At 49.2% G+C, this 56925-nt stretch carries 56 protein-coding genes and 1 other RNA gene (2 of these 57 running past the window's edge); 35 read left to right on the forward strand and 22 right to left on the reverse strand.

Annotated elements, in window-relative coordinates:
• From arsB to Q320_RS21030, 4 genes are all read left to right on the forward strand, one after another.
• On the forward strand, positions 1-691 hold the 3' portion of the coding sequence (gene arsB / locus Q320_RS0115160; RefSeq protein ID WP_027469702.1) for an ACR3 family arsenite efflux transporter. The gene continues 371 nt to the left of window position 1, outside the view; only the last 691 of its 1062 coding nucleotides appear in the window; its start codon lies beyond the left edge, outside the window; the stop codon is at positions 689-691.
• Positions 692-956: 265 nt separating this feature from the next.
• The gene (locus Q320_RS0115165; protein ID WP_027469703.1) at positions 957-1448 is read left to right on the forward strand and encodes a cyclin-dependent kinase inhibitor 3 family protein; all 492 of its coding nucleotides are present in this window, start codon (positions 957-959) and stop codon (positions 1446-1448) included.
• Positions 1449-1625: 177 nt separating this feature from the next.
• A complete protein-coding gene (locus tag Q320_RS0115170) occupies positions 1626-2342 on the forward strand; it encodes a pseudouridine synthase (protein WP_027469704.1) in 717 nt (238 codons plus the stop codon).
• 73 nt (positions 2343-2415) lie between these two features.
• Positions 2416-4164 (forward strand): GGDEF domain-containing protein, encoded by a 1749-nt coding sequence (locus tag Q320_RS21030; RefSeq protein WP_051534805.1) that lies wholly within the window; start codon positions 2416-2418, stop codon positions 4162-4164.
• A gap of 59 nt (positions 4165-4223) precedes the next feature.
• Here Q320_RS21030 and Q320_RS0115180 read toward each other — a convergent pair whose 3' ends face one another.
• Positions 4224-5432, reverse strand: coding sequence for a GGDEF domain-containing protein (locus Q320_RS0115180; RefSeq protein WP_084282689.1), 1209 nt, complete (start codon positions 5430-5432; stop codon positions 4224-4226).
• Between the two features lie 118 nt (positions 5433-5550).
• Here Q320_RS0115180 and Q320_RS0115185 point away from each other — a divergent pair, with 118 nt between their 5' ends.
• On the forward strand, positions 5551-6489 hold the full coding sequence (locus Q320_RS0115185) for a carbohydrate kinase family protein (protein ID WP_027469706.1): 939 nt from the start codon (positions 5551-5553) through the stop codon (positions 6487-6489).
• A gap of 54 nt (positions 6490-6543) precedes the next feature.
• On the opposite strand, the gene Q320_RS21035 is transcribed toward Q320_RS0115185, so the two are convergent.
• The 6 genes from Q320_RS21035 to Q320_RS0115215 form a co-directional block, all read right to left on the reverse strand.
• Positions 6544-7125: a CNP1-like family protein gene (locus Q320_RS21035; protein ID WP_051534806.1), complete on the reverse strand. Its 582-nt coding sequence runs from the start codon at positions 7123-7125 to the stop codon at positions 6544-6546.
• Positions 7126-7180: 55 nt separating this feature from the next.
• A complete protein-coding gene (locus Q320_RS20135; RefSeq protein ID WP_051534807.1) occupies positions 7181-8194 on the reverse strand; it encodes a cation diffusion facilitator family transporter in 1014 nt (337 codons plus the stop codon).
• Positions 8195-9511 (reverse strand): ATP-binding protein, encoded by a 1317-nt coding sequence (locus tag Q320_RS21040; RefSeq protein ID WP_051534808.1) that lies wholly within the window; start codon positions 9509-9511, stop codon positions 8195-8197.
• A complete protein-coding gene (locus Q320_RS0115205) occupies positions 9508-10170 on the reverse strand; it encodes a response regulator (protein WP_027469707.1) in 663 nt (220 codons plus the stop codon). The genes Q320_RS21040 and Q320_RS0115205 overlap by 4 nt, the downstream gene beginning before the upstream one ends.
• Before the next feature lie 20 nt (positions 10171-10190).
• A complete protein-coding gene (locus tag Q320_RS20145) occupies positions 10191-10736 on the reverse strand; it encodes a cytochrome b/b6 domain-containing protein (protein WP_051534809.1) in 546 nt (181 codons plus the stop codon).
• Between the two features lie 137 nt (positions 10737-10873).
• Positions 10874-11140: a PepSY domain-containing protein gene (locus Q320_RS0115215; RefSeq protein ID WP_027469708.1), complete on the reverse strand. Its 267-nt coding sequence runs from the start codon at positions 11138-11140 to the stop codon at positions 10874-10876.
• A gap of 180 nt (positions 11141-11320) precedes the next feature.
• Here Q320_RS0115215 and Q320_RS0115220 point away from each other — a divergent pair, with 180 nt between their 5' ends.
• The 6 genes from Q320_RS0115220 (at position 11321) to rnpB (ending at position 15324) form a co-directional block, all read left to right on the forward strand.
• On the forward strand, positions 11321-11566 hold the full coding sequence (locus Q320_RS0115220; protein WP_035853978.1) for a sulfurtransferase TusA family protein: 246 nt from the start codon (positions 11321-11323) through the stop codon (positions 11564-11566).
• A gap of 415 nt (positions 11567-11981) precedes the next feature.
• Positions 11982-13019, forward strand: a complete 1038-nt coding sequence (gene pyrC / locus Q320_RS0115225) for a dihydroorotase (protein WP_027469710.1) — start codon at positions 11982-11984, stop codon at positions 13017-13019.
• A 22-nt stretch (positions 13020-13041) separates the two neighbouring features.
• Positions 13042-13473, forward strand: coding sequence for a GFA family protein (locus tag Q320_RS20150; RefSeq protein WP_051534810.1), 432 nt, complete (start codon positions 13042-13044; stop codon positions 13471-13473).
• The gene (locus Q320_RS0115235) at positions 13470-13955 is read left to right on the forward strand and encodes a hypothetical protein (RefSeq protein WP_027469711.1); all 486 of its coding nucleotides are present in this window, start codon (positions 13470-13472) and stop codon (positions 13953-13955) included. The genes Q320_RS20150 and Q320_RS0115235 overlap by 4 nt, the downstream gene beginning before the upstream one ends.
• Positions 13956-14114: 159 nt before the next feature.
• Entirely contained in the window at positions 14115-14732 is a 618-nt protein-coding gene (locus Q320_RS0115240) for a choice-of-anchor C family PEP-CTERM protein (protein ID WP_211251248.1), read from the forward strand.
• 162 nt (positions 14733-14894) lie between these two features.
• Positions 14895-15324: RNase P RNA component class A (gene rnpB, locus Q320_RS21095), an RNA gene on the forward strand.
• Positions 15325-15429: 105 nt separating this feature from the next.
• On the opposite strand, the gene Q320_RS0115245 is transcribed toward rnpB, so the two are convergent.
• The 3 genes from Q320_RS0115245 to Q320_RS0115255 form a co-directional block, all read right to left on the reverse strand.
• Positions 15430-15921 carry an SRPBCC family protein gene (locus tag Q320_RS0115245; protein ID WP_027469713.1) on the reverse strand — a complete coding sequence of 164 codons (492 nt, stop codon included), beginning with the start codon at positions 15919-15921 and terminating at the stop codon, positions 15430-15432.
• A gap of 109 nt (positions 15922-16030) precedes the next feature.
• A complete protein-coding gene (locus Q320_RS0115250) occupies positions 16031-16525 on the reverse strand; it encodes a GNAT family N-acetyltransferase (RefSeq protein WP_169734465.1) in 495 nt (164 codons plus the stop codon).
• A gap of 200 nt (positions 16526-16725) precedes the next feature.
• Positions 16726-16986 (reverse strand): accessory factor UbiK family protein, encoded by a 261-nt coding sequence (locus Q320_RS0115255; protein WP_027469715.1) that lies wholly within the window; start codon positions 16984-16986, stop codon positions 16726-16728.
• A 241-nt stretch (positions 16987-17227) separates the two neighbouring features.
• Between Q320_RS0115255 and glnK the strand changes: the two genes are divergently transcribed.
• The 3 genes from glnK (at position 17228) to Q320_RS0115270 (ending at position 20736) form a co-directional block, all read left to right on the forward strand.
• A complete protein-coding gene (gene glnK / locus Q320_RS0115260; protein ID WP_027469716.1) occupies positions 17228-17566 on the forward strand; it encodes a P-II family nitrogen regulator in 339 nt (112 codons plus the stop codon).
• Positions 17567-17586: 20 nt separating this feature from the next.
• Positions 17587-19014 (forward strand): ammonium transporter, encoded by a 1428-nt coding sequence (amt, locus tag Q320_RS0115265; protein ID WP_027469717.1) that lies wholly within the window; start codon positions 17587-17589, stop codon positions 19012-19014.
• A gap of 120 nt (positions 19015-19134) precedes the next feature.
• Positions 19135-20736 carry a methyl-accepting chemotaxis protein gene (locus Q320_RS0115270; protein WP_027469718.1) on the forward strand — a complete coding sequence of 534 codons (1602 nt, stop codon included), beginning with the start codon at positions 19135-19137 and terminating at the stop codon, positions 20734-20736.
• A gap of 52 nt (positions 20737-20788) precedes the next feature.
• On the opposite strand, the gene ubiT is transcribed toward Q320_RS0115270, so the two are convergent.
• The 4 genes from ubiT to ubiU form a co-directional block, all read right to left on the reverse strand.
• Positions 20789-21220: a ubiquinone anaerobic biosynthesis accessory factor UbiT gene (gene ubiT, locus Q320_RS0115275; RefSeq protein ID WP_027469719.1), complete on the reverse strand. Its 432-nt coding sequence runs from the start codon at positions 21218-21220 to the stop codon at positions 20789-20791.
• Positions 21217-22116 (reverse strand): U32 family peptidase, encoded by a 900-nt coding sequence (locus Q320_RS0115280; RefSeq protein WP_027469720.1) that lies wholly within the window; start codon positions 22114-22116, stop codon positions 21217-21219. Before Q320_RS0115280 ends, ubiT begins: the two co-directional genes overlap by 4 nt.
• A 43-nt stretch (positions 22117-22159) precedes the next feature.
• Complete coding sequence (locus Q320_RS0115285) at positions 22160-22453, reverse strand: GIY-YIG nuclease family protein (RefSeq protein WP_211251243.1); 294 nt, start codon at positions 22451-22453, stop codon at positions 22160-22162.
• A gap of 103 nt (positions 22454-22556) precedes the next feature.
• On the reverse strand, positions 22557-23570 hold the full coding sequence (gene ubiU, locus Q320_RS0115290) for a ubiquinone anaerobic biosynthesis protein UbiU (protein ID WP_027469722.1): 1014 nt from the start codon (positions 23568-23570) through the stop codon (positions 22557-22559).
• 178 nt (positions 23571-23748) lie between these two features.
• On the opposite strand from ubiU, the gene gnd reads away from it, so the two are divergent.
• On the forward strand, positions 23749-24660 hold the full coding sequence (gene gnd / locus Q320_RS0115295; RefSeq protein WP_027469723.1) for a phosphogluconate dehydrogenase (NAD(+)-dependent, decarboxylating): 912 nt from the start codon (positions 23749-23751) through the stop codon (positions 24658-24660).
• A gap of 223 nt (positions 24661-24883) precedes the next feature.
• On the opposite strand, the gene Q320_RS0115300 is transcribed toward gnd, so the two are convergent.
• Entirely contained in the window at positions 24884-25213 is a 330-nt protein-coding gene (locus Q320_RS0115300) for a zinc ribbon domain-containing protein YjdM (RefSeq protein WP_027469724.1), read from the reverse strand.
• A 185-nt stretch (positions 25214-25398) separates the two neighbouring features.
• On the opposite strand from Q320_RS0115300, the gene Q320_RS0115305 reads away from it, so the two are divergent.
• Positions 25399-25938, forward strand: a complete 540-nt coding sequence (locus Q320_RS0115305; protein WP_027469725.1) for a DUF1523 family protein — start codon at positions 25399-25401, stop codon at positions 25936-25938.
• Between the two features lie 321 nt (positions 25939-26259).
• Positions 26260-26670: a hypothetical protein gene (locus tag Q320_RS0115310; protein ID WP_027469726.1), complete on the forward strand. Its 411-nt coding sequence runs from the start codon at positions 26260-26262 to the stop codon at positions 26668-26670.
• Positions 26671-26881: 211 nt separating this feature from the next.
• On the opposite strand, the gene Q320_RS0115315 is transcribed toward Q320_RS0115310, so the two are convergent.
• From Q320_RS0115315 to Q320_RS0115325, 3 genes are all read right to left on the reverse strand, one after another.
• Positions 26882-28063 (reverse strand): PilT/PilU family type 4a pilus ATPase, encoded by a 1182-nt coding sequence (locus Q320_RS0115315; protein WP_027469727.1) that lies wholly within the window; start codon positions 28061-28063, stop codon positions 26882-26884.
• Positions 28064-28239: 176 nt separating this feature from the next.
• Positions 28240-30126, reverse strand: a complete 1887-nt coding sequence (locus Q320_RS20155; protein ID WP_211251244.1) for a DEAD/DEAH box helicase — start codon at positions 30124-30126, stop codon at positions 28240-28242.
• A 291-nt stretch (positions 30127-30417) separates the two neighbouring features.
• Positions 30418-31671: an Hsp70 family protein gene (locus Q320_RS0115325; protein WP_027469728.1), complete on the reverse strand. Its 1254-nt coding sequence runs from the start codon at positions 31669-31671 to the stop codon at positions 30418-30420.
• Positions 31672-31970: 299 nt separating this feature from the next.
• Between Q320_RS0115325 and Q320_RS20160 the strand changes: the two genes are divergently transcribed.
• Positions 31971-32648 (forward strand): metallophosphoesterase family protein, encoded by a 678-nt coding sequence (locus tag Q320_RS20160; RefSeq protein WP_035853986.1) that lies wholly within the window; start codon positions 31971-31973, stop codon positions 32646-32648.
• 31 nt (positions 32649-32679) lie between these two features.
• Here Q320_RS20160 and tssE read toward each other — a convergent pair whose 3' ends face one another.
• The 4 genes from tssE to tssJ all read right to left on the reverse strand — a co-directional run bounded on the left by tssE (position 32680) and on the right by tssJ (position 35864).
• Positions 32680-33168: a type VI secretion system baseplate subunit TssE gene (gene tssE / locus Q320_RS0115335; RefSeq protein ID WP_027469729.1), complete on the reverse strand. Its 489-nt coding sequence runs from the start codon at positions 33166-33168 to the stop codon at positions 32680-32682.
• Between the two features lie 6 nt (positions 33169-33174).
• A complete protein-coding gene (gene icmH / locus Q320_RS0115340) occupies positions 33175-33867 on the reverse strand; it encodes a type IVB secretion system protein IcmH/DotU (RefSeq protein ID WP_027469730.1) in 693 nt (230 codons plus the stop codon).
• A gap of 20 nt (positions 33868-33887) precedes the next feature.
• On the reverse strand, positions 33888-35240 hold the full coding sequence (tssK, locus tag Q320_RS0115345; RefSeq protein ID WP_027469731.1) for a type VI secretion system baseplate subunit TssK: 1353 nt from the start codon (positions 35238-35240) through the stop codon (positions 33888-33890).
• Between the two features lie 63 nt (positions 35241-35303).
• A complete protein-coding gene (gene tssJ, locus Q320_RS21045) occupies positions 35304-35864 on the reverse strand; it encodes a type VI secretion system lipoprotein TssJ (protein ID WP_027469732.1) in 561 nt (186 codons plus the stop codon).
• 125 nt (positions 35865-35989) lie between these two features.
• Between tssJ and Q320_RS21660 the strand changes: the two genes are divergently transcribed.
• From Q320_RS21660 to Q320_RS20195, 17 genes are all read left to right on the forward strand, one after another.
• Positions 35990-36130, forward strand: coding sequence for a hypothetical protein (locus tag Q320_RS21660; RefSeq protein ID WP_156939086.1), 141 nt, complete (start codon positions 35990-35992; stop codon positions 36128-36130).
• 19 nt (positions 36131-36149) lie between these two features.
• Positions 36150-36902: a M15 family metallopeptidase gene (locus Q320_RS20170; protein WP_245591033.1), complete on the forward strand. Its 753-nt coding sequence runs from the start codon at positions 36150-36152 to the stop codon at positions 36900-36902.
• A gap of 34 nt (positions 36903-36936) precedes the next feature.
• Positions 36937-40695 (forward strand): type VI secretion system membrane subunit TssM, encoded by a 3759-nt coding sequence (gene tssM / locus Q320_RS0115370; protein ID WP_027469733.1) that lies wholly within the window; start codon positions 36937-36939, stop codon positions 40693-40695.
• 8 nt (positions 40696-40703) lie between these two features.
• Positions 40704-41723 carry a type VI secretion system-associated protein TagF gene (tagF, locus tag Q320_RS0115375; RefSeq protein ID WP_027469734.1) on the forward strand — a complete coding sequence of 340 codons (1020 nt, stop codon included), beginning with the start codon at positions 40704-40706 and terminating at the stop codon, positions 41721-41723.
• A gap of 40 nt (positions 41724-41763) precedes the next feature.
• Entirely contained in the window at positions 41764-42273 is a 510-nt protein-coding gene (gene tssB / locus Q320_RS0115380; RefSeq protein ID WP_027469735.1) for a type VI secretion system contractile sheath small subunit, read from the forward strand.
• Positions 42274-42277: 4 nt separating this feature from the next.
• The gene (gene tssC / locus Q320_RS0115385; RefSeq protein WP_027469736.1) at positions 42278-43759 is read left to right on the forward strand and encodes a type VI secretion system contractile sheath large subunit; all 1482 of its coding nucleotides are present in this window, start codon (positions 42278-42280) and stop codon (positions 43757-43759) included.
• 50 nt (positions 43760-43809) lie between these two features.
• Complete coding sequence (locus Q320_RS0115390; RefSeq protein ID WP_027469737.1) at positions 43810-44307, forward strand: Hcp family type VI secretion system effector; 498 nt, start codon at positions 43810-43812, stop codon at positions 44305-44307.
• Between the two features lie 211 nt (positions 44308-44518).
• Positions 44519-44950, forward strand: coding sequence for an OmpA family protein (locus tag Q320_RS20175; RefSeq protein ID WP_051534812.1), 432 nt, complete (start codon positions 44519-44521; stop codon positions 44948-44950).
• A 45-nt stretch (positions 44951-44995) separates the two neighbouring features.
• On the forward strand, positions 44996-47836 hold the full coding sequence (locus Q320_RS20180) for a type VI secretion system Vgr family protein (RefSeq protein WP_084282691.1): 2841 nt from the start codon (positions 44996-44998) through the stop codon (positions 47834-47836).
• 5 nt (positions 47837-47841) lie between these two features.
• Positions 47842-48837, forward strand: a complete 996-nt coding sequence (locus Q320_RS0115405) for a hypothetical protein (RefSeq protein WP_051534813.1) — start codon at positions 47842-47844, stop codon at positions 48835-48837.
• 4 nt (positions 48838-48841) lie between these two features.
• Positions 48842-49327, forward strand: coding sequence for a hypothetical protein (locus tag Q320_RS0115410; protein WP_156939087.1), 486 nt, complete (start codon positions 48842-48844; stop codon positions 49325-49327).
• 118 nt (positions 49328-49445) lie between these two features.
• On the forward strand, positions 49446-49994 hold the full coding sequence (locus tag Q320_RS21050; RefSeq protein ID WP_051534814.1) for a M949_RS01915 family surface polysaccharide biosynthesis protein: 549 nt from the start codon (positions 49446-49448) through the stop codon (positions 49992-49994).
• Positions 49995-50018: 24 nt separating this feature from the next.
• Entirely contained in the window at positions 50019-50390 is a 372-nt protein-coding gene (locus Q320_RS0115420; protein WP_027469740.1) for a lysozyme inhibitor LprI family protein, read from the forward strand.
• A 55-nt stretch (positions 50391-50445) separates the two neighbouring features.
• Positions 50446-53085, forward strand: coding sequence for a type VI secretion system ATPase TssH (gene tssH / locus Q320_RS0115425; RefSeq protein WP_027469741.1), 2640 nt, complete (start codon positions 50446-50448; stop codon positions 53083-53085).
• 133 nt (positions 53086-53218) lie between these two features.
• A complete protein-coding gene (locus Q320_RS20190; protein ID WP_051534815.1) occupies positions 53219-54679 on the forward strand; it encodes a hypothetical protein in 1461 nt (486 codons plus the stop codon).
• On the forward strand, positions 54676-54939 hold the full coding sequence (locus Q320_RS0115440) for a PAAR domain-containing protein (protein WP_027469742.1): 264 nt from the start codon (positions 54676-54678) through the stop codon (positions 54937-54939). Before Q320_RS20190 ends, Q320_RS0115440 begins: the two co-directional genes overlap by 4 nt.
• A 138-nt stretch (positions 54940-55077) precedes the next feature.
• Positions 55078-56925: the 5' portion of a type VI secretion system Vgr family protein gene (locus Q320_RS20195; RefSeq protein ID WP_035853988.1), read on the forward strand. The gene runs 930 nt beyond the window's last position; the window shows 1848 of its 2778 coding nt (coding positions 1-1848); the start codon lies at positions 55078-55080; the stop codon falls past the right edge of the window.

Here is a 56925-nt window from a genome sequence, read left to right on the forward strand (position 1 = left end):
GATTGGGCTGGCGCGTTGTATCGCGATGGTGCTGGTTTGGAACGACATTAGCGGCGGCAGCAAAGAATACGGCGCAGCCTTGGTGGCGCTCAATAGTGTGTTCCAGATTATTACTTATAGCTTTATGGCTTGGCTGTTTATCACCGTGCTGCCGCCGCTGTTTGGCCTGCAAGGCTTTGCGCTGGATATTACGATTTTGGACATTGCGCAAAGCGTGCTGATTTATCTGGGGATTCCATTTCTGGCGGGATTTCTCAGCCGAAAATGGCTGGTCGCAGCGAAGGGCGAAGCTTGGTACAACACGGTATTTATCCCGCGTATTTCACCGATCACGCTGATTGCTTTGCTCGCGACCATCGTGCTGATGTTCAGCCTCAAAGGTGAAATGATTGTCGAGCTACCGATGGACGTAATCCAAATCGCTATTCCGCTGATTATTTACTTTATGGTGATGTTCTTTGTGAGCTTTTTCATCGGCAAGAAAATGGGGCTGCCTTACGATCAAAATGCGTCGATTGCGTTTACATCGACGGGCAATAATTTTGAGCTGGCGATTGCAGTATCGATTGCCGTGTTTGGCCTCAATTCCGATCAAGCCTTTGCTGGCGTGATTGGCCCCTTGGTTGAAGTGCCAGTGCTGATTGCCTTGGTGAATGTCGCACTTAGAATGAAGCGCAAGTACTACGCTTAGCTCCTCGTTTTGCGAGGCCATATCGTATTGAGCGTTACATACAAACGATAATATTTATTTACCAGATTAGGTATCTTCTTCAGAAAACCAAAAAACACAATCAATTCGTCATTCCCGCGAAGGCGGGAATCCAGTTTGCGCAGCTGGATCCCCGATTAAAACACTCGGGGATGACGCCTCTTCTGAAGAAGCATAATCAGGTCTATTCAAGCCTTACCCACATCCACATCGCGATGATTTCGCTGTTTTATTTTTGGAGAAACCTTTGACACACCCTTACGACCTCATGCCTTTGCCTGAAGGTGGCGGATTAATTTTTACACCTTGCCCTGGCACCAAAGAGGCGGATTTACGTAGTGCCTTGCAAGATTTACAGGCCGCTGGTGCCGCCGCAGTCATTACCTTGATGCCGGATCACGAAATGCAAGCCAACGATGCGGCGGATTTGCCTGCAGCTTGCGCTGAATTAGGTATGACGTGGTTTCATTTTCCGATTGAAGATGATTCGGCACCGACTGAGGTTTTCGAGGCGCAGTGGACGCAATCTAGCGCTGCAGTTTTGCAAATGCTGGCGAATGGCAAAACGATTGCGGTGCATTGCAAAGGCGGATCTGGCCGTACAGGGTTGATGGTGGCGATGATCTTACTTAAACGCGGTGTTTCTCTGGCTAGCGCGACGGCGCAAGTACAAAGCCTGCGGCCTAAAGCACTGCAAATTCCCGCGCATATTGCGTATTTGAATCAGCAATCAACTTAAAGTCGGTGCGGACTGGCTGCGTTTTTGCTTAAAGCGCAGCCAGTCCGCATATATTCAAGTCGTTTTCTCAGCTTGTTTTCAGTGTTTCTATTTTGGTGCTGTGGATTTCATCTGAATTGATTTCACGCGATTGCCGTTGCGCCTTACAATGGCGCATCCATTTGCTTGAGTTAGTCTATGAAAAAATTATCGCTCGATAAAATCCTGCAAAGCCAAGGCTTTGGTTCGCGTAAAGGTTGCCGTGATTTAATCGAAGAAGGCGAAGTTTCGATTGATGGCGTGGTGATTACGAAATGGAAAACTGAATACGAGCCACAAGGTTTGGTGTTTCAAGTTTTCGATGAAATCTGGGAATACCGCGAAAAAGTTTATCTGGTGCTCAATAAACCCAGCGGTTACGAGTGCTCGCGCAAACCAACGCATCATCCTGCCGTATTGACTTTATTCCCGCAAAACATGGAATGGCGCGATGTGCAGCCGGTGGGGCGACTCGATCACGATACGACGGGGCTTTTGCTGTTGTCGGACGATGGCAGCTTTATCCACGCGCAAAGCTCACCAAAACGTCACCAACCCAAAACTTATATTGCGACGACGGCTGAGCCGGTGAGCGATGAATTGGTGCGAGATTTATTGGCTGGCGTGAAATTGATTGATGAAAATGAGCCGATTGCGGCTTTGGTGGCCAATCGTCTTAGCGAAAATCAAATCGAAATGGTGCTTGAGCAAGGCAAGTATCATCAAGTGAAGCGCATGTTGGCGGCCGCTGGTAACCATTGCAGTGCTTTATCACGGGTGCAAATTGGTGGATTGAAATTGGCGGATTTAAATTTACCTGAAGGCGAATGGCGCTATCTGACTGCCGAAGAGTTAACACTTTTGCAACGAGAGTAAGCATTTCCTGCTGAAATCTACGGTCGGCGGTGCACATTATCTATACTGCGATTTTTGACTATGGATTAAAGCAATGGGTGTGATGCAGCGAATTTTGGCCTATTGTCTGCTTGGCATGACTGCGCTGCTGATTGCAATGGGCGGCGCAAGTTATGCGCTGATTGCGCATCTAGAAGCGCAGCAAGTGACTGCGACGCTCAATGCCCTCAAGCTACACACTCAGGCTCAGTTTGCACTGCTGGGAGACATTATCCGGCAAGAAGAATTGAGTCTGCAGTCTCATTGGCACAGCGCGCTACCTGCTGTTTTGCAGCAACTTAATCCCGATCCTTTTGCCGCATCACCTCAAGCATTAAGCCAAATCGCCCAAGATTTGCACGTTGATGCGGTGTATCTGATTAATCGGGATGCACAAATTGTGGTCGGTAGCATCAGTCAAGAACGCGACTTAAATTTGGGTACGGTGTCTAGCGTGCTGGGTGATCAGCTCAAGCAACAGATTGGTTCCGGTCAGCACATCAAGCATCATCTTGGCGTTTCGCTTAGAACTGGCCAATTGATGCTGTATCACTACTACGCGCCAGAAGGGCAAAATTATTGGCTGGAAACGGCGGTGGCACTCAAGCCTTTTTTGCAGCGGCAGCACGTTTTAAGCAACCGTTATCCACTGTTTGAAGCTTGGTTTAAAGCGGGTGCAGGCGGCGTCTTACCGATAAATAAAATTGATATTCTGCTGCAGCGCGAGACGGGCAATTATTCGATATTGACTGAGCGCATTGTTGAGCAAAAGGCCGCCACGGGATCTGCAGCACCCACCGAGATAGCGCCGGCCGCGCTGCAAAATCAGCAAGGGCATTATTCGATTGCGCTGCCGCTGGGCGAGGATATGGCTTTTGCCAATGCGGTGCTGGCTGTTGATTTAGACCTGTCGGCATTTCAGTCCGCCAAACGCACTGTGCTGATAGTTTTGCTGCTGCTGTGGTTGATTGCAATGGGTGCGACCACGTGGTGGCTGCGGCGGAGCGGGCGGCAGATCATAGCGACAGCGGTGCATGTATTAAAGCAATACGCTGTTGGGCAGCAGCCAAAAGAGTCTTTGGGCACTTGTTGGTTGCCATTGCAACAGTACGCTTTGGCGCAGCAGCATGAATTGTCGGAGCTGGCCAGATTGCAGCGTGTTGAGCGCACCGAAGTGGCGTATGCGCAGCAGCAAAAAACGCAATCGCTGGAGGCCGAAATAGTTCGCCGTCGAGACAGCGAAGCGACGCTGGCCGAATTAAGGTTGGGCTTGGAAATGGCCAATCGGCGTTTGATCGAAGTGAATACGAGTTTAATTCATGAAGCTGAAACAGACCCGCTGACCAGTTGTGGTAATCGGCGCATGTTTGAGCAAATGGCGGCGGCAGAAATCTCGCGGGCGATTCGCTACGCGCATCCGGTGTGTTTATTGATGCTCGATATTGATTTTTTTAAGCGAGTGAATGATGAATTTGGTCACCCGATGGGCGATCAGGTTTTGATTTATTTAGCTGATTTACTGCGCAAACAAATTCGCCCGAGTGATCGTTTATTCCGTTGGGGCGGTGAAGAATTTGCGCTATTGGTGCCCGGTGTTTCGCTGGAGCAAGGGCGAATTTTGGCGGAAAAATTGCGCCAAAGCGTTGCTGATGCGGTGTTCCCGCATCAAGTTCCGCTCACGATTAGCATCGGCGTAGCGCTATTTACCGGAGAGGCATCGGTCGATGATTGGGTTAAGCGCTCAGATACCGCGCTTTATGCTGCCAAAACTAAGGGTCGTAATCGCGTCGAGCTGGCTGTTTAGCAACGGTATCGTGGTTTTAAGTTGGGCTGAATACAGGTGATTTTGTTAGGTATTGCCAGCTATGCAGCTTCTGGCAATCCATCCATAGCAATACCCTTGTTGCTATGAATTTTATTCAGCAGTGCCCCAACATCTTGTTGGCTTGGGGCTGTTTTGCTAGGGGTGCTGGCCGCTTTGCGTTTTTGGATTTCAGTTTGCACGCTATGAAGTAATTCATACACCGTGTCGCCATTCTTACCCGCTTTGACCATATTCACCACGCAGTTGAGGTGAAAGCTGCTATCGCTATGCTCGATTTGCAAAGCATTTATCGCTAGCTCGATTTCGAGCATCATATTGCGAATTTGCTGCATTGGTAGATTGCTACATAGCAAAATAAAATCATTGCCAGTAAAGCGCCCAATAGATAGACCGCTATCGCCTGCGATGTCTTTCAGTACGCGGGCGGATTTGCGTAGCGCCATGTCGCCAGCAGCAAAACCATAACGCTGATTGATTTCCTGAAATTGCCTGAGATTCACAGCAATCATCGCAAACGATTGTTGGTATCGTTGCGCGCGGCGCAGTTCGCGAATCGCGCTTTCTTCAATACCACGGCGATTCAGCAGGCCGGTCAGTGCGTCATAGCGAACCAGCTTAATCAGCCGAGTGTGCAATCGATGCGAGAGCGCATTGTGGTAGCAATAAGGCAATGCCAGCTGACCCACCAAGAGCGTAATTAATAGCGTGAGATGCAGGTTTTCGCTCGGTACAAGGTAAAGCCCAATGACGAAAAACAGCGTAGAAAAAACCACCAGCACCGCCATCAACAAGCCGCGCGGCATGGCCCATTGTTCATCGTTATCGGCGTGCCGAGTTTCAAAAGCGATCATGAGCCACAATGGCACAGTGAGTAAGCAAAGTAGTCGTAATGTGGCTTGTGTAGTGAGCAGGCCAGTCCATTGAGCCAGCAGTAATACGGCAGCAACACCCAAGCTGCTTGCCCACCAACCCAGCAAAGCCGGGCGCGCAAAGAAACGCCGAGTTCCAGCCAGCAAGATGAGTAGACCGCAGACCCAGATCAGACCCGCTAGGGTCACAAAGGCCGTATCGAGCAGTAGAACGAAAGCTATGCCGCCCGCCGCCAGTAGGCCACCGCCGTAGGAGATCGTGCCTAGGCCGCGTTCGGAATGATGGGCGCGCGCCAACAGAGCGTATTGGCCGATGGCCAGACCGCCCGAAATCAGCATTACCCAGAATAAAATAGTGAATGAAAGTGAAAATTCCATAGCAGAAAACTACAGGAAAACCCTAGTGTCGTGGAGCATGAGCAGATAGATGGTGAATGTATGCAGACAGAATGCAACGAATGGTTATAATTCGGCCATTCACTCTGGAGAAACAATAATGTCTGCACTGATTTGCGGCTCGATGGCTTATGACACGATCATGGTTTTCCACGATCAATTTAAAAAACATATCCTGCCAGAGCAGATTCATAAGCTATCGGTGTCTTTCTTTGTGCCAGATATGCGCCGTGAATTTGGTGGTTGTGCCGGTAATATCGGCTATACGCTAAAAATGCTCGGTTCAGAACCGTTGATTATGGCGACTGTTGGTGCTGATTTCGCACCGTACGCGCAGCGCCTAGACGCGCTAGCGATCCGCCGCGATTTCATCACTGAGCATGGCGATTTCACCGGCCAATGTTTTATCACGACTGATTTGGACGACAATCAAATCAACGCTTTTCACCCTGGTGCAATGGGCGTTTCGCACTTGAATCAAGTGAGCGACGTGAAAGAAGCGATTCAAATCGCAATTGTGTCGCCAGACGGCAAGCAAGGCATGCAAGAACATTGTGCGCAATTGGCCGCCGCTAAAATCCCGTTTATTTTCGATCCGGGCCAAGGCATGCCGATGTTCAGCGGCGAAGAGTTGCTTGAATTGGTGAAATTGGCTGATTATTTAACGCTGAACGATTACGAAGCCGAAATGCTCGTCGAGCGCACGGGTTTAAGCTTGGCGCAATTGGCCGAGCAAGTAAAAGCCTTGGTGGTGACTTTGGGCGCTGAAGGCGCGCAAATTTACGCCGATGGCGTACGCCATGACATTCCAGCCGTACCGGCAGCAGCAGTGCTTGATCCTACCGGTTGCGGCGATGCATTCCGTGCGGGTTTGCTGCACGGCATGATGCAAGGTTGGGATTGGCCAACGACAGGTCGTTTGGCCAGCTTGTTGGGTAGCATTAAAATCGCACAACGCGGCGGGCAAAATCACCAATTCACGCCGGCTGAATTAGCCGAACAATATCTGGCCGCATTTGGCAGCGCTTTGCCGCAATAAAGAGAGTGTGGGTTTGGTGGATAAAAAAAGGGCAGCTCGGTGAGCTGCCTTTTTTTATGATTGATTGCGACAACCCATGCAATTACCCGCTTTATTATCACGCGTGAAATCCTTGCGTATTGTTTCTACCGGCCAAGGATCACCCATTTTGCAGAAGTCTTCTGACAAGCTACCTTGCCATGCATTGTGCTGATTTTTGGTGAGCATTTTCCAAGTGACTTTACTGTTTTTCGTCCAGCCATTATCCGCATTGCCCCACGCATAAGTGCGATATTGATTGGTTTTGCAGTCGATGCCTTCAAACAAAGTATTTTTATTGCCACCCGCTTTCGGCACCACGGTAATCACGTAGCGAACGATATTGTCTTTGCCTACAGTCAGGCTATCGAGCGACAGGTAGTAATGATTGGTTTTTACTTCCTGATGAAACTTAATCGGCGCCCAATCTTTCAGTTGCGTGATCTCAGGAAACTGGAAGTCCTGCTCTTGTGGGATAGGAATTTCGGCTTTTTTGCCGCTGAAAATATCTTGGAAGCGACCTTCACCGGCTTCCATCCCTTCTGGCGTGTGTGCGTCATATTCTGCTGCGTGGGTGAGCCCAGCCAGCAAAGCGGTCAATAGCAGAAGTTGGCGCATCAGATTTTTCCATCCAGTAAAAGTGGGCACATCGTAGCAAGCATCAGCCAGCGGCTCAATGCTCTATTCGGTGAATAGGTACGATTTTACCATCTAGCTCGCTGATCCATGCCGGTTGTAGCGTCACATGATCAATGCCGTAATCTTTCTCTAGCATTTGATTGAGCTGCAAAATCAAGCTTGGCCAAGCCAATGGCTCGCTAATAATCAGATGTGCCGACAGCGCTTTACGCTTGCTGCCTATGCTCCACACATGCAAATCATGCACTTCAACAATCCCTGGCACCGCTGAGAGCTGCTCACCGACTTGATTCAGATCGATGCCATCGGGCACGCCTTCCATCAATAAATGCGTCGATTGGCTGAGCAGATTCCAAGTCGAGCGTAAAATCAGTAGTGAAACCGCAATCGATAAAATCGGATCAATTGGCATCCAGCCGGTGTAATAAATCACCGCGCCAGCAGCAATCGCAGCGACCGAGCCCAGCAAATCGCCCAGAACGTGAATCAAGGCCGCGCGGCTATTGAGATTATCGTGGTCGTGCGACAGCTGCCATGCTGAGAACACATTCACCAACAAACCAATCACCGCAATGACCATCACGCCCATACCGTTGACGGGTTGTGGGTGCAGCAAGCGTTGTACGGCTTCAACGATAATCCACACCACCAGCGCGATCATGGTCAGGCTATTCACCAGCGCGCCGATTAGCTCTGCGCGCGCATAACCATAGGATTTTCCGGCATTGGCAGGGCGTTGCCCAATCACATTAGCAATCAAGGCTAGTAGTAGCGCAGCGCTGTCGGTCATCATATGGCCGGCATCGGAAATCAGCGCCAAAGAGCCTGACCAAAAACCACCCGCAAGCTCGATAAACGCAAAACCAAACGTCACGACCAGTGCAAAAATCAGCCGTTTTTGCGACGTAGGCACCGCATGATCGTGGTGGTGATGGCTGTGATCATGGTGATGATCATGCCCCGCATTGTGCCCATGCGGTCGGTCATGCGGATGAGGGTGTTGCTCGCCTTCGGGGAAGTTGTGATTCGTATGTGGGGCGTAGCTCATTTATGACATTTCCTGCTTAAAAATAAGTTCAACACAAAATCCGCCGGCGGGCTGATTGCTAAAATGCAGTTGGGCTTGATGCAACTCGGCAATGCGTCGCACGATCGACAGCCCCAGCCCCGCACCGGGTTGACTTTGTCCAGCTGGGCGATAAAAGCGTTCGCTCAAACGCGCCAAATCTTCCTCGCTGACGCCTTTGCCATCGTCAGTGATGCGTAATATTGCGCCATCAATGGTGATTTGAATGTTCGCGGCAACACCCGCGTATTGCTGCGCGTTATCGAGGATATTTCTGAGTAGTAAACCGAGCAAAATGGGTTGGCCGATTAAGTGGACTGGGTTCTGGATGCTTAAATGTGCCGTATCAACAGGAAGCTGCGCTTCAATCAGCGCGGTTTTGGCTAAGTCCGGCAAGGAAATCGCTTCAAAACTCGGCGACTCGCCGTGTTCAAGGCGAGCGAGTGCAAGGAGTTGCGCCACCAAACGCGTGGTGCGATCTACGGCGATCAGCGCTTTGCCAAGTGCTTTCTCACGCGTTTCAATCCGTGGACTGCTTTGTGCTAATTCAATTTGCACGCGTAAACCGGCCAATGGCGTGCGTAATTCATGCGCGGCATCGGCTGTAAAGCGCCGTTCGCGCGCTAAGGTATCGCTGACTTGGGCGAAAAGCGTATTGAGGCGATCGCGCAGCGGTCTAATTTCACTGGGCACTTTCGCATCCAGTGGATTGAGGTTATTGGGTTCACGCTGCGCCAATTCTGCGGTGACGATATTGAGTGGTTTCAGGCCTTGGCGAATCGCAAAATACAAGAGTGGCAGTAAAATCAGCAAGGCCCAGAGTGCAGTTTCGAATAAATGCTCGCTCAGTTCTTGTGCAATTTTGTGCTGATTTTGCTGAGGTTCGCCGACGATCAACTGACGCTCATGATCTTGCCGCACGGTGATTTGCCAAGTTCTGCCTTGGTGTTCGATTGAATAAGGATGTTTGCTCGCACCGGCTTGTCGTGGAAACGGGTGCTTTTGGCTACTGATCAGCAGATTGCCATCGTCATGATGCAAGGTGAACGCCAGTACGGTGCGTTTGCTGTGTTCTTGAGGTGTGGATGATTTTAAGTCGTCTTCATCCCCCAAATTTTGCCACAACATATCGGCGTAGGCAGTAAGTTGGCGATCAAGGACTTCGGCGGTTTCTTTGCGGGCTTCATGCAATAAAACCGCACCAAAACTGAGCCATGCGCAAAGCGTGGCGAGCAAAACGAGTAGCGTTAAGCGCGTTGCAAGCGAATGCTGTAACCAATGCTGAATCCGTTGTTTCAATCGGCCTCCAAACGCCAGCCTAAATTGCGCACATTTCGAATCACGTCATTGCCGAGTTTTTTACGCAAATGCGATAAGTGGACATCAAGCGTATTACTTTCGACCTCACCCTGCCAGCCGTAGAGTTTTTCATCAAATTGGCTGCGTGATAGATAGTGCGGGCTTGTGGCCATTAAAAGATGCAACAGCTTAAATTCCATCGCCGTTAAATCCAGCGCCTCGCCGTTTTTGCTGGCGGTTTTATGGATGGGATTAAGCCGAATGTGTTGCCAGATTAAGTTATTTTCACTGCGCCCTTGCGCGCGGCGCAGCAATGCATGAATTCGCGCCACCAGCTCACCCAGCGCAAAGGGTTTGATTAAATAATCATCAGCCCCCGCATCAAGGCCTTTGATGCGATCTTCAATTGAATCGCGTGCAGTGAGCAGCAACACGGGTAAATCGCCCAAATGCCGCCGAATCCACGCCAATAAATCGAGTCCACTCAAACGTGGCATCGCAATATCGAGTACGACTAAATCAAAACTCTGCTCAGTTTGCAGCGCGCTGCGACCGGCTTCGCCATCTTGTAACCAATCGACGACAAAGCCAGCATCAATCAAGCCATCTTGGATGCCTTCGCCAAGCAATTGATCGTCTTCAACCAGTAAAATACGCATTCAGTATTTTCCGATATGGATTAGGTATTTGCTTCTATAGATTTGCTAGCAAGTTCTGGGCGCTTATACCCATGAATCATAGCGGCAGGCAGGTTTTCTTTATGCCGCCAGCTTTCAAAAATCGCCGCTGCAATATGCAAGCCAATGCCGGCAAGTAAAGTATACGCGAGGATTTCATGCAGTTCTTCCAGCCACTCTTCGCCAAAATAAGCATCGGTTCCCATCATATAGCCCGTCGTTCCCAGCGCAATGACCATCAGCAATAAAAACAGCATCATCACCGCGCCCGCTGGATTGTGGCCGAGATAGCGTGGATGTTCGCCGCGCAATTGAGCGCGTACATAGCTGAAAACTCGGCTCGGGGTTGGAAACCAATTGCTAAACCGCGCATGCTTGCTGCCAATAAAGCCCCAGAGGATGCGGCTGCACACAATCCCTAGCGCGGCGTAGCCTTCCCAGCGATGAATCAAATCACCACCTTCGTTAATAAAATTGCCCAATACCGCAATCGCCAAGCCCCAATGCAGCAAGCGTACAACGGGATCCCACACTTTGATTTTATTCATAATCAGTTCGCTTTATTGGGTATTGCTCTGTAGCCATTTTTAAATAATGGCTACAGAGCAATACATCAATTGAGTATCCATGCAAAAGTTTGATAGCAAGGCGAGGTAACGATGCAAGAAAACCTTTGCTGATTTAATTAATCAATCTCAGATTTAACGATGGCGAGTGTTTTGGTATCGAAATAAACTTCGGCTTTTTTGCCTTCTTTATTGTGGCCGTAGATTTCGTAGCATTCGCCAGAGGTTTTGAATTTTTTGATTTTGTAACCCATCGCTTCGATTTTGGCTTGCGCATCAGCCGGTTTGAGCCATTCCGCTTTTGGGTTTTTCGGGCAGTCCGCGCTGGCAAAGCTCAGTGAAGAAGCAGCAATCGTAGCTACTGCAAATAAAGTAATGAGTTTCATGGTCTTGCTCCAAGTGGTTTGTTGAGACAACGAATGCATTGGAACATGCGCGACTTAAGGGAAACTTAAGCCTGACTCGTGGTTTTGGCCGTTCGTCAGCAGACCTATAGGCATTCGATTCATCACAACAGCACTTGACGAGCTTGGTACAATGGCTTTTTTGCCCGTTTGGATTGCGCCATGACTGCTCGCATCGCCCCACAGCAAGTTGCTGATTTGTCGGGACTCAACTGTCCCTTACCGATTTTGCGCACCAAAAAAGCCTTGGCGACAATGGCGGGTGGCGACGTGTTGCAAGTAACGTGCACCGATCCTGCAACGCCGACCGATTTCGCCGCATTCTGCCGCCAAACGGGGCACGAGCTGATTGAACAATGGAATGAAGACGCGAAGTTTTTATTTCTGATTAAAAAACGACCAGATTAATTAAATATGGCAGTGCTTGGATTCGGTGTTGATGCTGTGCCGCGATGGTTGAGTTGGGGCTTAAAGTCCCTTGTATCACGCCGAGTGAGGAACAAGCGGGACGGGGTTTTTGCGATCAATGTTTGAGCGAGGCCGATGCTTTTGCCTTTGAGGCCGAACGAGTTTTGAGCGCAACCGCCTCGATTGTCCGCAGCGAGGGAATCCGACGAAGTCGGACGCAGATACTAGGGCGGCCTTCTTTTGCTTACTTTTCTTGGCCGTTCAAGAAAAGTCAGTGCCGCGCGGCATTAGCGCGACCATGTTAAATAGAGAATCGGCACGTAATCTGAATATCGCCATTAATCTTGATGTATATGAATCTAGCCATTTATAGAAAAAGGCTAGCTGGTAATACCCATTGAAAAGGACTCAAACCATGACTCAAACCATTACCATTGCCCGCCCTGATGATTGGCATTTGCACCTACGCGATGGCGCGGGTTTGGCGAGCGTGCTGCCACATACAGCGCGTGAATTTGGCCGCGCGATTGTGATGCCGAATTTAAAACCGCCAGTGACGAATGCCGTGTTGGCCGGTGAATACCGCGAGCGGATTCTGGCGGCGTTGCCAGTAGGTATGTCGTTCCAGCCCTTAATGACGCTTTACTTGACTGACAATACCACCCCAGCCGATATCGTTGCCGCCAAAAACTGTGGTTTCGTGCATGGTGTGAAATTGTATCCAGCGGGCGCGACGACCAATTCGGATGCGGGCTGTACCAATATTAATAATGTGTTGCCAGCGATTGAGAAAATGGCCGAAGTCGGCCTGCCGTTCTTGGTGCATGGCGAAGTCGTTGATGCGGAAATCGATATTTTCGACCGCGAAGCGGTGTTTATCGACCGCGTGATGCAGCCGCTATTGGCCAAGTTCCCGAATCTGAAAGTCGTTTTTGAGCACATTACGACTAAAGACGCAGCTGATTTTGTCGCTAGCAGCTCAGCCAATGTCGCCGCGACCGTCACCGCGCATCACTTGCTGATGAATCGCAACGCAATGCTGGTCGGCGGAATTCGCCCGCACCTGTATTGCTTGCCCGTGCTGAAACGTGAGTTGCATCGCAAAGCCTTGGTCGAGGCGGTGACGTCAGGTTCGAGCAAATTCTTCCTTGGCACCGACAGCGCACCACACGCCAAAGGCGCGAAAGAAACCAGCTGCGGTTGCGCTGGTATGTATACCGCCCACGCTGCGTTGCCGCTGTATGCCGAGGCTTTTGATTTGGCGGGCAAGCTCGACCAACTCGAAGCCTTTGCCAGCTTGAATGGCCCCGCGTTTTACGGCCTGCCAGTGAGTACCGAGAAAGTCACTTTGCTTAAAGAAAGCTGGGTCGTGCCGAGTGAATACCAATTCGCTGATAGCGTTGTTGTCCCATTGCGCGCGGGCGAATTGATTCAATGGAAACTGGCGGATTAATCGAAAAAGGCAGGAGGCATTGATGCAACAAACTCATTACACCGGCTCCTGCCTCTGCGGCGAAATCCAGTTTGCAGTAAGCGAGCTAGATCGCGAAATGGCGCATTGCCATTGCACGATGTGCCGCAAGTTTCACGGCGCGGCGTTTTCAACTTTTGCATCGGCCAAGGACTTTCGCTGGTTGGCTGGTGAAGATTTTCTCGCCAGCTATATCGGCAACAATGGCTCGCAGCGCCAATTTTGCCGCCAATGCGGTAGTAGTTTGACGTTTCGCGCTGCTGGTGCGGAGCATTTTGAATTTGCACTAGCGGCACTCGACACGCCGATTAGTGAGCACCCCGACGCGCATGTCTGGGTCGACAACCGTGCCAACTGGCACAACATTACCGACGATTTGCCGCAATTTAGCGGCGGACGTGGCTGCGAATGCCGACACCAACAGGAAACCCCATGAGCACTATTATTCATCGCAGTTGCACCAGTCCAGGTTGGTGGATTGCTGGTTTCGTTCTGCTAGCCGCAGCTTGGTGGGGCTTGCCGCTGATTGAGTCGGATCAGTTTGAAAACCACTTTTTTGGCTTGTTTTACTATTCGATTTTGGCCGGTATCGTGCTGTTTTGGGCTTTGCCGAGTGAGCAGCGTTTTGAGAATGGTCAGTTTGAGCGCCGTTTTTGTTTGCTGGGCGTATTGCCAATCTGGAAAAAATCTACGCCACTGACTGCCTTTAGCGAAATCCACTTCGAGCAAGACCCCAATCTGTTTCGCAAAGATACGGTGTGGGTGATGGTGGCAGGGCTTGGAGAAAATGCTGAGCGCTTTGCATTTGCCAATTTCTCGGCGACGGTCGCTAATATCGAAAAAGCGAAGGAAATTGCACAGGCTTTGTCGGTGGCGACGGGCTTGCCAATTAAATACTCAGAAGACGAAACCGTTTAATTGTTTTGGCATATTGACAACAAGTAGGCTAATTCATGGATTTTTTACTACCAACCCCCTATATTGCTGAACTTTAGAGTCAGCTTGTGGCGATGCGTGCTGACTTTTTAAATAAATAATATTTAAAAACAATTAATTACATCATAGAGAGGATGGGAAATGAAACATATCATGAGTCTTTTGTTGGCAGCGGGTCTGGTAAGTACTGCACAAGCGGCGGTATTTCAAAATGGTGGTTTTGAATCGGGCGATTTTAGTGCTGCAACGAGTTTTGACACGATCTATGCAGGGAATTCAGCGATTACGGGCTGGACGGTGGTGGGAAGTGTGGATTGGATTAATCAGCTTTGGCAAAACTCGGAAGGCACGCGGTCAATTGATTTGAACGGTAGTGGCTATGGTGGCATGAAACAAACATTTGATACTGTAGCTGGCCGCTCTTATGCCGTGTCTTTTGATTTGGCGGGTAACCCTGCTCGCCAATCGCTTAAAACAGTGAATGTGAGCGCGGGAAATTTTAACAACGCTTATCAATTTGATACGGCAGGCCGTAATTTTAATAATATGGGTTGGGCTTCTCATTCATTTAGCTTTGTTGCACAAGGCAATAGCACGACATTGTCATTTATTAGCCCAACAAATGATGACAACACCTATTGGGGGGCGACTTTGGACAATGTGTCAGTCGCGGTTGCACCAGTCCCTGAGCCAGAAACATATGCCTTGATGGGAATAGGCTTGCTGGGTTTATTGGCCGCTCGTCGTCGTAAGCACTAAGATTCAATATGGGAATAAGGCAATGGGGAAATGCACTCGGCATTTCCCCATTTTTGTTGGCTTCTTTCGCTGCTCTGCTCGGTTTAAATTTTAAACCATACTTCTCGCCATTCACCATCTTTACTTGCCCCGGCCATGCATTGCGGTGATAATCGCCACCGCGAAGCGGGACAGACCATCGCTGCTGCCAGTGTAATGCTGGCGGGGGAGGAAAGTCCGGGCTCCATAGAGCAGAATGCTGGCTAACGGCCAGGCGGCGTGAGCCGACGGAAAGTGCAACAGAGAGCTGAACCGCCACTTTATCGGGTTGAACTGTGGGATGAAACCACGGGGACTGGTGAAGCGGTAAGGGTGAAAAGGTGTCCTCGTCAGAGGAGCCCCGCAAGGGGTCGGTAAGAGCGCACCGCAGCACTGGTGACAGTGTCTGGCAGGGTAAACCCCATTCGGAGCAAGACCAAGCAGTAGGCGTTGAAGCTGCTCGCTGAGTCTACGGGTAGGTTGCTTGAGCGCATCAGTAATGGTGCGCCTAGAGGAATGATGGTCACGGATGGCAACATCTGGACAGGACCCGGCTTATAGTCCCGCTTCGCCCCCTCATATATTGATGTATTGCTCTGTAGCTTATATTCATGAATGCCTACAGAGCTATACCTATAGAACTACTCTAGTTTTCCTCGATTTCCCGTAACATCTCGGCTTACAAGTTTTTCATATACGCAATCAATTGATCCAGCGCGATGCCCCAGCCAGCTTCAAAACCCATTTCTTCATGCATTTTTTTACCCGCTGCATTTTGGTGAATAACTTGCGCTAGATAATGCGTGCCGTTGGCGTGCGGTGTGAGCGTGATGCTGGCGGTGAATAAAAATGATTCACATTGCGTGCTTGAGGCTGCTTGGATTGGGCGAAAACCCGGCTCTAATGCATTAGTCCACACCAATTTTTGATTCGGAATCAGTTCCAAAAAGCAGCCCATATTAGGAAATTCCTCGCCTTCGGGCGAGCGCATCACTGTATGAAAAAGGCCGCCAGCGCGCAAATCAATCGTGCAATCAACGGTTTGCCACGGCGCAGGCGTGAACCAATGTTTGATGTGCTCTGGCGTCGTCCAAGCCGCCCAGATTTGCTCGGGGCTGAGATCAACAATACGCTCGAAACTCAGATCAAGCTCGGGATTAAATGGCGACATGGTGGATGCTCCTTGTAGAAAATGTTTAAACCGCTGCAAGTCTGCTGCGTTTATCGTAGGCAATAAAAAGCGCACCTGAAACGATGCGCTGTGGTTTGCTTTAGGCGGCTTAGCCTAGTTTGCGAACGAAATGCAAATAACCCATTTCGCGAACGTAGCCCATTTTTTGGTAAATGCGATGTGCGCGAACGTTTTCGGGGCCGGTTTCCATCGTCAACATGCCAATCCCTGCGGCGCGAGCTTCTTTTTCGACTTGCGCGAGTAGTGCTTCACCGATGTGCTGGCCGCGATAGCCCGGTTGTACATAGAGATCGTTCAATACCCAACTGCGGCACAGCGAGATCGATGAAAAGCTCGCAAACACTTGCGCAAAAGCCAGTGTTTCGCCAGCGGCATTGCGCGCGAGATAAATTTTTGAATCGCCCGTTGCCAGACGCTCAGCTAAAAATGCGCGTGCTTCGGGAACATTGTCAGCACAACCATAAAATTGGCGATACGCATTAAACAGCGGCGCGAGTTGGTCAAGGTCGAGAATACTGGCGAAGCTCAAATAAAAAGATGAGGCGCTGTTGGCAGGGTTCAGTTGGGTTTCAGCGGCAGACACGGCAATCTCTTTTGTAGGTGTTTTTCTGTATGGTACAAAAAAACCGAGCGCATAGCTCGGTTTCTGATTGGGGTGTTGCATCCACCGCTTGCTGATTCCGGCTCTGAATCAAAAGTGACACGAAGGCGAGCCGTAGACAGCGCTAAGGCACGGCAAGTGCGATGCCGACAATTCAGTTTTGAATTCAGGGTGGAATGACCTTAAATCCCGTCTTGCGGATTATTGGTTTGCAGGCGCATTTCCAGCTCAGCAACGCGTGCTTCCATTTGCGTCAGTGTTTCGCGCGTGCGTGCCAGCACTTCTTGCTGGATTTCAAATTCTTCCCGCGTAACTAAATCAAGTTTGGTAAATGCTGAGCCCATCATTGCGCGAACGTTTTTTTCGACGTCTTTAGCAGGGCTGGCGGCGATGGCTTCTGAAATTTTATTGGCGATATCATCAAAAAATTTATCTTTTAACATGGCCTGCTCCTTGGTTGAAATGGTTGAATCTAGTTTAGCAGATTCATATTAAATACTGCTTAATTCGGGCGCACCAAAGTAGTGCTTGGTGTGTGTTTATTGATTAAATATTGCGCTGCAACAGTGCTGTAATGATTTGCTCGTAGCTTAAATGCTTGATTTTTATGTATTTAAGCCTCTGGCACGCTTCATGCTAAAGGTAAATCCATCGTTTCAGTACATCCCGCTAAGGAGTTGCACCATGAAATTCGTAACTGCAATTATTAAACCATTCAAGCTTGATGAAGTTCGTGAAGCTTTGTCTGAGATTGGTGTTCAAGGTTTGACCGTGACCGAAGTAAAAGGTTTCGGTCGTCAAAAAGGTCACACCGAGTTGTATCGTGGTGCTGAATATGTGGTCGATTTTCTACCGAAGGTCAAAGTAGAAATCGCGATTGCTGATGACTTGCTAGAGCAAGCGATTGAAGCGATTGAGAAGGCTGCACACACTGGCAAAATTGGCGATGGCAAGATTTTTGTCTTCGATTTGGCGCATGTGGTGCGGATTCGTACCAGCGAAACCGGCGAAGCCGCAATCTAAGTCCCACAGGAGAGAACAACATGAAAAAAATACTCAGCTCGCTCGCACTATTGGGTTCTGCACTCGCCGCAGCCCCTGCGATGGCAGCCGATGCCGTTGCATCGGTGGTTGCTGCTGCTCCCGCAGTAGCGGCAATGACAATCAATAAAGGCGACAATACTTGGCTGTTCGTTGCGACGGCTTTGGTGATTTTGATGTCGATCCCAGGCTTGGCGCTGTTTTACGGCGGCTTGGTGCGCAGCAAAAACATGCTGTCAGTGCTGATGCAAGTATTCACCGTATTCTGCCTGATTAGTATTTTGTGGGTGGTGTATGGCTACAGCGTCGCGTTTACTGAAGGCAATGCCTTCTTTGGCTCGTTCTCTAAAGTCTTCCTCAAAGGCGTAACACCGGATTCAATTGCAGCGACATTTAATAAGGGCATTGGCATTTCAGAATTGATTTACATCGCATTCCAAGGCGCATTTGCCGCGATTACTTGCGGTTTGATCGTCGGTTCATTTGCCGAGCGGATTAAATTTTCTGCGGTACTGGTGTTCTGCGTGATCTGGTTTACGTTCTCTTACTTGCCTATCGCCCACATGGTTTGGTACTGGGCTGGTCCTGATGCTTACACCAGCGCCGATGCAGCGACTTTAGCGACTAAAACGGCGGGTTTCTTGTTCCAAGACGGTGCGCTTGATTTTGCTGGCGGTACGGTAGTGCATATCAATGCAGCGGTGGCTGGCTTGGTGGGTTCGTACTTTGTTGGTAAACGTGTCGGTTACGGTCGTGATCCAATGACGCCACATAGCTTAACAATGACGATGATTGGTGCTTCACTCTTGTGGTTTGGTTGGTTTGGTTTTAATGCTGGCTCTGCACTTGAAGCCAACGGCACTGCGGCTCTAGCCTTTATCAATACTTGGGTGGCTCCAGCAGCAGCTGCAATGACTTGGTTGTTGATTGAATGGATGTGGAAAGGCAAACCTTCATTGCTCGGCGCAGCTTCTGGCGCGGTAGCCGGTTTGGTCGTGATTACGCCGGCGGCTGGTTTTGTTGGTGTTGGCGGTGGTTTGGTGATGGGCGTGTTGGCAGGTGCTGCTGGCCTGTGGGGCGTGCATGGTCTGAAACGCTTGCTCGGTGCTGATGATTCACTGGATGTATTTGGTGTGCATGGGGTGTGCGGTATTTTGGGTGCGATCTTGACCGGCGTCTTTGCTAGCCCTGATTTGGGTGGCACTGGCGTGTGGGATTATGTTGCGAACGGTGTAGCCAGCGGTTACAGCATTGCAACGCAAGTTAAAATCCAAACCATCGGCGTGTTAGTAACGATTGCTTGGTCGGGTGCTGTAGCGATCATTGCTTATAAACTCGTGGATATGACAATTGGTTTGCGTGTGAAAGAAGACGAAGAACGCGAAGGCTTGGATGTGGCTTGCCATGGCGAGAAAGCTTACAATATGTAATGATTTTCTGGCGGTTTAATGCTGGTTTGCAACGGCTCACTGTGAAAGGTGGGCCGTTTTTCTTTGCTTATAGCGCTGCCCTTCACTACAACTAAAGCTCATAAAGGCGGGGTGATTGCGATGAATTTAAGTATTAAGCAGTGTTTAATGATCTTGGCTGCTTTAGTGCTGCTGGGCAGTGGCGCTCAGCTACTTAATACATCACTCAGTCAGCGCGATGTGGTGGTGCGGATCAATCAAGCCAAGGCCTTGGCACATCAAGATAATATTTTGGCGCAATTGCACGGCCAAGTGCTTGAGCTCACGCTGAATGCGATGGACAGTATCGTCGATAAAGACGAGGGCAAAATTCAGCCCGAGCGTATGGCGGATTTACAGCGCCTTAACAAAGGGATTGAAGCGGCGCTGGCGAACTTAGATGCTGGCACTGAGCGTGAGCAAATCAGTCAGGCAGCAAAAAAACTAATGGCCTCGGTTGAAGTGGATTTGACTAAATTGGTGGAAGCTAAAGCCGATGCTGCGGCGTTTTCGGCGATTGACGATCAAATTGATACATCGTCCTCAGCGTTGCTCAAATTGATCGAGCAAAGCGAAGCAAAAGTACAAGCGGCATTTGATGAGGCGCAAGTGGGGCAAGAGCAAGCGATGGCGCAAGCCAGCACGCGAATGTGGATGATGTTTGTCGTGGTGGTGATTACCTTTATTGCGGCCTTGCTCTGGATTTCTCGTTCGGTGTATCGCCCACTGGGCGCCGAGCCGCGCGTTGTTGCTGCGCTCGTTCGGCAAATTGGTCATGGTGATTTAAGTCAAAATATTCGAGTTGAGCATACTGATTCATTACTGGATGGCGTTGCAGGGATGCAAACCGAATTGAAAACAGTGGTCAGTGCGATCCGGCAAGTCTCAGATCAACTCGGGCAATCATCCGATGGGCAAAGCCAGCGCGTACAGGAATTACTGCGTAATTTAGAAAGCGTCAATCATGCGGTTGCGGCGATTCATGAGAGCGTTGAGCACATCAATGCTGGATTGCAGCAAATGGAAAGCAGTACAGGCAGCGCGATTACCCTCGCGCGAGGTGCTGGCGAGCAAGCGCGCGAAGGGATAAGCAGTGTGCAAGTGGTCGCCAATGGCATTCAAACTTTGGCCAGCAGTATTAACTCTGCCGCCGCCGAAGTGAGCGTGCTGGGCGAAGAAACCGCTAATATTGCCAGCATGGTGACCAGCATTCGTGAAATCGCCGACCAAACGAATCTATTGGCACTGAATGCCGCGATTGAAGCGGCGCGCGCGGGCGAGCAAGGCCGTGGTTTTGCGGTGGTGGCCGACGAAGTTCGCAAACTCGCCGAGCGCACCGCACAATCCACCCGCGATATTGTGGAGGCCATTGAAGGCATTCGGGCGAAAACGGCGGCCGTTGTCGCAGGAATGGCGCGTAATGTCGAGCTAGCCGATACCGGTTTGCAGCAAACGCATGGCGCAGAAGCGACGATGCAGCGAATTGTCGCTGGCAGCCATGAGGTGGTGCTGGCGGTCGATCATATTATGTTGGCTGTTGCCAGCCAGAGCGAACAAAGCGCGCTGGTTGGGCGGCGTATTGCCGATATTGATAACAGCGTGCGCGCCAATGCCGCCACTTTTGGCGCTGCGGGTGAGCAAGCTAAAACTCTTAACGGCCAAGCTAAAGATCTTGCAAAAACCGTGGCTCGATTTAAATTGTGATGGAGTATTGGCTTTTATCCATTATTTAATAAAGCCTACAAGCTGATACCTGTTATTTTTCCCAAGCTTCGCGCAGTGGTTTGGGAAAGAAGCGTAGTAGCGGCGCAAAGTCGGTCGCATCCATCAAGTTTTTCAGTGTCAATCCCAATTCGGTATCGCCGGTCATGCTCAAGCGGCGCTGGAAAAACAGCGTATCGGGGTCTTCTTGTCGGCGGGCGATTTGCCAGTAATCGGCCAGGCTCGCGCTGAGCGTCACGTCCGCTGGCGTATCGCCGCACACAAAGCGGCCATTTTGATAGCTCAGTGTAATTCCCCAATCCCAGTCAGTGACCGCCATGCGAACGTGGCGACCTTCCCACCACGCAAAATCCTCTTCTGGCCATAATTGCTGACGCACTAAGTTGAGCACGCCGACGATGCCCAAAGTCGGCGGTGTTTCGGGCAGGCGTTTGAGTAATTGAACGAGGGCAGTAGGGAGTTTCATACCGTTTGCTCCAAACGAATTCCCGCTTGGCCATGCCAATAGCCATTCACCAAGCCTTCGGGATTGAAGCGCGCCCAATCGGCGGCGCTGGTGCTGGCGGGATGGGTGATCTGCTGCTGGTAGGCGGCGATAATTTCAGCGGTGTATTGTGCTTGTGGGCTGATACGCAAATGGCTTGCACCTACCGCGCGCACTTCAATCAGATCATGAATCAAAGCATGGCACGCTGCCGATTGCGTTTGAATGCCGTTGAGGCGCAAAAATGGCTGGCCTTCACGCGTGCTGAGCAACTGCCCGTCGGCATGATCTAGGCACTTAAACTCACAAGCGTCTTTGCTTAAATCGTAATGCCGTGCGGTAAAACAGCGCGCTGAAAATGCCAGCGGCAAACGGCCATGCGCGAAAATTTCGGTTTCAATTGGCGTTGGAGTTGCAGCGGCCAGTTCGGCCAAAGTCGCAGCAATCGTATCGCGACTGGCTTCGAGTGGCGGCAACCAGCGAATCGCGCCGGCGTTTTGATGCCAAGCCAAGGTTGCGCCGTTGTAAATATTCAAATGCGTGCCGGCAATATAGGGAATCTGCAAATCACGGGCGATTTTGACTGCGCCTAAGTCATTGGCTTCCAAAATCCCGCCCTCCGTTGCAAAACGACGTAAAGACGATAAATCAGAGCCCGATTCCAGCAAAGCTTGCGAGCTGTACACGACTTTTTTCCCAGCTTGCGTCAGCTCGCTACCCAGCGCCAACCAATCCGCCGTGCGCAATTCATGCCGCCGTGCACAGACGACTTCGCCCAAATAAATCGTATCGACGTCCCAATTGGCCGCCGCCGCATAAAAATCCAGCGTCGTTTGGCGTGACCAGTAATAGAGCAAAGGGCCAAGGGTGAGTTTCATTGCTATTCCTTATTTCGTCATACCGGCGCAGGCCGGTATCTAGCTACACAATATCCGGATACAAATCCCGCCAATCAGGATTCATTTTTTCAATTAGCGTCAACTTCCACGCTCTCTTCCATTCTTTAATTGCTTTTTCGCGTGCGATGGCGCTTTCCATCGTTGCATGCTGCTCATACCAGATCAGCGTTTTTAGGCTGTATTTTTTGCTAAATCCTTCGGCCAGACCTTCCTTATGTTGCCAAATGCGTTGCACCAGATTGGATGTCACGCCGACGTACAAAGTGCCGTTACGTTGGTTACACAATAAATAAACACAAGGTTGTTTTATGCTCATTTTTTTTATCCAGCGTGTCGATTCAAGCTTTATAGCTTGATTAAGCTGAGCGGCTGGATACCGGCCTACGCCGGTATGACGAAGAGTTGGGTCAACAATTGCCTTATCGCCACGGGCGGCTATACGCGCCCAGTGTTTGTTGGTGGCCTTCCGAGACTTTGCCCAGCGCCTGTTGCCATGTGGGTTTGACCGAATAACGCGGATCGCTCGCCGCATCAAGCGCGGCGCGCAAGGTCGCGGTGACTTCGCCGACATACGCCGGACTACGCTGACGCCCTTCAACCTTGATGGCTTTCACGCCGATACGAATCAGCTCGGGCAAGACCGAGAGTGCATTGAGACTGGTTGGCTCTTCCATTGCATAGTAGGTATCGCCGTCTACGTCAAAGCGACCCTTGCATAGCGTCGGATACCCTGCAGGCTCACCTTTTTCAAAGTGATCGATCAAAATGCCATTGAGGCGCGTATCAAGGGTATCGCCCTTGGGGATCCATTGAACATGGCTGGCAGGTGAACACACCCCGTGGGTATTGGGCGATTCGCCAGTGGCGTAGCTCGATAAAATACAGCGGCCTTCGGCCATCACACACAGGCTACCAAAGCCAAATACTTCGATTTCAACTTGCGTATTTTTAATCACGTATTCGATTTGCGGCAGGGTTAATACGCGCGGCAACACGGCGCGGCTCACGCCAAAATGCTCGTACGCGAGATTGACGGCTTCAAAATTGGTGGCTGAGCCTTGCACCGATAAATGGCGGCGCAATTGCGGATGACGACGCGTCGCGTATTCGAGCAAGCCCAAATCGGCCAGAATCACCGCATTCGCGCCTAAATCAGCGGCAGCATCGATGGAGCGTTGCCATTCTGCGGTGCGACCCGCTTGCGGATAGGTATTAATGGCAATGAGAACTTCCCGAGCTTGGGATTGTGCATATTCAATCCCTGTTTTAAGCTGAACATCAGTGAAGTTAAGGCCGGCAAAGTTGCGTGCATTGGTCGCATTCTTAAAACCAAGGTAAACCGCGTCGGCGCCCGCGTTAATCGCAGCTTTTAAGGCAGGTAAACTGCCAGCGGGGCAAATTAATTGCGGTGTGTGTGGGGCTAAAGAGGGCATAATAGCGCGACCAAATGAATAATCTGGGCTAGCTTAGGCCTTCAGCCAGCCCAAAACTTTAATACAAATCAAAAAAAAGCCTGCATAGTGCTTCGGTGGTAGGCGTAATACCGATAAAAGCACTTGTTTTTCGCTTAGAATATCGTATTCGGCGAGGCAAAACCTACAAGGAAACAGTATGAATATCGCAATGATCGGTTTGGGCAAAATGGGCGGCAATATGGCGCGTCGTCTCTCTCGGGGCGGTGCAAAAGTATTTGGCTTTGATGTGAGCGCAGAAACGCGCAGCCAATTGGCCAGTGAAGAAGCCAATTTTACTGCGTTTGCCAGCGTGCCTGAGTTGATCGCTGCGCTACCAACGCCACGCGTGGTGTGGTTGATGCTGCCATCGGGCGACATTAGCGAGCGCGCGTTTGCGGAAATGAAAACGCTATTGGCTCCGGGCGATTTGATCATCGACGGCGCGAACGCGATGTATAAAGACAGCCAACGTCACGGCGCAGAACTCTCAGCCCTCAATATCAAATTTGTGGATGCAGGCGTTTCTGGCGGCGTTTGGGGCCTGCAAAACGGTTACTGCTTGATGTTCGGTGGCGACAAAGATGCCGCGGCGATGGCTGAGCCATTTATGAAAATCTTGGCACCGGGCGCAGATCGCGGTTGGACGCACACTGGCCCAGCAGGTTCTGGTCACTACACCAAGATGCTGCACAACGGTATCGAATACGGCATGATGCAAGCGTTTGCCGAAGGCTTCGCAATGCTGAAAGCCAAAGAAGAATTCAATCTGGATGTGGCGGCGATTTCTGAAACTTGGTGCCATAGCTCAGTCGTGCGTTCATGGTTGTTGGATTTGGTTGCCGACACGCTGGAACAAGACACCGAACTCGATAATTTGAATGCATTCGTGCCAGATTCAGGCGAAGGCCGTTGGTCAGTGCTCGAATCAGTTGAGCTAGGCGTTCCTGCGCCAGTAATGGCATCAGCGCTCTACGCGCGTTTTGCTTCACGCGGTAACGCTGACTATTCGATGAAATTGCTGTCGATGATGCGCAATGCCTTTGGTGGCCATGCGGTATCGAAGAAATAATTTAGCCGCTTGAAATACAAAATGCCCGCGACCTTCATCAGGTCGCGGGCATTTTTATTGGGTATAAATTTTTCGTCGATGAATTGGCGGAAATAAAATGTAGCGAGAGGTGCAAGGGCAAGGCAGGAAGAAGCGAAAAACCGTAGTTGACTGTAGTCAATGAGGATTTTGAGATTTCTTTCTAACGCCGCAATTGCGCCTCGCAGCCGTTTTAGTGCGCCAATTAAGCTTTTTTCAAAAAACAAGCTTTGAGCATCATCTGACCTAGATCAGTTTTGCAATCGACTTCATGGTCGCCATCCACAATGCGGATGCCTTTGATTTTGGTGCCGACTTTCAAAGTGCTCGACGTGCCTTTCACTTTCAAATCTTTAATCACCACCACTGAATCGCCATCTTGCAGCACATTGCCGTTTGAATCTTTGACGATGCGTACATCGCTTTCTTCGGCCACCGCCACCAGCGGCCATTCAAAACCACAGTCCGCGCAGACGTTATTGTCGCCATCTGGATAGGTGTTTTCCAAAGTGCATTGTGGGCAGGCGTTTGACATAGCAGATTCCGTTAGGGTTTAGCCGACCCATTATACCAGTATAAAGCTTAGGGTTATTTACTCGCTGTCGACGCACGGCGAATCGTTGGCGCTCGTGCCAAGATGATCCGCAACCCGCGCTAGGGCTTACACCTGTCGTATGAGTCTGGTATAAATAAGCGCATTACAGAAAATTGAGAATGGCAATGCACAAGCTAAGAAAACCGCTGTTTATTTTATTGGCGCTACTGGCCATCATCGGCACGGTGGCGCTGGATTTTTTCTTGCCCGAGAAATCAATCACGACGATTACCGGCGTTGAAGTCAAACTCACCGATAAAGATGGCCCAATTAGTAAAGCCAATCCAAGCGATGGCCCGACGATTGATGTGTATTACATTTATACCAATCATTCGACCGATATTATTCGCGTCTACAAAAATGTCGATACAGGCTGGGGCTGGCCGTATTACTTCAAATTCAATTCGGCCGATTTGCAAGCCAAAGCCAAAACGCTGGAATTCGATAAAAAAACCGCGCTGATTACGTCCTACGGCTGGCGCTTTGACGTGATGTCGTGGTTCCCGAATGTCGTCAATATCGAAATCGCCGAAGCTGACAGCACGACATGGAGTTTTTGGCGCTGGTTGGGATTTAGTGTGTGGGGTTTGTTGCTGCTGGTTTTAGCTATTGGCACGTATCGGCTTACACGCATTAAGAACAAAGGCGTGGAAGGTAATACCTAGACGTCTTTGGCAATGTTCAGATTTGGTGTTGATACGTTAATAAGACGGCAATATCGAGTAGATCGCATTCGCTGGGTTTGAGCTGCCGTAGCTCCTTCCCCCTTGACGGGGGAAGGCTGGGATGGGGGTGCTAAGCCATAAAATGCACTCCGTAGTATCACCCCCACCCTAACCCTCCCCCGTCAAGGGGGAGGGAATGCCTCGATTCTTTAACCACCATCAACACGTAATCTGAACAAACCCACGTCTTTAAATGCAAATGCGTAGGATGGGTATCGCCAAAATACGGTTCAACCCATCCTAATCGCTGGAGAATAAAAAATGGCAATTGATACAGAAAGTATTGCACTTGCTGCAAAAATCGCACTAAATCCTGCTGGTTTCTTGATTGATAAAATAGTTGAAGCTACTTCAAAAAATGTATCGAAAGCTGAATCGACAAGCAGTGATGAAATCGCAGTGCTCAAAATTGAAGCTGAGCGACAAGAGTTACAAATGAGAATGGCTGAGGCTCAAGCTCGCGTCGCGCAAGAAATAGCGATTGCGAAGCGTATTGAAACTGCTAAAGAAGTTGAAATGGAGGAGTTTTATGATTATGGAATTGAAGCGCATGTTGGTGTCAAAGTAGATAGTGGAAGTGTCTCTGCTGGAGTTGGTGGTTCGGGGCGGCGAGTAAGTAAGCGTATTTTTCGCTTTCGTGGCAATACGTCAGTAGCGATTGATGCTGAGTAAGTCGATAAATAATCAACTGTTTTATAGCCGCGCCATCGTAAGCAATTGCTATCTGATTAATTTCATGAGTACGAATACGCTATTCGTACCTACTCTACTAAAAAAGCCCAAAGCATTTATGCTGTGGGCTTTTTGTTTGGGGTATATTTAAGTTAATGCTAGGGTATTTAGATGCAGACATTATTCAATAATGCCTGCATTCAAATACCCATTATTTATTTTCTTCCGCCTCTTCCACCACCTCAGGCTCAGCATGCGCTTCTAGCGATAAATGATCCAGTCCGCTGCTGTGTTCTTCTTTGCGGTGGTGCAGGCTGTTGAGTTTGATATTGAGCCGGAGTTCATTCAGCGAATCAGCATTTTTGAGTGCTTCTTCCATGCCGATTTTGCCGGCTTCGTATAGATCAAACAGCGCCATATCAAAGGTCTGCATGCCGAGCTCTCTGGATTTGCCCATTACGGTTTTGATGCCGCCGACGTCGCCTTTGAAAATCAAATCGGCAATCAGCGGCGTATTGAGCAAGATTTCAATTGCGGCGCTGCGACCTTTGCCATCGGGCGTGGGCACGAGGCGTTGCGAAATAATGCCGCGCATATTCATCGATAAATCCATATACAGCTGCGGATGGCGCTCTTCGGGGAAGAAATTGACGATGCGTTCTAGCGCTTGGTTTGAGCTATTGGCGTGCAGCGTACCCATGCAAAGATGGCCGGTTTCGGCAAAATTCATCGCGTATTCCATCGTTTCACGGTCGCGAATTTCGCCAATTAAAATCACGTCAGGCGCTTGGCGCAGTGTGTTTTTTAGCGCGGCAAACCAGCCCTTGGTGTCGCGGCCGATTTCGCGGTGTGTGACAAGGCAATTTTTGTTTTTGTGCACGTATTCAATCGGGTCTTCAATCGTGATGATGTGGCCGTGGCTGTGTTCGTTGCGGTAATCGAGCATCGCCGCCATTGTTGTCGATTTGCCCGAACCGGTGCCACCGACCAGCAACACTAAGCCGCGCTTACTCATCATCACGTCTTTGAGGATTTTCGGCAGACCCATTTCGTCGAAATTAGGAATTTTGCTGGTGATCGTACGTAGCACCATGCCGACTTTTTCTTGCTGCATAAACACATTCACGCGAAAGCGGCCTATGCCTTCGGGGCTGATCGCAAAATTGGCTTCAAATTCATTTTCAAATTCGGCCTGCTGGTCGGGGCGCATGATGCTGTAGGCGAGCGCTTTGCTGGCTGCTCCGTTGAGTTTTTGTGAGCCGACAGGCGTCATCTTGCCGTTGATTTTCATTGCGGGCGGGAAGTCGTCGGCAATGAATAAATCAGAGGCTTTGTGCTGAATCATCATTTTCAGCAAATCATTCATCGTTTTATTGGCTTGTTCGGGGCTCATTGTGTGGCTCGTAGCGGTCCATGCAGACCTTGTATATAGATGAAATCGGCGTGGCTTGCACCACTAGGTTTGTGGCGAAGCGCGGATTATGCTGATGATGCGCTACATTTTGATGGCAATAAAAAAGCCCATGAAGATTCATGGGCTTTGTCGTCTGTAAGACTCACATCGGGCGATTATTCGCCGCGACGTTTGCTACCGCTGCCGCCGAGCAATGCGGCAGTCGGTCGGCCTGATGATGGACGGCCACTGCGATTTTGTTGTGGGCGATCACCGCGTGGTGCGCCCATGCCATCGCTGGCATTGCGCGTTGCACCGGTGCCTGGGCCGCCGTTGCGTCCGCCACCTTGGTAGCCGCGAGTTTGGCCTTGGCCGCTACGGCCACTGCGCATGAGCTCTCCGGGTAAGGTGTTGGCGTTGCTCATTGGCTGCTGTTCATCATAATTGATGCGTTCGCGGCGTGGTGCGGCTGGCGCAGCCATGACCGAATCAGTACGCGGTGCATTGCGTGGATTGCTGCTACGTGGCGCGCCATCGTTACGTGGGCGACGGGTATCCGCAGCCTGCGAATCTGGGCGTGGACGGCGTGCTTCTGTCGTTACGCCTTCAGGACGATCAGCGCGTGGGCGACGATTATCACCATCCGAGCGTGGGCGGCGTTGCTCGCCAGTACTTTCTGGACGTGGACGACGCGCTTCAGCTTCGCCTTCAACCCGTGGACGACGTTCAGCACGTACTTCGCTTTTTGCCGCAGTTTGCGCTGCAGCTGTTTCAGCCAAAGCTTTGCTGCGTGCGCCATTCAGACGTGCGCCACCCGCAGCCGCTGGGCCACGCGGTGCGCGTGGATTGCGGTTTGGATCGCGCGGCGGGCGATCACGGCCCAAGCCACCACGTAGAATCGGTTCTGGTTTAATGCGTAAATCGGCTTCAAAACCTTCCAAGCAGAATTTTGGAATGTCTTGCTTAGTAATGCGCTCGATTTCAGCCAGCAATTTCAGCTCATCAACGCACACCAGCGATACCGCTTCACCCGTGCAACCAGCGCGGCCAGTACGGCCAATGCGGTGAACGTAATCTTCGGCAACGTTAGGCAATTCAAAGTTAACGACGTGCGGCAATTCTTCAATATCCAAACCACGCGCAGCGATATCGGTCGCCACGAGCACTTGCAATTCGCCAGATTTAAATTGCGCCAAAGCCGCAGTACGGGCGTTTTGGCTTTTATTGCCGTGAATCGCCATCGCGGTAATGCCAGAGGCATTCAATTTCTCAGCGACTTTATTGCACGCATGTTTGGTGCGCATAAACACCAAAACTTGATGCCAATTGCCGTCTTGAATTAGTTTGGTCAGTAGTGGCAATTTCTTGTCACGATCGACCAAATGCACGCGTTGGCTAATCAATTCATTGGTCGTGTTGCGGCGCGCAACTTCAACCAAGCCTGGATTTTTCAGCAGCTTGTCGGCAAGTTCTTTGATTTCATCCGAGAACGTCGCTGAGAACAGCAGCGTTTGGCGCTCTTTCGGGAAAATCGCCATCAGTTTTTTGATGTCGTGGATGAAGCCCATATCGAGCATACGATCGGCTTCGTCGAGCACCAAGATTTCAACGCCAGACAAATCAACTGAGCGTTGACCCACTAAATCGAGCAAACGACCTGGCGTAGCGACCAAAATATCCAGCGGCGTGCGCAGACGAGTTTGTTGCGGGCGAATATTCACGCCGCCAAAGACAACCATCGAGCTGATTTTGACGTATTTGGAATAAGTTTTAACTGATTCTTCCACCTGAGCGGCTAGTTCACGCGTCGGGGTGAGAATCAAAACACGGGGGCGACCATTAGCGGTCACTGGGCCTTTGTTAAGTAGCAACTGCAAAATCGGCAGTGTAAAGCCAGCAGTTTTGCCGGTGCCCGTTTGGGCTGCGGCGAGCAAATCGCCACCTTGGATCACCAGTGGAATGGCTTGGGCTTGAATCGGCGTCGGTGACGTGTAGCCAGTATCAGCAACGGCACGCAAAAGTGGTTCGGCCAGCCCGAGGCTAGCAAAAGTAATTTCAGACATTTAGTGTTCCTGCTGCGGCCTGTCGCAAGGCGCGACACCAATCTAGGGCAGGTGGGGGTATGTTGGATAGGTGGCTTGCGCGGTTCGATCAGTTGAGTGAACTTGGGCAAGCAACGCGCCGATTGGTAGGGCGCGATCAAGGGCGGAGTGTACCTTGGTTTTTGTAATTTACCAATGCAATCTGTTAAACGGTGGGAATGATTCGGTGTGAAAACTGAATCATTCCATGTCGTTTAAGTTATCTATATGGGTATCTTGTTCTAGCCATTGTCAATCAATGGCCAGAGTTAATTACCCATAACGCTGCTGCGCAACGACGGCCAAGCCGCAGCCAACACTGCCGAAATGATCGCCTTCGACGGCGCGCGCGGCAGGGAATTGGGCGGCGAGCGCAGCGCGTAGCGCCGGTACAGCCGATGAGCCGCCAGTGAAAAACAGCGTATCAATTTGGCTGGCAGCGATGCCTGCTTGCGTTAGCGTGGCTTGTGCGGCGGCGCAAATGCGTGCGGTTTCTTGCTCAATAGCTAGCTCGAACTGGATACGTTCGATGTTCGCGACAAGGCCTTTTTCAGCTTCGACTAAATCGAGTGCGAAAGCATCTTGATCTGACAAGGCAATTTTGGCTTCTTCGACGCGCATCGCCAAATGATGGCCGGCTTGGCTGCGAATTACATTGAGCAGGCGCTCGAAACGAACGTTATCCACCACGTCGCGCGATACATCTTGAAAGCTGCGCCACATTTTACGCGTGTAGGCAAAGTTGATCGTGTGCCACGTTGCCAGATGGAAGAACACGCTATTGGGCAATTCTGCATTATTGGATAGTCGCGAGCCCATGCCGAGTTCCGGCATCACGCAGGCGAGTGAGAGGCGTTTATCAAAATCAGTACCCCCTATATGTACCCCGCCACTGGCCAACAAGTCTGAGGATCGGTCCGACATACCTCGTCTTTCAGGGGACAGACGTACTAAAGAGAAATCGGAAGTACCACCACCAATATCGATGACCAGCACTAATTCTTCGCGGGTCACGCGTTGCTCGTAGTCATGCGCGGCGGCAATCGGCTCAAATTGGAAACTGACTTCCTTAAAGCCTAAACCGTGGGCGATTTCGGCCAAGGTCGCTTCGGCTTCGGCATCTGCTGCATCGTTATCATCAACAAACCGCACCGGGCGGCCGAGTACGACGGCATCAAATTGTTGGCCGGCGGATTCTTCGGCGCGGGTTTTCACTTCGCCAATCAGTTGCCCAATCAGGTTTTTGAACGATAAGTGTCGCCCACCGATTTCGGTGCCTGCATCCATCAAGCTGCTACCGAGCAGGCTTTTCATCGAACGCATCAATCGGCCTTCGTAGCCTTCAAGGTATTCGCTGAGTGCCGCACGGCCATAAGCCCAGCGCTCTTCTTCTAAATTGAAAAAGACCGCCGAAGGCAGAGTGAGTTTTTGCGCTTCAAGGGCTAATAAAATCGCCCCATCTGGGCGTACAATACCCGCCGTTGAGTTGGAAGTACCAAAGTCGATGCCACAGGCAGAATAAGTCATGTTGGTGCGTGATTGGCCTGTAAGGGGGTCGTTAGCGTACGCGTAGATGCGGGTAACGTCAAACTCAGCTTGCTGAGTGGTTGGGGTTCTGGTGACGTTGGCCTAGCGCGAAGTACCCTGAATGCTTTAATCTATAGCAAGTGAAAATCATTCTTACTTCTTAAGTAGTAAAGCAAAAGTTCTCCTGCATCGTTGTAGCTGCTTGCCGTAATCAACTACTGTCTGCGGGCGCTACGCCTTGCTGGAAAACTTTTGCGCGAGCACTTCAATAAAATTGCAGTACAACGGGCGAAAAATCGATGATTTTTTTCTGTGGGGATGTCCACGGTCAGTTTGAGCATGTGATTGCGGCGGTGAAACAACACCGGCCCGACGCTATCGTGCTGCTCGGCGATTTGCAAGCCCCACTCCCATTAGAAGCCGTTCTGGCTGAAATTCTCGATTTAACCGAAGTTTGGTATATCCACGGCAATCACGACACCGACGGCACGCGCGATTATTGCAATTTGTGGGATTCGGGCATGGCCAACCGTAACCTACATGGCCGCGTGGTGGAAATCGCTGGCGTGCGTATTGCGGGTCTGGGTGGGATTTTTCGCGGTCATATCTGGATGCCGCCTGCGCATCCAGTCTATTCTAGCCCTGAGCATTATTTACAGCATTGCGGCAAAGCCAATCAATGGCGCGGCGGCTTGCCGCGTAAACAGCGTAGCAGTATTTTTTACGTTGATTATCAAGCCTTATCGCATGAAAAAGCCGATATTCTGGTTACGCATGAAGCGCCAAGTTGCCATCCTTGGGGCTTTTCAGCGCTCGACCGACTCGGCCAATCGCTCAGCATCAAAAAAAGCTTCCACGGCCATCAGCACGACAGCCTTGATTATCGCGAGCACGATGCGAGGCTCGGTTTCCAAGCCTACGGCGTAGCGCTGCGCGCGATTATGGATGAAAACGGCCAGCCCGTTGTCATCGACTAAGACTGCTCTTTCTATCGATTATTCAGTGAAATTATCTATCGCTTTGTACGCGATAAACATTGGATGACAACTGCAAAGTTGCATCAAAGCTCACTGGTGGGCGATGCGGATGAACTTTGAGGACGGCGTCGACGCGAAAGCGTAAATGGCGTTCGAGTTCGCGTGGCGCGTCAAGGCTGATACGCACGCGGGAGAGGCGTGGTTCGTGGCGTTCAATGGCTTTGCGCAAGCGCTCACGCAGCATTTCTCTATCATCGGGATTGAGCAGACTCACTCCCGACAAGTCAGGAATACCAAATTGCAGCATCGAATCATTGGCTAATGGATGCGGCTCGAATAGTTCAGGCTGATCCATAATTCGCGTATTGAGCAGTGCTTCTAAATCCCGCGCCAAAGCACGGCGAAATTGCGGTAGTTCGAACAGGAGCGTACCCGCCGACTGGGTAATATCTGGCTCATCATCGAGCAGACGATCTAAAATCGACGGTAAAGTCAGCGTTTGGCGACGGGCTAAACTCATCGCCAATTAAGCCAAAATCTTACTTAAATCTTGAGCAAGCAGCACGCGGTAAGTGATGAAAATGCCTGCGCCGACTAAGGCGAGCAAGGCGAAATACAACCACAGCGGCAATTCATGGCGAACAAAAGCTTGAAAGCGTTGCGGTAGTTTCCAGTTGGGCGCAAATTCAGCTTTGCCACCGCGTACTTGTACGATTTCCTGCCCTACTCGTGCCGTGAGGTAGCCTAGTTTTTCTTGGCCTTCGAGCAGATATTTACCTTGGAATCCCAGCAAGAGGCAGGTATGAAACACTTCAAGTGCTTCGATATTGTCGGCTGGATTACGGCGCAGAATTTCGAGCCGATCAAAGAAACCTTCACCTGCTAGATGCTCACCAAAAATCCGCAATTGCAATGGCATGCGTTCCCATTCGTCACGCAGGCTAAATTCCGAAGAGAGAATAATCTCGTCCATTAGAGCGCAAAAAGCGTACTTGGCTTCACCAATACCAGCGCTGTCTTTATTAAAATTGCGGGCATTTTTATCAAATTGCGCGAAGAAATGATCGACACGGCGGTTGAATTCTGGCGCGCTGCTCGGCGAATTGCCATCACGTAATAAAAATAACAAGTAAATGCCATCTTCCATTAATTCGCGCAGGCTAGGCGCTGAAGGCTTGGTAATGGAAAGCGGGTGCGCTTCAGTGACTGCTTGGTTCATGATGGTTTCTCAACAAGTTTTTATTTGGTAAATACAGCAATTAATTCAAGCTTCAAATCAGACAGTGATTGCGGTACATAGATGCAAATACTGCGTGATTGCAGCATGCGTTGGTAAATATCCCCGCGTGGCTCAAAGGCAAAATAGTGATTGCCAACGCGAATTGGGATCGCCGATGGGGTTTGCGCCGCATACGAAACGCTGACGCCACGCATCGCCGAGTTGAGAATTTTATCCACATCATCGGGCGCGCCGATTTTGAATTTAAGCGGCACGGTTTCGATAATCGTGGCGGCGGGCTGCTCGCTTTGAATCGACAGGTAAAAGTCGACGTTATCCAAAAAGCGGTCGCTTTCAAGATGGCCAATATGAAATGAAGGGCGTGGCGACGAAAGTGGAATCACTGCATAACGCGCTGAAATCACGGTATCGAGTAATTCACGAATTTGGCTATCGAGCATCGGCAAAGTTTCATGCAGCGCTTCGTGGCGATACGGCGGAATATCAGCCAAGGTATACACCGACGAGAAAGTCTGCAGCTCACCACAAAATTCAGCCAGCGAACGATAGAGTTCTTCAGGATGCAGTGGCTCACATTTCACCAGATGATTCAGCCGCGCAAAGTTGCGGTTTACTGTGTGCAATAGCCAAAATGAAGCGATATCGGTCGTGCCGTATTCCATGACATTTTTCGCACGTTCACGATGCGCGCCAGCAAGGGCTTGGCTTTTCACCAATAGAATATCCAGTAGGCGGCGTAGGCTTTGCTGTAATTCAGGAATTGCGCTGACGGTGATCGCAGGCGGGAAGAATTCAGTGCTGATCGCCCATTGCCCAGTGGCATCTTTTTTGAGCTGCCCCAGCGGAATTGAATCGTAGCCATCACGGTTTTCTTCTTCAACCATAAGCCGGACGTCCAACTCCATCGTCGTTAGATCCGCCTCAAGTGCCTGAGTGAATAAATCGGCCACGCCATTGTGTGCATTTTTGTAGCGTGTCGGGCGCGCAGCACTTTGGTCGCTAGACAGGCTATTGCCGCCGTAAGGCTGCAATTGTGCCAAACAGGCATACAGCGTTGAACTCACACCGAGTTGTGGAATTTCATTCAAATCGCGTGACAAGGGTACGGGTTCGGCTTGCGGCGCTTGAAACAGCACACCATCTCTGAATAACAATTCCAATGCATCTAATCGAACATGACCACCGCGCAAAGCGGCTTGGTCGAGCTGAAATTTCTGTACTCCCCATGCATGGCGGCTGAGTAGATTTCTGATTTCAGCTTGTTGATGTTCTTGAAAAATAGCTTGTTGCTGGAAGTGTTGCGGGCGAAGAAACATTCCTTCTCCCCACAAAACTCGTTTGGCTTTCAACATGATGTATCTGCTCCAGGCTATCTTGCATAAAGCATTTGCAGGATATACCCCTTTGTAAGTGGCTTATTTTGTTTTACTTGATTTTGCAGGTGCACTGCCGCAATCGGCTTTGAATGGTGCCGCTTGTCCAGGGATTAATTCGGTTTTTGGCGAGGTGATTTGCAAGTAGCAGTCTTGTGCTTTGATTGCGATTTTTTTTGCATTCCGCATTTCTTCTGCAGTCATCAGCGAGCGCCAAAACTGTGCATCAGGTTTCCGGAAAAATCCGACGACACCGACGTACTGCGTATCAGCTTGCAGCGTGAATGGCAGGGTACTTTCTTTGCCAGGCAGCAAGACAAATTCTGATTGTGTAATCAATGAATTTCCCAGTAGCTCAGCAGGAGATTTCCCAGTGGCCAGTACATCAAAAGTAAGTCGATTAAATTCGTCTTTGCTTTTGAGTTGATACACATGAAGTACGAGGGAGAGCGATTTGCCATTGACGTCGCGATTAACGACGGGGGCTGCTTCACCTTGCATTTTCAATTCGACCGGCCCCGTCGAGGAGCAAGCCGTAAAAACAGACAGAGTAGTGAAAGCAACGGCGATTTTATACAGAGTTTTTAGCGGATTAATTTGCATTTTATTAGGGAGTCGCAGCAGGAAAATCTAGTTTTTGGGCAAAATTGATGTCGTTGTCGCGCTTTTATATCACGTATCAGTCGTGCTGTGGTGGAGTGCTGCTTTCGATTTTGAAAGCGATTTAAATGAATAAATCTAATAAAAGTCATCATGTAGAATGGCTTGACGTAAGAAATAAAGGGGCTTTCTTTGTTGCTGACTTGCTTGGCTTTGCTGGCGTTATTGCTCACTTTGGCGTGGGTTGGCTGGCGATTTTTTATCGCTAGACCACAATGCGTCATGATTATGAATGAGCCTGATCAGATTGAATTGAGTTGTGCAAATGCAACAAAAAATCTGGTGGAAAGTGATCTTCATCACACGAACAAAGCCCTGCAGACAGATTTTTTGTTGCGGAGCAGCATCATGTCGCAATTGAAGCAGCGCTGCGTATTGCCTGTAAGTAGCATTTTACTCATCGCAATCATTGTGATTGGCACTTTAAAATTAAACGGTTTGCACGTTATCGCACCATTTTTACCGCAAGAATACGCGCAGAAATCACACATTTTGGATACGTTTACTGAGGCCAAATTAGAGCCACCACCCGTTCTTCCGCCTGAAGTGTTTATCAATGCGACGGTGCAACGTCCTGGTCTGGCTTTCGCTGATCGTGACTGGAGTAAGCTCGATCCTGATTTTGTTCAGGTTGTCTTACAGATAATGAAGAAGATGAAAGAGCGTGGATATTCATTAGCTTTGTTAGAAGGTTATCGCAGTCCAGAGCGGCAAGATAATTTGGCGCAGATGGGAACGATGGTGACGAAAGCCAAGGGTGGGCAGAGTCGACATCAATATGGTTTGGCAGTGGATTTGGCACCGATGAAAGATGGAAAAGTGATTATTTCCGAGAAAGACCCATGGGCCAGTGAGGTGTATGCCGCGTTGGGGGAAGAGGCAAAAGCTGCAGGTGTGACATGGGGTGGGAATTGGTCGTTTAGAGACTATGGGCATATAGAAAAAACGGGTTCATTGGCTGTTTTGTTGCAGAAAAAATGATGAGTTGTTATTTACCGCTTGGAGAAGTTAGAGCATGAAATATTGGCTGCGTAATGCCAAAGTTGCATCAGCAATTGGGTTTTTGATCTTGATTGCATTGATTTGGTTTTTGGGGCCATGGTTTGGCTTGCAAAGCGCAGAAGTGCGCTTTGGCTGGATTTTTGCGGTGATGATGCTATGGGTTCTTTCCTTGTTGGTTGGCAAAATCATTGCAAACCGCGCGGGCGGTTTGATTGAAAAAATGCTGCTCAAGCAAGCCGATGATGCGGTGATTGATGCGAGCACGGAAAAAAGAGCCGAGGTCAATTTATTGCGCCAAAGAATGCTAGGTGCAATTGATACGCTTAAAACATCCCAGCTTGGGAAATCGCGCGGTAATGCGGCGCTTTATGAATTGCCGTGGTACATGATTATTGGTCACCCCGCAGCAGGGAAAAGCTCGGCGATTTTGCAATCTGGGCTGACATTTCCATTTAGCGATAAAGCCGGCGTGCAAGGTGTAGGTGGTACTCGAAATTGCGATTGGTTTTTCTCGACTGAAGGCGTATTGCTTGATACTGCAGGCCGATATGCAACGCAATCAGAAGACCGAGTGGAATGGCTGGAGTTTTTAAAGCTTTTAAAACGCTATCGCTCGAAAGCGCCAGTGAATGGAATTTTGGTGACGATTAGTTTGCCAGAGCTAGCTCAGCATCAGACTGAAGGTTTTACGCTGTATGCGCGGCAAATCCGTGAGCGGATTCATGAAATTGAAGACACGTTTGGTTTGCAAGTGCCGGTGTATTTGATCTTCACTAAGTTGGATTTACTGGGTGGGTTTGCACAATTTTTTGAGGCAATGACCGATGCTGAGCGCAATTCAGTGTGGGGTGCCACGCTGAGTGCTGAGCAAGGTTCAGGCTTTGATGCGGCGCATGTGGTGGGTTTGCAATTTAGCGAGATGTATCGTGGCTTGGTGCAAATTGGTGAGGAAAAATTAGCCGAGCATCGCGGTAATCAAAATAAACCGGCATTTTTTGCTTTCCCGATTGAGTTTCACGCCTTAAAAGAGGCGGTTACCAAATTCGTTAAAGTCTTGCAGGAAGAAGATCCATATCACGCACGGCCATTACTACGCGGCTTTTATTTTTCGAGCGCTTTGCAAGAAGGTGTGCCGAAAATTGGTGCCGCGACGAAGGTTTCTAGCCAATTTGAGCTGAGCCGTTCTGGTTTTGATGCTCGCCAAGCGCCGGCTTCGTATAGCTATTTCTTGCGCGATTTATTTCGTGAAGTCATTTTCCCTGATCAGCACTTAGTTTCACGTCAAACCAAACCTTCAGGAAGCCGCTGGCGTTTGGCTGGCATGTTGGCAGGACTATCCGCCTTGGCTTTGTGTGCCGGTTTGTGGACATGGTCATTTGTCGGCAATCAGAAATTGATTGCGAGCGTGACTGCTGATCAGCTGGCAGCCAAAAAAATGGCATCTTCAGGCGTCGCTTATGATCGTTTGATCTCGCTGGGTATTTTGCAAAAACGCATTGAAGAGCTGCATTCATACCGAAAAAATGGCCACCCTTGGCAAGTTGGTTTGGGGCTGTATCAAGGTGCAGAGTTAGAGCAATCACTGCGTAAAGAGTATTTCGCCGGCTTGCAGCAAGTGATGTTGCAGCCCGTTAAAAATAGTCTTGAAGGAACGCTTGCGCAGTTAGCTTCGCAAAAACCTGCTGAGCCTGCGCCGCAAGTGAGTGCTCAGCCAACGATTGCACCTGTTACGACAGCACAGCCTCAATCAAACACGAAAAAACCTGCGCCTCGCGCTCCACGTAAAGGCTTGCCGAATGTTGATTTGAGTGCTTTGAGTGTGCCGCAGCGTGCGACGGCTTTGGCGCCAGAGAAAGCACATGCGGAAACTGCGCCACCTAAATTGGATCAGGGTTATAACGCGTTGAAAACATATCTGATGCTCGGTGATCGAGCACGGATGGATGAAGCGCATTTAACGGATCAATTACCTCGGCATTGGCGTACTTGGCTTGAAGCCAATAAGGGTACGCACAGCAATGAAGAAATGATGGCTGCTGCGGAGCGTTTGGTTGCTTTTTATGTGAGCCAAATTAAAGAGCCAGATTTGCCTTTGATTCAGACCAATCCAAAAATTGTGACGGAGGCTCGTGAGGTATTGCGAGCTTCTTTAAAGCGCCTGAGCGCGACTGAACGGGTTTATAACGAAATCAAATCGCGTGCCAATACTCGTTTTGTGCCGCTAACTGTTGCACGTATTTTAAATAATAAAAATGGCGACGTGATTTCAGGTAGTCAGATGGTGGCTGGGGCATTTACGCGCGATGCGTGGAATCAATTTGTTCGTAATGCGATTGAAGAAGCCAGCAAGGGCGAAGTGAAAAGCGATGATTGGGTTTTGGCTTCTTCACTGCAAGACAATTTGGGCAAAGACGGTAATTATGAGAAAAACAAAGCTGAACTTGAGGCTTTGTACCGTCTGGAATATGCCGCAGAGTGGAGTAAGTTTTTAAAGGGCGTGGTAATCCGCGACTTTAATGATATTGCTTTTGCTGCGAATGCCATTTCTCAATTGGCCGATCAACAAAACTCGCCAGTTAAGCTTATTTTGCTTCGTGCGGCCTATGAAACAGCTTGGGATAATCCTTCTGAGCTGTCGAGAAAGCTTGAAAATGCCAAACAGTCTGTTTTAGAGAAAACCACAGAATTGCTTAAGGGCGATGGTCAGCCTAAAACCGCAAACGCGGCAGAACTCGGTGAAGTGGGTAAGCAATTTTCTGGCGTAATTCGTTTAGTTCAGCCCGATGCAAGTGGGGCGGCGCCGATTAATGCTTATCTTGAATATTTAAATAAATTAAAACTGAAATTAAATCTGATCGCGACCAGTGATGAGCAGGGCGCTAAAGCGCTACCTTTGGTTCAAGCCACATTAAATGGCAGTGGGTCAGAATTGGCGGACACATTGCAATTTGTTGATAACACGCTATTGGCACAAGTCAGTGTTGAAACCCGTGACATGGTTAGACCGATGCTGGTTCGCCCATTGATCCAAGCTTATGCGGTGCTGTTGTCTCCCGTAGAGAAAGATCTGAACGTAGCATGGCAACGCGAAGTATTTGGGCAATGGAAAACATTGTCGGCTAAATATCCATTCAGTGATTCTGCCAATGAAGCACCCATGGCAGATATTGCTAAATTGATTAAGCCCAAAGAAGGCACGATTGATAAGTTTACAGAGAAATATCTAAATGGTTTAGTTACGCAAAATGGCGGTACGTTAACCCCCCGAACATGGGCAAACTTAGGTATTCGATTTAATCCTGCATTCCTTGCAGGATTGGGTAAGTTAAATAGCCTATCACTGACGCAATTAGCGGACTCAGCAAATTCTAAATTTGAATTGCAAGCCATTCCAGTTCCTGGGTTTTCTGAAACATTAATTGCAATTGATGGTCAGGAAATGCGTTATCGAAACGGGCCACAACCATGGCAAACATTTAATTGGCCAGGAGATGGAAATGGTGCTGGGGCGCGTATTCAAGTCGTTGCATTTAATGGTGCAAGCACAGTCGTGAGCAATCAGCAGGGCCGAATGGGCTGGATGCGTTTATTGTCACAAGCACAAATTGAACAACAAGGATCAGACTCTGCTGTTTTAAGTTGGAAAATTCGCAAAGGCGATGGCAGTGACTATGAAACGGTTCGATTTAATTTCCGAGTTGTTAGCGGTGTTAATCCTCTTCAACTTTCTGGCTTGCGCAAGCTCTCGTTGCCAGAACGCGTCACAATGTAAGGTGCGTAATGCCATTTAATTTTAAAAAAGTACAAGAGCTGCAATTGCAATACGCTATTTTCGGAAAGCTACCTCGTCGCGCTGATTTTATTCGTGTGAATGCGTCACACCCTGCCGCTGTGGATATTGACCAGCAATTAGCAAATAGTTTGAAGCATTTATCTGGTCAAGAAGATTGGCAAGAAATGTATTTGCAAGCGCCTAATAGCGAAGTTTTATTTCATAGCAAAGATGGCCGCTGGAGTTTTTTTGGCGTTGTATTACCTAGCCATGATGAAGCATTACGCCACTATCCTTTAGTTGCAGGGGTGTGTATTGCAGCAGACATTTTGAATGGTGCTGAAGCTGAATTTGTACTCGCAAATGAATTGTTTTTTTCAGGATTGAAAGAGCAACTTAAAAATGCAGCAGAAAACTCGGTAGAAATGGTTGCTTGTCGGCAATTTATGGAAGAGCAAATGGCATTTAGCCATCGTGCGGCGGCCGACTTAGAATTGGCATCTAATTTACTAGAACGGCATATGGCGAAAACTTCAATTGAAAGTTTGGAATCGGCACTTCGTTCTGCAGGTCAGGGCGATTTAGAGTCCATTATTCTTTCTTTTGCATTTTATTTGCAATTAGTACGTCGTTACGGTGCAAGTATGCCGGCTCAGGTCTTTATGCTGCCATTGCCGACAGGTGCCGGTGAGGAAATACTAGGCGCGGCAGTATGGATGTCGCTATGCCGAGCTGCAATCCAATCGCAAGGACAGAATGTATTGAATTTCGCTTTTGTGACTCAAGGGGGAATTCGATATTTGGCGCTTAGTTTTAATCAATTTACGGAATTGCAATTGTCGATGCTTTGGGGAAGTCAGCTTGATTTTCGGCAAACAGTCGATGCTTGTGATGTGAAGTCTCCATGGCGATCACATCAATCGTATGCTGAGGCCTCATATATTTTAGGGCGCCAGCTGAGTGACCCATTGTTGCCTTTATTTAAATTGCGCGAAATAATATTTAAGATTACAGCTGAAATAAGTTAGCATCTCTTGTATCGCTATTTTCATTTTTTAGGAATTGATAATGAGTAAAGAAAGCACCCAGAAAAAATTATCGCGTGTTCGCCCTCCACGCGTTCAAATTACTTACGACGTTGAAATTGGTGATGCAATTGAAAATAAGGAATTGCCTTTTGTGTTGGGTGTGTTAGGTGATTATGCCGGGCATAGCAAAGAACCACAAAAGAAACTAAAAGAACGAAAGTTCGTGCAAATCGATCGTGATAATTTCGATGACGTCTTAAAAGGCATGGCACCGCGTTTAGCAATGAAAGTAGAAAATAAGCTTAAAGACGATGGTACACAAATGTCTGTTGAGCTGAATTTTGAATCGTTATCTGATTTTGAGCCACAGAATGTCGTTAATCAGGTTGAGCCACTAAAAAAACTGCTAGATGCACGCAAGCGTCTTTCTGATTTACGCAATAAAGTGGTTGGGAATGATAAGTTGGAAGAGCTATTAGACGAAGTTCTTCGTGATACTGAGAAATTAAATCAAATTAGCAAAGCACGCCCAGCGTCGATTGAGGAGTAAGTTGATGAGTACCGATCAAAAAGTCATTGATGCGCCAAGTGCGGGCACTCAAACATTCAGTTTACTCGATACGATTATTGATAATAGCCGTATTGCGACGAATCAAAATGAGAAAGAGCATACAAGAGATTTAATTAGTGAATTAGCCGATCAAGTTTTGGCGGGCACTGTTACAGTATCACGCGATTTAACCGCCAGTATGGATGCGCGGATTGCAGAAATTGATGCTTTAATTTCTGAGCAGCTGAATGAAATTATGCATCATGGCGATTTCCAGAAGCTAGAGGCTTCTTGGCGCGGCCTGAAATATCTCACTGCTGAATCTGAAACCAGCACGATGTTGAAAATCAAAGTGCTGAATGTATCTAAGAAAGATTTGCTTAAAGATTTTAAAGCCTCTGCTGAATTCGATCAAAGTGCGCTCTTCAAAAAAATCTATGAAGAAGAATACGGCACATTTGGTGGCGCACCTTATGCTGGCTTGGTTGGCGATTTTGAATTTGGTCGCCATCCCGAAGATTTCTATTTGCTTGAAGAACTCTCGCACGTTGCAGCGGCATCCCATGCGCCATTAATTACTTCTGCGGGTTCTGGATTATTTGGTCTGGAAAGCTTTACTGATATTGGTAAACCGCGCGATTTAGCCAAAATCTTTGATACGGTTGAATACGCAAAATGGAAATCTTTCCGCGAATCGGATGATTCTCGTTATGTCGGTATGGTATTGCCGCACGTGCTGGGTCGCCTGCCGTATGGCCGTGAAACTTGCCCCGTTGAAGACTTTGATTTTGAAGAAAATGTTGATGGCACTGATCACAGTAAATATCTGTGGAGTAATGCTTCATACGCTTATGCGGCACGCCTATCGGCAGCATTTGCAGAATACGGTTGGTTGGCTGCAATTCGCGGCGTTGAAGGTGGTGGTTTGGTAGAAGGCTTACCTGCACATACTTTCAAAACAGATGATGGTGAAGTCGCATTAAAGTGCCCAACTGAAGTGGCAATTACAGATCGCACTGAAAAACTACTCTCTGATTTAGGCTTCATTTCATTAGTGCATTGCAAAAATACGGATTACGCCGCGTTTTTCAGTGGGCAATCCTCACAAAAAGCTAAGTCTTATAATACAGATTCGGCAAATGCGAATGCGCGCCTTTCTACTCAGCTGCCTTATATCTTCTCCGTTTCTCGTATTGCGCATTATATGAAATCGATTATGCGCGACAAAATTGGTAGTTTTGCCTCACGCCAAAATGTACAAGACTTCTTAAATACTTGGTTAGCGCAATATGTCTTGTTGGATGATTCTGCAAGCCAAGAAGCTAAAGCTAAATACCCATTGCGTGAAGCACGCGTTGATGTGGTTGAGGTTCCTGGGAAGCCAGGTGTTTATCGTGCAGCGGCGTTTTTGCGCCCGCATTTTCAGCTTGATGAACTCACGATTTCCTTGCGTCTGGTTGCGGAGTTGCCAAAACCCACACGTTGATGCAGCGAAGCTAAGTAGTAATTTTTTATATCCTTTTGGAGTTTTGCAACATGGCATTTGATGCATTTTTGAAAATTGATGGTATTCCTGGCGAATCAACCGATGACAAACATAAAGATTGGATTGAAATTGGTTCTTTCTCACACAAAATTGAGCAACCAGCTCAAGCCACTGCCAGCTCTGCGGGTGGTGCAACTGCTGAACGTGTAAATCATAGCCAATATGAAATCACCCATTTCTTGGATAAAGCGAGCCCAAAAATTTACGAAGCATGCTGCACGGGTAAGCATATCAAAGAAATTACAATTGAATTATGCCGTTCTGGTGGCGATAAAGTGAAGTATATGGAAATTAAAATGGAACAAGTTTTAATTTCTAAAGTTGTGCCGCACGGCTCTGCAAATGACGAAGGTTTCCCAAGTGAATTGGTTAGCTTTAGTTATGGAAAAATCAAATGGACTTACACTCAGCAAAAACGTACTGATGGTGCTGGTGGCGGTAATGTTAGCGCAGGCTGGGATTTAACGGCTAATAAAACAATTGCTTAGTCTTTGTTGAAATGATCTAAATTGCAATGGAAGGTGCATTTGTGCCCTTTCATTGCATATGATGTGCGGAGTTCTATTTATATAACCGTGGTATTTATTGTTGAAATGTAGTTTTTTAAGCTTATTCTATTTGTTCAGGTTAAATCTTTAATCGGCAGATTAAGTTAATTTTTGCTTTTATTGTTCGAGTGTTTTGCAAAGGATATTTTAAATGAAACGTTCAGTTTTAGTTGTAACCGCTGTATTACTTGGCGTTGCATTAAATGGTTGCGCTAACAAACCAGTCGCAAAATCAACACCTGCACCCTCACTAGGCAGCAAGTCGAACACTGCTGTAGCTTCTGCTGCCGCAGTTGTGGTTAACCCTTACTTGTTAACGTTTGACAAAATGTCTGCAAAATTGACGCCAGAAATGGAGGCGCAATTGCAAAGTATTTTGCCAAAGCTAAAAGAAGCGCGCGTGATTACACTGCGCGGATTTTGCAATGCAAAAGAAGTTGGCAATGCTAAATCAACAGCATTAGCACGGGCGAATAATGTAGAAAAATTCCTGATTCAGCAAGGAATTCCAGATAAAAAAATGCGCCAGAAATTTAATACCGAAGATGCTGCACATGCAGTTGAATTGGATATTGAAATTTAAGCATCTGTTTTATTTTATGATTTTGCGTAGCAATTGAGCCAATTTATGCCATTTGATGTTTCTCAACTACTCAGCTCTTTTGCTGCTGCATTTTCGCAAGAACAACGCCTAATTTCCTTGCAGCTGGGCGATGGTACGATTTGGGCAGAGCAGCTTTTGCCGCAGTCGGTAACGGGGCGCGAGGGGGTGAATCAGGCGTATCGCTACCAAATCGATTGTCTGTCGCCCGCCAACGACATCGAGTTGAAATCCTTGCTCGGCCTGCCCATTGTGCTGAGCGTGGCGGACGCCAATGGCGATGCGATTGAGCGTTGCGGCGTCGTGTCGCAAGCGCAGATGCTGGGCGCGGATGGCGGTTTTGCGAAGTATCAATTGATCGTCGAGCCGCCGTTTGCACTGCTGCGACATCGCCGCACTTCGCGCGTGTTTCAGGATTTATCCGTTCCCGATATTGTCAAACAACTGCTGGGCGAGCATCAAGCGAATAACTCAGTATTTGCCGCCGTGCAAACGCTGGATTTCAAACTCAGCGGCGAGCATTTACCGCGTTCTTACTGCCTACAATATCGCGAATCTGATTACGATTTTCTCGTGCGTTTGATGCATGAAGAAGGCCTCGCTTGGCGCTTTGAACACCTAGCAGCCGATTCTCCGCAAGTGCAATTGGTCGTGTTTGACGACGCATTTGCATTGCCCGAAGCTGCCGATTCACAAGTGCGTTTTCATCGAGCCGATGCGACAGAAGAGTCCGATGCGCTGACGCAATGGACGAGCCAACGCCAAGTCGGCAGCAATCGCGTGTCGCTGGCGAGCTTCGATTACAAAGCCGTTAACACGCAACACAGCGGCGACGACAGCGCGGTTGATCAAGGCGACGGCGGGCAGCAAATCCAAAGCAGTTTTGAAGATTACGATCCACAAAGCCTCTACTACGCTGGCGACACTGAGCAACTCAGCCGCTACGCGCAGCTGCGCCAACAGGCACACGATGGGCAAAAGAAATCTTTCAGCGGCAGTGGCACATTGCGCAGCTTGCAAGCAGGGCAGTGGTTTCGTTTGGAAGACCATCCCGCGCATGAGTGGGATAGCGCAGAAGCGCGTGAATTTGCGATTACCGAGCTGAACTTTGTTGCGAATAACAATCTGCCGCATGATTTAGCGCAGCAACTGATGCAAGTTGCACCAAGTCTACTCGTAGGAGCGGGCTCGCCCGCGAATGCACTGTTTGTAAATAGCGCCGCCGTTAACGCCAATAATACACTTGCCCCGTATCAAGCTGAATTCACCGCACAGCGCCGTGGCCAGCCCATTACCCCTGCTTTTGCTTTAAATGAAGCCGACGCACTCGCCAAACCCAAATCACGCGGCGTACAAACGGCGACCGTTGTTGGCGCGGCAGGTGAAAACGAAGTCCACACCGACGAACTCGGCCGCATCAAAGTGCAGTTTCACTGGCAACGCCAAAGCGAACATGCCAGCTTCGGCGCAAATCTTGACGATAAATCTTCCTGCTGGATTCGCGTCGCTTACCCAAGCGCTGGCGCAGGCTGGGGTCATCAATTCATTCCGCGCGTTGGCCAAGAAGTACTGGTCGACTTTATCGAAGGCGATATCGACCGCCCGATTGTGACGGGCGTTGTCTACAACGGCAGCCACCCGACGCCAACGTTTAGCGGCGCAGGCGCGCTGCCAGCGAACAAAGCGCTGTCGGGCATCAAAACCAAAGAGCACGCGGGCGGCCAATATGGCGAATTGCTGTTTGACGACAGCACTGGCCAAGTTCGCACCAAACTCAGTAGCGAACACGCAAAAACTCAGCTCAACCTCGGCTACTTAATTCACCCGCGCGCCAATGGCAAAGGCGATCCACGCGGTGAAGGATTCGAGCTACGCACCGACCAACAAGGCGCAATCCGCGCTGGCAAAGGCTTGCTACTGACGACTGAAGCCAAAAGCGGCGCCAGCGGTAATCAGCTCGACCGCAGCCCAGTCAACAGCCAACTCGAAGCCGCATTTGAATTAGCAAACAGCCTCGGTGAAGTCGCGACCAAGCAGCTCGCCGACAGCATCGAAACGGGTGACAAAGATCAAACGATCAAGCCAGATAATTCAAACGGTGAGAAGACCGGCCATGGGCATTTATTTCATCACGTTCACGCCACAAAAAGCTGGAGCGCGGGCAGTAATACCGACGTCGATGAAAAAACTAAATCTGAAGGTCAAGAAGGCCAGCAACAGCTCCTGCTGATTCACGGCCAAGACGGCCTCGCACTGACCACGCCAAATAGCCTGACTCAAACCTCAGGCACAAACCTCGACCACGTCGCACAGCGCGACAGCAACCAAACCACCGGCCGCCGCTGGATTCACAACGTCGGGCAGCACATCAGCCTGTTTGTGAGCGGCACCAAAGACAAGATTGCGATGAAGCTGATTGCTGCGAAGGGCAAGGTACAGATGCAAGCGCAAAGCGACGACATCGAAATCACCGCAGATAAAAACGTCAAAATCACGGCATGTAAAGAGAAAGTAGAAATTGTTGCTGGTGATGAAATTTTACTCGCTTGTGGTGGTGGATATATTCGGTTGAAAGGCGGCAATATTGAAATTCATTGCCCAGGTGAGGTGAGTGTGAAGGGGGAAAATCATTTACTAAGTGGCGGAGCGAGGATTACTAGACCAATTGGATTACCAATCCTACCTGAATTTGATGAGTGTTTAGTATTTGTGGATGAAATAACGAAACTACCGAAGGTTGGGGTTCCTTACGAGATTCATTTAGAGACAGGAACTATTTATAAGGGCACGACAAACGCACAAGGCGAAACTGAGCGAATTGTAACAGTCAAACCACTAAAAGTACTGAAAGCAATTTTGATGGAGTGATTGCTATGAAAGAAAATAATGAAAGTAAAACAAGTATTAATCTTACTAATGAAAAAATTATAACTAATGAGAAAGAAGTTTCTTCATCGAAAGTAATTATACCAGTCGCTGCTGATTGTGGCTGCAACCTTGGTGCTATCTTCTCATGTGTTAAATATGTGAGTGAGTACGGGCCAATGTATGAAGGAGTCTTGCCAATTGAGCAATATCAAGGATGGGATCAGGATATTATTGATGGATATGTAGATGCTAATGGGAAAAAGGTAATTTGCATCATGTCCGCGAATGAAGGTAATTTAGATTCTGTACAGGCATATGATAGTGAAGCACTAACTGCAGGAGCTATGCAAAAAACGATTAATTCTAATGGCCAAGGGCAGTTTCCTGCATTAGTTGCAAAATTTAGAGACGCAGAATTTGCTTTATATGAGGCATTATTTGTAAATTGTGGCTGGACAGTTGAAGGTAAAAGCAATACTGAAGCAATAATGTACTACTCAGACAAAGATATCACTAAAGGTGATAATAAAACATCTATCGATTTAAAAAATATATTACGAGATGATTCTATTTTTAACAAGACTAATCATAAGAAAAAAGACAAGTATTCATCTAAACCCTTGGCTGTAATAGTTAGAGCTATAAAGCATGAGAGGTTTGTGCGATTTCAAGTGCGGGATTTTATTAATCAATTAAATCTTGTTTTGAAGTTGAAGATAAAAATAGGTGGGAAGAAATTTTTGATAGGAGATCTAGTTAAGTCAAATTTAGGCCAAGCTACTGTTGTAGATCAATATGTGAATCGCCCCGCTTATGTTTCTACTGATTTACAATCTGCGATTGAAGAATATATTTCTTTAAAGAAAATTGTAGACAAAGATCCATTTCTAATGGGTGAGTATAACGAAGACTACGAAAGTGGATTTATTGAGATATATGGCAATAAGCGGCGCGGTACTGATATGGTTAAGAGATTTAATAAGATGAAGAATAAGGTTTGATTATATGAGGGTAATTTATTTTTCTGTAATGATGGCTGCATTTTTTTCTACAAATGTATATTGCCTCGATAGAGGGATATATTTTGGAAAAGAAAATTTGAATTTCAGACTTTCGAAGCTAGTAGGGCGTACTTACGATAGAAAAATTTATATTGATTTAGAATCAAAGAAGTCGGACGTATTAAAACGTAAGTTTGATAATTACAATGTGGAAACGTTGCCAAGTGAATTAGAGGCGCAAGATAATGAAATTGTCTATATCGGAATTTCTAATTATGGGGTTGCAGAGTCTGCAGGAAAAAAGTGGCTGCATGATAATGCATATTGTATTTTTTTAGATAGAAAAACAGGGGCGTTGCTTTATCAAGCAGAGCCTCAAAAATGCTTAGGTGAATGGGTAGATAGTTTGCATTGGAAAGATAGTCTAGGAGTAGTAATAGACTTTACGAAAGTGGATCGTTCATTTTGGTATGGTGAGATTAAAAAGTAGTAGTAATGTGATTTGAATGATTGAAAATTAAGTGGTTTTATTAATCTGAATGATAAATTGAGTATATGATCGATAGATTTTATTTGAGTGTATTAGAGTTGTACTGTGAGTAAACAAAATGACGCAGAAAATACTGCAACGGTTTATTTTTTTATTGCTTGTTGTGCATTTTCCTATGGTAATTGCAATCAGTAAAAACTGGACTGATGAATTTGGTGATTATAAAGTCAATTATTTATTGGAGACGAAAGGGACGGAAGGCGCTGATTTATCACTGATAGTTACCGGGGTTCTTTCGGATAATAAAATTTGGGAGCTCCGTGATTTTGTAAGAAATTGTGAGGAAGATCCTGTTTTGGAGGTTATTAAGAATTCAAGAATGCTTGCTATTGATCCAAAAAGTGGGGCGCAGGTTTATTACATCGCTTATCGGGTTGGATGTGTTGGTGGCATTGATCCGCTAAATATTAAATATTTTGCTTATGTTGGTGGACAGAAAAATTCATTGCGTGGAGAAGAGACCATTATTTGTGATGGTAGCTCGTTTGGTGGAGAGAAAGGGCCAGTCCCTGATGCTACCCTTAAAAGCAATCCTGATATGCTTAAAGCAATGCTAAAAAAATGGAAAGCATTTTCTATTCGAAAGTGTGGCTTGAATAATAATTAATTGTACTTAATTAAGGTGCTGATCATGAAGTCATTGTGTTTTTCTGTATTCTTGTTGTTCTCTGCAACCGCATTCGCTAACTCAGCCTGTGACAAACCAAAAAATGATTTTGATAGTTTGTATTGTTTAAGCAAGGTTTATCAAGAAGCAGATAAAGAGCTAAATGATAATTTCAAAATGCTAGCAGGGAAATTAGATGTCGATGGCAAAAAATCGCTTAAATCGGGTCAGTTAGCGTGGATGAAAGATCGCAATTCACGTTGTTCAGAAGCGCGTGGTAGTAGTTTCTTGGTTGATTTGGATTGTGCATCATCGACAACGATTAAACGCAGTCAATTTTTGCAAGATCGTTTGCGTGAATGTAATAGCTCGGGTTGTCAGAACAGCAAATTGTAATTTTTATGTTTATCGCCATTGGGCGATCTAATCAATACATTGGATTAAACAACGCATGTCCACTCCCCTCAAAGCCTTAATCTCCCGCCTTACCCCTACTGCGCGTCGTGCTGTTGAAGAGGCGGCGAGTCGTGCGCTTTCGCGTACTCATTTTGAAATTGAAATCGAGCACGTTTTGCTGGCGATTTTGGCGCAGGACGATAACGCTGGGGTGGCGGCGATGCATGCCTTGGGTTTGAGTTTGGATCGCCTGGATCGCGAGCTTGAATCGGCGTTGGCGCAGTTTCGCACTGGCAATACGCGCAATCCGGTGCTGTCGAGCTGGCTGCCCAAATGGCTAGAAAAAGCCTGGCTGATGGCGAGCACTGAGTTTGGTCAGGATAGTGTGTCTACGCTCGATCTGTTGTTGGCGTTGGTGCGCGATGATGCGCTGCGCGCCACGGTGCAAGGGCATTTGACCAGCTTTGTGAAAATGGACGCTCAACGCGCAATTAGTGGGTATGTTGCGCTACGCCAACATGGTGGAGAGCTAGCGAGTAATACATCTGAAATCGCATTGGATGATACGCAGAGTGATAGTACGATCAATCCAGCGACGGTACGCAAAGGCTGCCCCGGGCTGGATAAATACACGATCGATCTCACCGCGCAGGCCAAAGCGGGCAAGATTGATCCGGTCTTGGGCCGTGAAGCTGAAATCCGCCAAATGATCGATATTTTGCAGCGTCGTCGGCAAAACAATCCGATTTTGACGGGTGAGCCGGGCGTGGGTAAAACCGCCGTGGTGGAAGGCTTGGCGCTCAAAATTATTAGTGGCGAAGTGCCGCCGGTATTGCATGGCGTGACGCTACGCACCTTGGATTTGGGCTTGTTGCAGGCGGGCGCGAGTGTGAAAGGCGAGTTTGAAAATCGTCTGCGCCAAGTTATTGACGAAGTCAAAGCCAGCCCTGTGCCGATTATTTTGTTTATCGACGAAGCGCATACCTTGATTGGTGCAGGCGGTGCAGCGGGGCAAAATGATGCAGCCAATTTGCTCAAACCTGCGCTGGCACGCGGCGAATTACGCACCATTGCGGCGACGACGTGGGCTGAGTATAAAAAATATTTTGAAAAAGACGCTGCACTGGCGCGGCGTTTCCAAGTGGTTAAAGTCGATGAGCCTGCGCCAGAAATCGCCGTGCAAATGGTGCGCGGCCTGACGGGCGCGATGGCCAAGCATCATGATGTGGTGATTGTGAATGAGGCGGTGGTGGCGGCAGTGAATTTGTCGAGCCGCTATATTATTGGCCGCCAATTGCCCGATAAAGCGATTAGCGTGCTCGATACCGCTTGCGCGCGCGTCGCTTTGTCGCGTTCGGGTCGCCCTGCGCCGATTGAAGATGTTGAAGTGTTGATCGCTAATATTGAGCGTGAAGTAAAAGCGCTGCAATCCGAAGAAGGCAATGCCGAGCGCATTGCTGAACTCACCACGCAGCGGGAAGCTTTGGAGGGTGATTTGCAAACGCTCATCGCCGCTTGGGAAGCACAGCAAGCGGTGATCGCCGAGATCGAAGCCTTAAAAGCCGCCGCCGATAATAAGCCCACCGCCAAGGGTAAAAAAATCAGCCCGCTGCAAGCCAAACGCACTGAGTTACGCGAGCTGCAAAAATTGCAGCCACTGGCGTACGAATGCGTGGATGCCAATGTAATTGCCGATGTGATTTCCGCGTGGACTGGCGTGCCTTTGGGGCGCATGGTCAGTAATGAATTGGAGCAAGTGCAAAAGCTTGCCGCATTACTTTCTGAGCGCGTGATAGGCCAAGATCACGCTTTGGCGCAAATTGCCGAGCGCGTGCAAATCGCCAAGGCCAATCTGGACGACCCAAGCAAGCCCAAAGGCGTGTTTATGCTGGTTGGCCCATCGGGCGTGGGTAAAACCGAAACCGCCTTGGCGCTGGCCGAATCGCTGTACGGCGGCGAGCGCAATCTGATCACCATCAATATGTCGGAATACCAAGAATCGCACAGCGTATCGGGCTTGAAAGGCTCGCCGCCGGGCTATGTGGGTTATGGCGAAGGTGGTGTGTTGACCGAAGCGGTGCGCCGCAAACCGTATTCGGTCGTGTTGCTCGATGAAGTCGAAAAAGCACATCCCGACGTGCTCGAATTATTCTTCCAAGTGTTTGATAAAGGCATTCTGGAAGACAGCGAAGGCCGCGAAGTCGATTTCAAAAACACCATTATCTTGCTGACGTCGAATACGGGCACTGATTTGGTGATGCGCGCCTGCGATGGCGGCGTGACAGTTGGCGACGAAACCCGCGATCCAACTGCCGATGATTTGATCGAAATCTTGCGTCCTACGTTGCAAAAAACCTTTAAACCAGCCTTCCTGGGCCGCCTGACGATAGTGCCGTATTTCCCGATTGGCGACGAAGTTTTGCGCCTGATTGTGAAGCTCAAGCTCGAAAAAATCGCCAAACGTATTCTGCAAAATCACGGCGCAACGTTGGACTTCCCAACTGAGCTGGTGGATCTGATTGCAGATCGTTGCTTGGATGTGGATAGCGGCGCGCGCGATGCCGATGCGATTCTGACTCGTTCTGTGTTGGCGAAAATCTCTGCGGATCTATTGGCGCGGATGGCGAGTGGCAAGCCCGTGAAGAAAATTACGCTTTCGCTGAAGGGCGATGAAATCAAAGTTAAATTGAGCTAAATGCAGGCGAAAAAGTTTTGGCCTAAGGCCACCTCGTATGGCGAGGTATCGAAGCCGAAGCTAGTACGTGAAGTACAGCGAGGCGAGATAAGGAAGCAAGAAAGCTTTTGCTTAATGAGATAAGGGAAACACAATGCTAGGAACACTGGGCCTGTTTGGCGGGCTCTTTACTGCTTGGTGGTTATTGCTGTGGTGGGTATTGCCGGTGAGCTGGCAAACCATGAGCCCCAGCGTTTTATTGTCGCTGCATCTTGCGCCGCCCATTTTGCTGGGCGTCGTGTGGCGGGTGTGGCAAAAAATCCGTGCGTCCAAGCTCAGTGACATGTTGCAAGCCAAGCAAGACGCAGCAGAGGCTGAGCGAGTTGCACTGCGCGAAGGCGCGCGGCAGCAGCATTTGGCTGACTTGGTCGAGCGCCAGCACGCCGTGCTGTGCCACGGGATTTGGGGCAACGCAGTGGCGGTGAAGCAAGAGCCTGCATGGCTCAATGAATTACCAGAAGGCGCGTATTGGCAAGCTTTATTGGTCGATGACATTGATGCTGACGACGATGCCGCCACGCAGCTAGAGCGGGCGATTGAGCAAGTTTTAAGCGATGTGTATGCCAGTGCGCCCGGCGCGGCGTGGCTGCCACATTACTTTGAAGCGCATACGGATAAAGATGGTCGCGAGCAATTGGCAATGCTCAAATCGGTGCAACAACGCGCCGCTGGGGCGCAATATTTTGAAGAAGCGCCCGCGAGTGTGGATGCGCGTTTTCTGCCCGGCACTGGCGCGCTGATGGTGCGGGTGCAGCAGCTGTTACAGCAAAATGTCAGCGTACCTGGCGTGCTCATTTTGGCCGCCGACACGCCGCTGTTGCAACGAGGAATGGTCGATGAGTGGGATGAAATCGATCCTGAGCACGAGCGCTTGAATGCGTGGTTGGGGATGCCAAGCCAAGCAGCGGTGGCGATGGTGTTTATGCGTGCGCATTTGCCCGAGCCCAAAGAGGCTGTTGTGCGTGAACACAACGACGATGTCTATACGCCGTACTGGGAAAAGCAGCAGCAATACAGCGATGAGGCATGGGGGCGAGTGCCCACAGCGCAGCAAGCTTCTTTGTTCGAACTGCCCGTATTGGCACAACTGCAAGTACCTGTAATGGCTACAGCGCAATACCCCAATCAACAAGCATTCGCACGGGAAATGCATTCTGTATTTGAAAATGCGCTACTGAATGCCGCGATGCGGGATTATCCATTTAGCGAAGAAGACCGCGATTGCAGCAAAGATCAAGCCGAATCGATTGCGTGGCTGGTACACAACAGCGGCGATGTCGATGTGGGTGGTGGGCGTTTGGCGGCGATTTCTGTCGCCTTAAGCCAGCAGCAAGTGCCACTGAATCCGATCGATGAAGCCAGCAATACCGTGTGCGAATGGGGCGATGTTGGCCACGCGAGCAATGTGCTGCAAACGGCGATGGCCGTGATGCATTGCGCACGCCTTGCTGCGCCGGTGGTGTTGGCGCAGTTTTTTGGGGTGAGTGAGGTCGGTTCGAATGAAGCGCAATCCATCAGCCTTGCGCTGGTGCGACCGCAGGAGCAAAACGCATGAAACGTGTGATTCGCATTGGCGATCCTAGCAGCCATGGCGGTGTTGTCATTAGCGCGCAGCCCAAAACCGTTTTATTTGGCAAACCCGTCGCGGTTGTTGGCGACAAAGTCAGCTGCCCAATGAAAGGCCACGGCGTTTGCCCGATTGTAGAGGGCGATCCAACATGGCTCGTTGGCGGAAAAGCTGTCGCGCTGGAAGGTCATAAAACCGCCTGCGGCGCGGCGCTGATTTCGACGATGCCGCAAGTGGGCAAAGGCTAGTTTGTGAGCTGCATCGCAAGTAATACAGACGTTGGAGGGGATAATCGCCAATTGGCTGGCGACAATTCAAAGCTAAGGCAGTGGCGATTTGGCCAAGCCCATTTTACGTAAACAGCACTTTTATCGAATCGATAGTCCATGAACCTCAGCAATCTGCTTGCCTCCTTTGCCTCTGCTTTCAATCAAGAAACGCGTTTAATCTCGCTGCAAGTCGGCGACGGTGCGACTTGGGTAGAGCAGCTTTTGCCGCAGTCGGTAACGGGGCGAGAGGGGGTGAATCAGGCTTATCGCTATCAGATCGATTGTCTGTCGCCCGCCAACGACATAGCGCTGAAATCCTTGCTCGGACTGCCTATTGTGCTGAGCGTGGCGGACGCCAATTGCGACGCGATTGAGCGTTGCGGCGTGGTGTCGCAAGCGCAAATGCTGGGTGCGGATGGTGGTTTTGCGAAGTACCAATTGATCGTCGAGCCGCCGTTTGCGCTCTTACGCCATCGCCGCACTTCGCGCGTGTTTCAGGACTTGTCCGTTCCGGATATCGTCAAGCAAGTACTAGGCGAGCATCAAGCGAATAATTCGGTGTTTGCCGCAGTGCAAACGCTGGATTTCAAACTCAGCGGCGAGCATTTACCGCGCTCTTACTGCCTGCAATATCGCGAATCGGATTATGATTTTCTGGTGCGTTTATTGCACGAAGAAGGCCTCGCTTGGCGTTTTTCGCATCTACCTGCTGACTCCCCACAAGTACAATTAGTGGTGTTTGACGACGCTTTTGCCATCCCCGAAGCCTTGGACAGCCAAGTGCGTTTTCATCGCGCCGATGCAACTGAAGAAACCGATGCGTTGACGCAATGGACCAGCCAGCGCCAAGTCGGCAGCAATAGCGTGTCGCTGGCCAGTTTTGATTACAAAGCAGTCAATATGCAACATAGCGGCGATGACAGCGCGGTGGATCAAGGTGACGGCGGGCAGCAAATCCAAAGTAGTTTTGAAGATTACGACCCGCAAAGCCTCTATTACGCTGGCGATGCCGAGCAACTCAGTCGCTACGCGCAATTGCGCCAGCAAGCACACGATGTGCAAAAGAAATCCTTCTCTGGCTGCGGCACATTGCGTAGCTTGCAAGCGGGGCAATGGTTCCGACTCGAAGATCATCCCGCTCACGAATGGGATAGCGCAGAAGCACGTGAATTTGCAATTACCGGGCTGAACTTCGTTGCCAATAACAATCTGCCGCACGATTTAACGCAGCAACTCTTACAAGTGGCACCGAGTTTATTGGGCTCGGCAAAATTGAGCGTAGGAGCGGGCTCGCCCGCGAATGCACTGTTTGCAAATAGCGTGGCCAGCAACAACAATAATACACCAGTACCGTATCAAGCTGCATTCACCGCACAGCGCCGTGGTCAGCCCATTACCCCTGCTTTTGCTTTAAATGAAACCGATGCACTCGCCAAACCTAAATCACGCGGTGTGCAAACTGCGACGGTAGTGGGCGCGGGAGGCCGTGAGGCCGGTTCAAATCAGTCTGAGAGTGAAGTTCACACCGACGAACTCGGCCGTATCAAGGTACAGTTTCACTGGCAACGCCAAAGCGAACACGCTAACTTTGGTGCGAATCTCGACGACAAATCCTCCTGCTGGATTCGCGTCGCCTACCCAAGCGCTGGCGCAGGCTGGGGCCATCAATTCATCCCGCGCGTTGGCCAAGAAGTATTGGTTGACTTTATCGAAGGCGATATTGATCGCCCGATTGTTACGGGTGTCGTCTACAACGGCAGCCACCCAACGCCAACCTTTAGCGGTGCAGGCACGCTGCCAGCGAACAAAGCGCTGTCGGGCATCAAAACCAAAGAACACGCGGGCGGCCAATATGGCGAACTGTTGTTCGATGACAGCACCGGCCAAGTTCGCACCAAACTCAGTAGCGAACATGCCAAAACCCAACTCAATCTCGGCTACTTAATTCACCCGCGCGCCAATGGC

This window comes from Deefgea rivuli DSM 18356 (assembly GCF_000620145.1).
Lineage (GTDB): Bacteria > Pseudomonadota > Gammaproteobacteria > Burkholderiales > Chitinibacteraceae > Deefgea > Deefgea rivuli.

Bases quoted from the DNA above. Each gene is read 5' to 3' on its own strand.
- Q320_RS0115170 (WP_027469704.1), top strand. From the start codon at position 1,626: ATGAAAAAATTATCGCTCGATAAAATCCTGCAAAGCCAAGGCTTTGGT.
- Q320_RS21030 (WP_051534805.1), top strand. From the start codon at position 2,416: ATGGGTGTGATGCAGCGAATTTTGGCCTATTGTCTGCTTGGCATGACT.
- Q320_RS0115180 (WP_084282689.1), bottom strand. From the start codon at position 5,432: ATGGAATTTTCACTTTCATTCACTATTTTATTCTGGGTAATGCTGATT.
- Q320_RS0115185 (WP_027469706.1), top strand. From the start codon at position 5,551: ATGTCTGCACTGATTTGCGGCTCGATGGCTTATGACACGATCATGGTT.
- Q320_RS21035 (WP_051534806.1), bottom strand. From the start codon at position 7,125: ATGCGCCAACTTCTGCTATTGACCGCTTTGCTGGCTGGGCTCACCCAC.
- Q320_RS20135 (WP_051534807.1), bottom strand. From the start codon at position 8,194: ATGAGCTACGCCCCACATACGAATCACAACTTCCCCGAAGGCGAGCAA.
- Q320_RS0115205 (WP_027469707.1), bottom strand. From the start codon at position 10,170: ATGCGTATTTTACTGGTTGAAGACGATCAATTGCTTGGCGAAGGCATC.
- Q320_RS20145 (WP_051534809.1), bottom strand. From the start codon at position 10,736: ATGAATAAAATCAAAGTGTGGGATCCCGTTGTACGCTTGCTGCATTGG.
- Q320_RS0115215 (WP_027469708.1), bottom strand. From the start codon at position 11,140: ATGAAACTCATTACTTTATTTGCAGTAGCTACGATTGCTGCTTCTTCA.
- Q320_RS0115220 (WP_035853978.1), top strand. From the start codon at position 11,321: ATGACTGCTCGCATCGCCCCACAGCAAGTTGCTGATTTGTCGGGACTC.
- pyrC (WP_027469710.1), top strand. From the start codon at position 11,982: ATGACTCAAACCATTACCATTGCCCGCCCTGATGATTGGCATTTGCAC.
- Q320_RS20150 (WP_051534810.1), top strand. From the start codon at position 13,042: ATGCAACAAACTCATTACACCGGCTCCTGCCTCTGCGGCGAAATCCAG.
- Q320_RS0115235 (WP_027469711.1), top strand. From the start codon at position 13,470: ATGAGCACTATTATTCATCGCAGTTGCACCAGTCCAGGTTGGTGGATT.
- Q320_RS0115240 (WP_211251248.1), top strand. From the start codon at position 14,115: ATGAAACATATCATGAGTCTTTTGTTGGCAGCGGGTCTGGTAAGTACT.
- Q320_RS0115245 (WP_027469713.1), bottom strand. From the start codon at position 15,921: ATGTCGCCATTTAATCCCGAGCTTGATCTGAGTTTCGAGCGTATTGTT.
- Q320_RS0115255 (WP_027469715.1), bottom strand. From the start codon at position 16,986: ATGTTAAAAGATAAATTTTTTGATGATATCGCCAATAAAATTTCAGAA.
- glnK (WP_027469716.1), top strand. From the start codon at position 17,228: ATGAAATTCGTAACTGCAATTATTAAACCATTCAAGCTTGATGAAGTT.
- amt (WP_027469717.1), top strand. From the start codon at position 17,587: ATGAAAAAAATACTCAGCTCGCTCGCACTATTGGGTTCTGCACTCGCC.
- Q320_RS0115270 (WP_027469718.1), top strand. From the start codon at position 19,135: ATGAATTTAAGTATTAAGCAGTGTTTAATGATCTTGGCTGCTTTAGTG.
- ubiT (WP_027469719.1), bottom strand. From the start codon at position 21,220: ATGAAACTCCCTACTGCCCTCGTTCAATTACTCAAACGCCTGCCCGAA.
- Q320_RS0115280 (WP_027469720.1), bottom strand. From the start codon at position 22,116: ATGAAACTCACCCTTGGCCCTTTGCTCTATTACTGGTCACGCCAAACG.
- Q320_RS0115285 (WP_211251243.1), bottom strand. From the start codon at position 22,453: ATGAGCATAAAACAACCTTGTGTTTATTTATTGTGTAACCAACGTAAC.
- ubiU (WP_027469722.1), bottom strand. From the start codon at position 23,570: ATGCCCTCTTTAGCCCCACACACACCGCAATTAATTTGCCCCGCTGGC.
- gnd (WP_027469723.1), top strand. From the start codon at position 23,749: ATGAATATCGCAATGATCGGTTTGGGCAAAATGGGCGGCAATATGGCG.
- Q320_RS0115300 (WP_027469724.1), bottom strand. From the start codon at position 25,213: ATGTCAAACGCCTGCCCACAATGCACTTTGGAAAACACCTATCCAGAT.
- Q320_RS0115305 (WP_027469725.1), top strand. From the start codon at position 25,399: ATGCACAAGCTAAGAAAACCGCTGTTTATTTTATTGGCGCTACTGGCC.
- Q320_RS0115310 (WP_027469726.1), top strand. From the start codon at position 26,260: ATGGCAATTGATACAGAAAGTATTGCACTTGCTGCAAAAATCGCACTA.
- Q320_RS0115315 (WP_027469727.1), bottom strand. From the start codon at position 28,063: ATGAGCCCCGAACAAGCCAATAAAACGATGAATGATTTGCTGAAAATG.
- Q320_RS20155 (WP_211251244.1), bottom strand. From the start codon at position 30,126: ATGTCTGAAATTACTTTTGCTAGCCTCGGGCTGGCCGAACCACTTTTG.
- Q320_RS0115325 (WP_027469728.1), bottom strand. From the start codon at position 31,671: ATGACTTATTCTGCCTGTGGCATCGACTTTGGTACTTCCAACTCAACG.
- Q320_RS20160 (WP_035853986.1), top strand. From the start codon at position 31,971: ATGATTTTTTTCTGTGGGGATGTCCACGGTCAGTTTGAGCATGTGATT.
- tssE (WP_027469729.1), bottom strand. From the start codon at position 33,168: ATGAGTTTAGCCCGTCGCCAAACGCTGACTTTACCGTCGATTTTAGAT.
- icmH (WP_027469730.1), bottom strand. From the start codon at position 33,867: ATGAACCAAGCAGTCACTGAAGCGCACCCGCTTTCCATTACCAAGCCT.
- tssK (WP_027469731.1), bottom strand. From the start codon at position 35,240: ATGTTGAAAGCCAAACGAGTTTTGTGGGGAGAAGGAATGTTTCTTCGC.
- tssJ (WP_027469732.1), bottom strand. From the start codon at position 35,864: ATGCAAATTAATCCGCTAAAAACTCTGTATAAAATCGCCGTTGCTTTC.
- Q320_RS21660 (WP_156939086.1), top strand. From the start codon at position 35,990: ATGAATAAATCTAATAAAAGTCATCATGTAGAATGGCTTGACGTAAGA.
- Q320_RS20170 (WP_245591033.1), top strand. From the start codon at position 36,150: ATGAATGAGCCTGATCAGATTGAATTGAGTTGTGCAAATGCAACAAAA.
- tssM (WP_027469733.1), top strand. From the start codon at position 36,937: ATGAAATATTGGCTGCGTAATGCCAAAGTTGCATCAGCAATTGGGTTT.
- tagF (WP_027469734.1), top strand. From the start codon at position 40,704: ATGCCATTTAATTTTAAAAAAGTACAAGAGCTGCAATTGCAATACGCT.
- tssB (WP_027469735.1), top strand. From the start codon at position 41,764: ATGAGTAAAGAAAGCACCCAGAAAAAATTATCGCGTGTTCGCCCTCCA.
- tssC (WP_027469736.1), top strand. From the start codon at position 42,278: ATGAGTACCGATCAAAAAGTCATTGATGCGCCAAGTGCGGGCACTCAA.
- Q320_RS0115390 (WP_027469737.1), top strand. From the start codon at position 43,810: ATGGCATTTGATGCATTTTTGAAAATTGATGGTATTCCTGGCGAATCA.
- Q320_RS20175 (WP_051534812.1), top strand. From the start codon at position 44,519: ATGAAACGTTCAGTTTTAGTTGTAACCGCTGTATTACTTGGCGTTGCA.
- Q320_RS20180 (WP_084282691.1), top strand. From the start codon at position 44,996: ATGCCATTTGATGTTTCTCAACTACTCAGCTCTTTTGCTGCTGCATTT.
- Q320_RS0115405 (WP_051534813.1), top strand. From the start codon at position 47,842: ATGAAAGAAAATAATGAAAGTAAAACAAGTATTAATCTTACTAATGAA.
- Q320_RS0115410 (WP_156939087.1), top strand. From the start codon at position 48,842: ATGAGGGTAATTTATTTTTCTGTAATGATGGCTGCATTTTTTTCTACA.
- Q320_RS21050 (WP_051534814.1), top strand. From the start codon at position 49,446: ATGACGCAGAAAATACTGCAACGGTTTATTTTTTTATTGCTTGTTGTG.
- Q320_RS0115420 (WP_027469740.1), top strand. From the start codon at position 50,019: ATGAAGTCATTGTGTTTTTCTGTATTCTTGTTGTTCTCTGCAACCGCA.
- tssH (WP_027469741.1), top strand. From the start codon at position 50,446: ATGTCCACTCCCCTCAAAGCCTTAATCTCCCGCCTTACCCCTACTGCG.
- Q320_RS20190 (WP_051534815.1), top strand. From the start codon at position 53,219: ATGCTAGGAACACTGGGCCTGTTTGGCGGGCTCTTTACTGCTTGGTGG.
- Q320_RS0115440 (WP_027469742.1), top strand. From the start codon at position 54,676: ATGAAACGTGTGATTCGCATTGGCGATCCTAGCAGCCATGGCGGTGTT.